This window comes from Microcoleus sp. bin48.metabat.b7b8b9.023 (assembly GCF_013299185.1).
Classification (GTDB): domain Bacteria; phylum Cyanobacteriota; class Cyanobacteriia; order Cyanobacteriales; family Microcoleaceae; genus Microcoleus.
In genome coordinates this window covers 1-57,671 of record NZ_JAAFKG010000045.1, presented here as the reverse complement: position 1 = coordinate 57,671, position 57,671 = coordinate 1, and the positions used below count along the sequence as shown (strand labels likewise).

Sequence of the window (57,671 nt, the reverse complement as noted above, 5' to 3'; positions counted from 1 at the left end):
CAATCTATATTTTCTGGCAAGCTTGGCAAAAGTTTCGTTATTAGTTATTAGTTATTAGTTATTAGTTATTTGCAAGGGTTAGAGAGTCTCCGCTATCAGACTATAAAATTAGTTCGTAGTGAGGACTTTAGTCCTCATAAATCAAGGACTAAAGTCCTCACTACAAACATTTTTTCTTATCGGTAATTGAGCGTATCTGAGATTATTTGCGATCGGTTATTGGCAGCAAAGCCAGAAAACAAGGTAAATAACAAACAACCAATAACCAATAACCAATCACCAATAACTACTGACTAAGTTTCTTGACAGCGCGAGTCAAGCGCAGCAAATAAGGCTTGACAATTTCTTGATTTTGCCGCTGCAACTCGGAAACTTGCTCCTGCAAGTGCTGAATCTCGGTTTGCAGAGTCGCTGTGTCTATTGTCGGTCGATCGAGCAAATCCTGCAATTGCTTCAAAGAACCTTGGATTCGATCCAAGTCTACTTCGTTCGATCGCTCCTGCAACTCTGCTGTAATAGTTCTAACCTCAGTTAACTTCTCGTCTAGCAACAAAAATCGGACGTTGACATTTTCCCAATCATGCTCTCTGAGGGCGCTATTTTCCAGAATGCGGAGTTTTTCCTGCAAACCCGACAGGATGCTGTAGAGTTCTTGAGAATCGGCAGGAAGTGCCTGCGCTTGGCGTTCGAGTGCGGCTACCGCAGCTTGTATGTCGGCGATGGCGCCGGATTCCAAAATACCGAGTTTTTGTTTTAAGTCGGAGACGGTAGAATCAAGTTTGGTAAGTTCTCCAGGTAGTTTCTGAACTTGCTGCGATCGAGCTTCTGCTACGGCCTGTACCTCTGCGATGGCAGAATTTGCCTTTTGTTGGATTTTTTGCTCAAAACGCTGGCGATTGGCGAGATTCAGCGAGAGTGCTGCGGTTAGCGGGGCGGCAGCGTAGAGAATTTGCCCCGACAATCCCGCAGCAATGGTGCCAATCGCTGAACCGGCAATAGAGGCGTATTCTGCCAATTCTAGCCAATCCTGCTGGTTTGGGGAAATTCTCATCGTGGGGAATGATGCGTCTTCGATCTTCTGCATAGCCTTTTAGTCGTAGTCTGATAGATTGCGATACCGACATGATAAGAGCGATCGGCAAATAAATCAGGGCTATTTTTGACACTCCCCACGGCGGTCGCCGGGGGATTCTCCAAGCCGAACTTGGAAGGGATAGGCAAATATCCCCCTAGACCCTTCAAATCAACTACCAATACTAGAGGTGTTGCAGTTGGGCTTACTTTTAGTTTTTCTTTTGCTTTGGGAGTCCATCACAAGCCAGATAGGTACGCTCCTCAACCTGCCATTATTTGCCCTTTCTAAGTATTCCGGTTCTAGCCGGATATCTGAGTTGCCGGGATTTCTCCGTACTAGGATGATTCAACGCGCAGACGGTTATTCATACTCACCCAATTACATTACCATGCTTAGTCCCCAAATACAATATTTACTGGCGGTTAAAACCGCAGACCGACTAATCCCCACGTCTCAAGCCGGGGGCTTGCGTCTAGTTTTCTGGTCAAAATTTCGGGATTATCATATTTCTATCGGCAGCTCTGCTGAATAATTTTTGCTTTCAACACGGCCAGTCTCAGGTAAAATTCAGGATATGTCGATCGCCTAAAAGTTAACCGACAACCGTTAACCGCCGTCTGTCAGGAGTATACAGAAAATGGGTCTCAAGATTATTGAAAGCTATGATAGCAGTTTTGTCCTAGAACCGGATGCTAAAGCCGCACTCTTCCATTCACTAACAGGTGAAAGCTTTCTCCAACAAGTAGCGATACAATTGCAGTGCTCGCGGATTGAGTTTGCCGAGTTACTTTTTCAGCCAGTCCCTTACAGCAGCGAGACGCCCAAGGGAATGCCTGCGGAATTTGAAAAGTATCACGAATCGATCGATTTTGCGATCGTCAACGTCCCGCCTAATTTCATGTTTCAAGCCAAAATATTTAAACCCAGCCGCCTCTGTGCCGTTTATCGCGTTTTCAAGAATTAGGTAAAGAAGAAGGAAGAAGGAAGAAGGAAGAAGGAAGAAGGAATATGCAATAATAGCAATGGTTTCAGCGATTAAAACCGCGATGCACCCTCGCGCAGTCGAATGTGTTATAACCGTCTTGGAAATTGCTAGAAATGCAGGTAAACGGTAGGAATAATTTACGATCGACTATTCACAAAAAATGACAGAAGAGATTCAGAATTTAGCTAGTTTAGAATTTATTCCCTACATTGATGCTGAGGGAAAATTGCCGGAGTTCGTGCAGGGAAAAATCGGCGTTTGCGCGATTTTTGACGATCGGAAAGTGCTGCAATTTGTCGGCTATTCTCGCGATATTTACCTCAGCCTCAAACAGTATCTGGTGCGCCAACCGCACAACTGCTACTGGCTGAAAGTCCAAACTATCGACAAGCCCAGCCGCACTATTCTAGAAAGCATCCGAGCGAGTTGGATTGCCGAAAACGGTTCCCAGCCCCAGGGAAACGGTGCCGATGCTACCAAGTGGAACGATCCCATTGACACCAAAACTGTCATGACTTCGCAAGAAGTAGCAAATTATGAAGGTATTGTCGCCGATGAACTTGCCAAAGATAAATTGTTGAAAAATGTAGCTCGCCGCGTGGAAAATGAAATTTTAGCGCTGCTCAAATCTCGCGGTGTAACTGAAGAAATCCGGTTTAATCCCAAGCTAAAAACTAGCGGCTTGCTGGATTTGAAGTAACTACAATAGTCCTGACTGCCAACCGGGAGGTACGTAGTTGCGCTTCAGCGCTCTTTCTTAAGATTATAAAGCAATACGGTTGACTTAAGAACAATCTGAGTTTCTAGAAATGCCTGTATCGCCTATAAAATCGCGATCGGAAATTCGTCCAAAAGCCTTAACTGAACCGTATTGTATTATAAAGAGCGCTGAAGCGCAACTACGTACCTTGAAGATTACTATTGTATTATAAAGAGCGCTGAAGCGCAACTACATACCTTGAAAAATAGTGCCGTTTCCCTACGATATTTCATCTTTAAATGTTAACATTTAATACGTCACATTGAACAGATATCGGAATCTGCAAAATGAACTCTGTTCCCCCACCGGGAATCGAAATACAACTGATTTTACCTCCATGTTTTTCTACTATAATATCGTGACTGATTGCCAAGCCCAATCCAGTACCCCTGCCGACAGGCTTGGTAGTAAAAAATGGGTCAAATATCCGGTGGCGCACTGCCTCGCAAATCCCGCAACCGTTATCGGCAATTAAAATCATAACGGACTGAGACTTTTGAGTTGCCAAGTTTGAATTTGGATTGTACAACGCAGGTTCTGAATCTGAACTTACTGAAGTGCTGATGGTAATTTTTCGGGGATAAGGTTGAGATTCCAGCGCATCAATAGCATTGATTAGCAGATTCATAAATACCTGATTTAATAGACTGGCATAACAGGTGATTTTTGGCAGTTTACTGTAGTGTTTTCTCACTTCAATCTCACCGATATTGTTGGCTCCTTTGAGGCGGTGTTGCAAAATAACTAAAGTATTGTCAATGCCTTCATGAATATCCACTGGCTTGCACTTTTCTTGACCCAGGCGGGAGAAGTTGCGAAAAGACAGCACAATCTCGCTAATTCGAGAAGTACCTTCTTTCATCGAACTTAGCAGTTTTGGATAATCATCTGCAATGAATTCGGGTTGAATTTTTTCCAATTCGCCGACAATTTCTGCCACGGGATGCGGGTAGTAATGTCGGTATAATTTGATGAGGCGAACCAAGTCTTGTGCATAGTCAGCAGCCATAGTAATATTGCCGGAGATAAAGTTGACTGGATTGTTGATTTCGTGAGCAATCCCTGCGGCTAGTTGCCCTAAAGAAGCCATTTTTTCCTTCTGTATTAACTGAGATTGAGTCTTCTTGAGTTCAGTTAAAGTTTCTTCGAGTTGCTGCGCGTAGGATTGTGTTTGCTGCAACAACTGGCGCTGCAAGAGTTGATTTGAGACGCGCGCCAAAACTTCTTGTTCCTGAAAAGGTTTTGTGATATAATCTACACCGCCAACTTCAAAGGCTTTGACTTTATCTAACACTTCATTTAAAGCGCTGATAAAAATGACGGGAATGTCTTTGGTGGTGGCAGAAGCTTTCAATACTTTGCAGACTGTGTAGCCGTCCATACTGGGCATCATGATGTCCAGCAAAATCAAGTCAGGAGGTGTTGATTCGATCGACCTTAGGGCTAGTTGACCGTCGGGTGCAGTGCGTGTTTTGTAGCCATGCCTCGATAGTATTTTAGCTAGAAGGTGCAAATTATTGGGAACATCGTCAACAATTAAAATATTCCCTTTTAAGACGGGAGTTGCTTCGTAATTCATATCTAGTCTGGTAAAATAACCTTTGTAGGTTTGATCGTTCGGACTTTAGTCCTCAAAGTTTGATGAGGACTAAAGTCCTCACTACGAACCCGATCTAATATCATTTTTATTTGGTTTAGGGACGGATGAGAGCTAGTATTTGATTGAACTGAAACTCGTTAGCTAAGGCGGCGAGAGCGCTAGCTAATGGGTCATTTCGATCGCGAATTTGCTCTATTTGACTGAGAATCAGCTCTAAATCGCACTCAATAGTGGCTTTTTCTAAAGCTGTCAGCCAATCCGTTGGTAAAGCTGCAACGTTTTCTGGAGTCGGAGCCTCGATTTGAGTTGGCTCCGGCACACTCTCCGGTTCATCGTAAATGTAACGCACTCCGAGATGTTTGTGGAGGGTGGCAAAGATGTCTGTCTCTCGAAAGGGTTTGTGGATAAAGTCATCCCAATCATTTGATACAGTAACACTTCGCGCTTCTTCGGCGTTAGCGGCACTCACGGCAATAATGACGGTAGTTTCACCTTTAACGGTGGCTTTAATGCGTTGCGTGGCTTCACCTCCATCCATTACGGGCATCCACATATCCATAAAAATTAAGTCCGGCTCAAAACTCGTCCACACTTCAATGGCTTCTACACCATTACAGGCTTCTTTGAGCTCAAAGTCAAAGGTTGCAAGGATTTTGAGCAGCAGTTGGCGGTTGTCCTCGCGATCGTCCACAATCAATATACGATAGCGCGGTTGGTTGGATTCTAGGGCGATCGCCCGACGCGACGGCTGTACCGGTTCAATCGCCGCCGCCTCAACTGCGCTGACGGGGATATCAAAGGCGAAGGTAGTCCCGTGTCCTACTTTACTGCGTACAGTAATGATGTCGCCCATCAGCTTGACAAAGTGTTGGCTGATGGCCAGCCCCAAACCGGTTCCCTGCTGAGATGTTTTTCCTGTTTTGGTTTGGACAAAGGCTTGAAAAAGCTGATCTAACTCATCGGGAGTCATGCCGCAGCCTGTATCTTCTATTTCAAAATGTAATTTGTAATTGATTGGTAATTGCTGATTTTCCTGTTCAATTACCGAACTTACTCTTACTGCAATGCCTCCCTCCTTCGTAAACTTAATGGCGTTAGAAAGCAGATTAATTAAAACTTGGCGCAACTTAACTTGATCGGCGTGCAAATATTCTGGAATATTCCTAGAGTAGCTAAATATTAACTCCAATTGTTGCTCGCGCGCCTGAAGTTGGAACATCTCTTCCACCTCGTTTAGCAGTCTGCTTAATTGAAAGTCTGTTGGGTTGAGTGTAATGCGTCCTGCCTCTATTTTGGCTAAATCTAATATTTGATTGATCAGACTTAGCAAGTGTTCTCCGCTGCGGTTGATGATGCCGATATTTTCCTGTTGTTCGCGGTTGAGGTTGGCAGATCGCTGCATCAATTGGGAGAATCCCAGAATTGAGTTAAGAGGGGTGCGTAATTCGTGGCTCATGTTGGCCAGAAAAGTGCTTTTGGCGAGGTTGGCTGCTTCTGCTGCTAAGGCGGCTTGTTGGAGTTCTACGGCTTGCTGTTGAGTGGCTTCGAGCAATTGAGCTTGTTGTAAGGCGACTTCGAGTTGAGTGCTAATTTGCAGCGCAATATTGATTTCTGCTGCGCGCCAAGTGCGGGGCCCAGAATTTTGATAGCTGGCGAGCAAACCCCAAAGTTGACTGCCGCAGAATATGGGGCAAATAATGTAGGCTCTGGCTTGAAATTGCTCTAACACTTCCACGTAACAAGGACTAAATCCAGCAGTGTATATGTCTTCAACCATGCGGTAACAAACACCTATATCGTAGATACCGCCTTGATTTTTTTGTAGGTAGGTATCTCGTACTCCTTCACCGCAGGCTTGTAAGTTTGTCGCCGCACAGCGAAAGTCGGTGGCGAGATTGTTTGGTAAATTAAGTTCGTCCAATTGTTGTATCACAGATATCCAGCCCTCCCCCATTGACTCGGCAACAAATTCGCCACTCCAATCTGGATTAAAACGATAGATAGCGACTCGATCGCATTTGAGTGTTTCTCGCAATTCTGAGGTTGTGGTTTGGAATATGGTATCAATATCTAAGGACTGACGGATGCGATCGATGCTGCGCCCGATTGCTTGTTCCCGCTGGGCGCTTTCTCGCAAAGCTGCTTCGGCTTGTTTGTAAGCGGTAATATCCAAGACAGTGCCGAACCAACGGATCAACTGCCCTTTTCTATCAAAAACGGGTTTCCCTCTCACTTCTATGTAAGTGAGCGAGCCATCTCTGCGGATCAGTCGCAGATCGAGTTCAAAGCTTTTTTTATTAATCGCTCTCTCCTGGAGCATGGTCAGATAGGGCGATCGATCTTCGGGATGAAAACGCTCGACTAATTCTGGGGTTGCTACGGGTTTTTGAGTCGGTTCGATCTCGAACATACGATAGAGTTCTTCACTCCAAGTGCTTGTTGCTTGGCCTATATCGTATTCCCAACTGCCAATCCTGGCAATTTTTTGGGCTTCCAGCAGTCGGGCTTCTGCCAACTGGCGATCGCTAATGTCCCTGGCCACCCAAACCACAGAGCGATCGGACAATGGCGAAATTTTAGCAGCAAACCAAACTTCTTGGTTGTTAATCTGCATCCTGTAATCAAAATTTATAGTTTGCTGGGTTTCTAATGCCTCTCGAACTTGAGTGAAATAAATGTCTTGGGAGCTCTCATTAAAAATTTGTTCTAGGATAGAGTCGAGCTGCTCTGTCTGATCGTTGTCTTGAAAAATTCCCTTAGTAGGTATAACTTGAATTGTTTTTTCTGGTAATTCTAAAATTAGTATAATATCTGCAATTGACTCAAAAATTTTCAGAATTCTTTGAGTAGAACTGTCAAGTTTTTGTTCTATCAACTTGCGCTCTGCAACTTCATCATTTAATAGTTCGTTAGCCAGAGCTAGGTCAGCAGTACGTTCCGCAACTTCGGCGGCTAAAGTGCGATTGTAGTCAGTTAATAGTTTTTCAGATTGTTTGCGCCCTGAGATGTCAGTAAAAGTATTGATGGCATAAATAATCTTGCCGCCTGTATCGAAAATTGGTGTGGCGCGCACCTCAAGCTTAATAATTTCCCCATATCGATGAATTTCTAAATCCTCAACGAGCAACGTTTCGCCCCGCAGTGCTCGGAAGGCCGGAAATTTTTCAGTTGGACAAAGCTGGTTTTCGTAGTAGAGTTGATAAACTTCTGCCATTTCTTCTAAGGTCGCATCGGGAATATTTTGTACGCCGATCAAATGCTTGGCAGTTTGGTTTAAATAGACGACTTTACCCGAGGCATCGTGGATAGATATCCCCGCTGGTATGGCTTCCAGAAATTGCTTGAGTTGGCTCTCGCTTTGCGCTAAAGCTTGTGTTAAAGATTTTTGTTCGGAAAAAGCCTGTTGCAGTTGCACTGCCATCAGATTGAAGGAACTGGTGAGGTCTCCGAGTTCATCGAAGCGTCTAATTTCTAAAGGTCGATGCCATTCTCCTTTTCCTAAATTTTTGGCGGCGGTATTCAAGCGCAAAATGCGTTGTGTTAGCCAACGGGCAGTCAACAATCCGATCGCGATCGCCAACACCAGCGTACCTGCACACAAGTACAATGTATTGTAGGTATTTGCTTGAATGCGAGCCATGAAATCCGACTCTGGCACCACCACCACAATCAACCAATCCAAGCCATAGGCATCTCCATAGGGAGCGACGCTGACAAACTGCGGAGATCCGTTGCTCGTCATGGTAAATTGCTGAGCTCTATCCAGCGAACTCAAGTTGGCAAAGCGGTTGGTGAGTTGCCGAGCAATGTCTCGGGTGCGGGTATCCTGGCTGTTGGTGGCTAGCAATCGCGTCGGTGGCTGTTTTCCTTGCTTGACAAAGGGCGTTTCTAGGGTGGATGTAGCAACCAGATTGCCCGATCGCTCCATAATAAAGGTCTGTCCCGATTTAGGGAAGTAGAGGCGATCGAGAAAACTGCTAATTGCCGACAGCCCATAATTTGAAGTAAAAACCCCCCGCCATTTGCCAGCAGCATCCTTGATGGGAGACACCGCAACAATTCCTAACTTCGGCATAACGTTGAAAACAACAATTGGCGACCAAGTTTGTTTGTTGGAGGCTTTGGCGTGGCGAAACCAAGCAGTTTCGCGGTTATCCATAGGGATGCTATAGAGCAGTTTTAGGGGATTGCCTTTGGAGTCAACCGAGTAGTATTTCATTTTACCCAGGTCGGTACTTTTCATGCTGCCAAAAAAACGCGTACCGACTGAGAATTTCTCTCCTGTCACTTTTGTGACTTGTTGCACAAATTCCTCGCTCATCAGGCGCCCGTACCCAATTTGTTCTCCTCGCTCATTGACAAAAAAGCTCGATTGCAGTGTGGGGTTGAGGATTATTTGCTGCCAAAGTTTCTGTCGCAGTTGCTGAGTGTTGTTGAGGTTCAGCATTCCTTGTTCTACTGCTAGACGGTTGGCTGCTACGGCGTTCTGGGGGGCGTTGAGGTAGTTGGTGAGCCGATCGCCAATTCGCTCTCCTACTTGTTCCATTAACTGCTGTGCTAGATCCTCGACGGATTCCCGGCTGCTTTTGAAAGAAAGATAACCCACTAGCCCGACGGCGCTGACTGTTAGCAACACAAAGGGAACAATCACAACTGTTCCCAGGCGAGGTTTGCTGAAAATTTCGGCGGTTGGGCGGTTGAGGGGATTAATGAGCATGACGCGATCGAGGAGTTGGGCTGGCGATCGAATTTTAACTGTTGCAGTCTTCTGCGAGGTTAATTTCTAGGTATGTAGTTGCGCTTAAGCGCTCTTGATTTAGGTATGTAGTTGCGCTTAAGCGCTCTTGATTTAGGTATGTAGTTGCGCTTAAGCGCTCTTGATTTAGGTATGTAGTTGCGCTTAAGCGCTCTTGATTGAGGTATGTAGTTGCGCTTAAGCGCTCTTGATTTAGGTATGTAGTTGCGCTTAAGCGCTCTTGGTTATATATAAGCTCAGAGCGCTTTCATCGCAACTACGTACCTTTCGGAGCGCTTTCATCGCAACTACGTACCTTTCGGAGCGCTTTCATCGCAACTACGTACCTTTCGGAGCGCTTTCATCGCAACTACGTACCTTTCGGAGCGCTTTCATCGCAACTACGTGCCTTTCGGAGCGCTTTCATCGCAACTACGTACCTTTCGGAGCGCTTTCATCGCAACTACGTGCCTTTCGGAGCGCTTTCATCGCAACTACGTACCTAAGAGCGCTTTCATCGCAACTACGTGCCTTCTGTTAGTTTAAGGTTTTTAACTGAGCTAAAACTGTGGCGAATCGAGCAGAATCGATCGGCTTTGCTAAGTGTTCGTCGTAACCGGCCTCGATCGCCCGATGCCGGTCTTGTTCGCTAGCATAAGCTGTCAGCGCCACAGCGGCCAAGCGCTTGATTTTGTCAGATTCGGACGATCGCACTTTGCGGATTAACGAGTAGCCATCCTCAACCGGCATCCCGATGTCGCTGACTAAAATATCCGGCGGCGACTGCTGTAAAATGTCGATCGCCTCTTGGGCTGAAGCAGCAGCCATCGCCAGAGCCCCCAACTGTTTCAGCGCCAAAACCAAAAACTCGCGGTTGTCGGGTTCGTCATCAACTACCAACACCTTTAAACCAGCCAAAATACCAGGACTCACGGCAGCTAATTGCCTTTCTTCTCTCAACTGCGGCTGCTGACTCCGACGCTGTTTCAGGGGCAGCATTACTGTAAATGTCGCCCCGAGTCCCTCTCCGGGACTTTCGGCGCGTACAGTGCCGCCGTGGAGTTCCACCAAGTGCCGGACGATCGCCAATCCCAGTCCCAAACCCCCGTAAGCCTTAGTAATTGAGCCATCTGCTTGTCGGAAGCGATCGAACACGTAGGGCAAAAACTCAGGAGAAATGCCTTTGCCGGTATCGCTGACAATAATTTGTACGTAATTAGGTGATGGGGAATTAGCAACAGCTACCGCAGACAAACGCAGTTGGACAGTTCCCCCGGATGGCGTAAACTTGACGGCGTTAGTCAGCAAATTCGAGACTACCTGCTGCAACCTCTGGGCGTCGCCCCACATCAAACTGACTGCGGGGTCAAATTCCGAGGAAACAGTCACAGACTTAGCCTGAGCGGCGAAACTGACACAATTGAGGGCAACTTCGATCGTCTTTGTCATGACGAACCAGCCGGGTTTTAGAACCAGCTTGCCTTGAATAATCCGGGAAACATCGAGCAAATCTTCGACTAGCTGCGTTTGCACCCTGGACTGACGCTCGATCGCTTCTAAACCGCAGGCTAAAGAATCTGGTGTGTACGGGCGGGTGCGGAGCATTTGGGCCCAACCCAGAATTGCGTTTAAAGGTGTCCGCAGTTCGTGGGAAAGAGTGGCTAGAAACTCGTCTTTCCGGCGGTTGATGGCTTCTGCTTCTGCCCGCGCGGCTTGTTCGCGATCGAGCAACTGAGCGAGTTCTGCCTCGACTTGCTTGCGATCGCTGATGTCGGCGACGATCGACATACAGTTAATGTTACCCTTGGCGTCGCGGACAGGAGTTGCCCACAAACCGATATCGATCGAAGTGCCGTCTTTTCTTTGGCGCTGGGTTTCCACTCCGGCGATCGCATTTCCGGCGCGAATTCCTTTCAAGTTCGCCCTGAATTCCTCCCGCTTGTCTGGGGGAACGCTGGGCAAAAATTTACCTACCACTTCTGATTCTGGCCAGCCAAAAATCCTCTCAGCGGCTGGGTTCCACATTTTCACAATCCCGTCGTCGGCGCCCAAAACGGTAATTCCCAGGGGACAAGCCTGGATCAAGGCTTCCAAAGTTTGATTGATTTGCGATCGCGCTTCTTCTGCTTGTTTGCGATCGGTGATATCGACGTTCACGCCGATCGTTCGCAGGGGCAAACCGCGATCGTCCTGAAATACCCTAGCCCTGCAAGCAATCCAGCCGATGCTGCTGTCGGGGCGGCAGATGCGGAACTCGATGTTTAATTCCTCGCCGGAAGTCGCCGCCGCCTCTATCTGCTGTTCGGTGAAAGTGCGATCGTCTGGATGCACCATTGCCAGCAAATTTTGATAGCTGCTCAAAAAACCGCCGGCCGGCAGCCCGTACAAAGCCTCTAACTCCGGCGTACAGGCGAGTTCTCCTGTTTGGACGTTCCATTCAAAAGTTCCGATTTTGCCTGCTTGCTGAGCGATTTGCAGCCGTTGTTGATTGTTTTTGAGTTCTGCTTCCACCCGCGAGATTTCGGTCAAGTCAATGTAGAATCCGACGATCGTCTCCGGTTCGGCCTTGTCAGGGCACAAAGTCGTCGCGCCCATCAGCACCGGCACCCGACTGCCATCTTTGCGGATGTACTCTTTCTTAAAAGGAGTTGCGACTCCCGACGCCCGCAGTTCCCCGGCCGCCCGGGCGTCGAGGTGGAGGTATTCGGAGGGGGTCATATTGTCCCACCGCATTTGACCGGAGAGTACGTCTAAGCGAGTATAGCCCACCATGTTGAGCAGGGAGTCGTTGGCGTAGGCGATGCGGCCGGTAAAATCGCCGATCGCGACTCCGAAAATATTTGAGTCTAACAGTCGCCGGAATAAAGCTTCACTTTGCTGGATTACCCGTTTTGCTTGGTTGCGATCGGTGATTTCGGCAACCACGGTGCTGACTCCCAACAGCGTTCCCGATTCATCGATCACGGGGTAAAAGCTGACTTGCCAATCCCGCACAACTCCCGGCTGTTGAAGGGTTTCTGCCTTAAGTTCCATGTCGAGTACGGGGGTTTGCGTAGCGAGCACTTGGCGGTAAATCGGCTCTACGAGATCGGCAAGTTCCGGTATCGCTTCTCTGACGGTGCGTCCGATGTGATCTGCGATCGTGCGGCCGTTGATCGCAGCCAGGAATTCGTTCATGCGGATGTAGCGCAAATTGGTATCGAGAAAGCACAGCCCGACTGGTGTGGTGTTGTAAACTAAGTCGAGTTCTGCTAGTTGGTTGCGAATGCGAATTTCGTTTTCTCGGATCTGGTTTTGAGCTTGTTTGCGATCGGTGATATCGACCACGAAGAACGAGCCTTTGTCTGTGCATCCTTGCAAGTTTCCGCCCCCGATTAAAATTGGAAAGCGCGTCCCATCTTTGCGGATGAATTCTTTTTCATAAGGCGCACAACTTCCTGATATTGCGATTTGGGCGATGGCCGCGCGATCGAGTTCTGCGTATTCCGGCGGCGTGATATTGCTCCAGTGGATTCTTCCTGAAATTAAGTCTTCTCTCGTATATGCAATCATGTCCAGAAAGGCGTCGTTAGCTTCAGTAATTGCGCCGCCTGCCTCCCAAAAACCGATGCCGATCATGTTAGAATCTACCACGCTGCGGAAGCGCGTTTCACTTTCCCGCAAAGCTAATTCTGTTTGTTTGGCTGCGGTAACATCTGCGATAATTATGCCAGCGCCGATGATTTCTCCCCTTTCATTTTTCACCGGGTAGTAGTTGGCGAGCCAGTAGCCGAAATATCCGGGTCTTCCCCCATGTTCGCCGCTGACTTCTACATTTAAAACAGGTTCGCCGGTTTCTAGAACTTGCTGAATTATTGGTGCAAAATTGGCTGCGGATTCTGGCAACAATTGACGGTAGTCTTGGCCGAGATGCTGTTGGGCTGACAAACCGTTGAGTTCTGCTAATACTTGGTTGATGCGGATGAAGCGCATTTCGCGATCGAGAAAGCAAATCGCTAGGGGAGATGCTTCTAACAGCGAGTCAATTAAGGCGAAGGATTGCGATGTTTGAGCTAGTGCTTGCTGCGCTTCTGCATAAAGTCTGGCGTTGTCCAGGGCGATCGCCACGCGGTATGCTAAATCTTCTAGCATTGCCATATCTTCTGCACTGTAGCGGCGCCCCAACTTTGAGGTAAAGCAACTGATCGCACCCATTACCCGCCCGCGCGCCTTCAGCGGTACGCAAGCGTAAGATCCGATATTGAGCGATTGCAACATTTCAATTTCTGCTGCATTTTCGGCTGTTTCTCCTAAAATCTCCTCATCCACTTCGGCAATTAGTTGGGATTGGCCGGTGCGAATTACTAGCGGATAGCCGTTAACAGCGCGATCGGCGATCGGGCTGCAAACTCTCAACTTATTAATCGTATCAACCGTAGAGGCTTCTGCGTGAGCCACAGCGACTTTGCGGACTTTTGAGTCAGTTTCGGTCAAATGAATGCAGCACCCGTCAGCAACAGAATTAACTGCTAATTCAGCGACATTTTGCAGCACTGTTTCTCCGTCAAACGCAGCAGCCAAAATTTTGCTAACTTCTGCTAAAAATGCCGATCGCTGCTGTTCTATTTGGGCTTTTTCTCGGGCTGCTTGCTCGGTTGCCAACTGCAATCTTTGACTTTCTGTAAGTTTGAGTTCTGTGATATCGCGGGCAACAATTAACGCCGATTCTGGTACGCCGTCTTTGTCAAACTCTGGAACTACGCGAGATTGATAACTTCTGATGCCGTCGGTTGAGTAAGCCTGAAATTCGATGATTTCTTCTCGACCAGTTTCTAACACTTTGCGGAGAGTTTCATCCCACCTCTGGCAAAGTTCCGGCGGCATTCCTGTCTCTTGACTGGTTTTCCCGAGGAAGAATGAAATTGGTTTTCCTTGACTTCTAGCAACTGCTTCGTTGACATAAATATAACGCAGTTCTTTATCGGTGCGGATAATCACATCGGGCGTATTTTCTAGCAGCGTTCTCAGTTGCTGTTCGCTGCTAGACAAAGCTGCTTGTGTTTGCTGTCTTTCAGTAACATCTCGCACCGTGCCCACGTGTCCGATGAGTTCCCCACAGTCGGAGAACATCGGCGCCGAACCAACATTAATCCAGCGCACAATCCCCTCTGCTGTTTGCAGGCGATACTCGATCGCATATTCCCCAGGTTCCCGAGTATAATCCAGCCATCGGCTCAATACGCGAGATCGGTCTTCCGGGTGAATGCAATTTTCCCAACCGTCTCCTAAAAGTTCTGCCAAACTCAAGCCGCAAATCGCCTGAGTGCGAGGGTTTGCATAGGTGTAGCGCCCCTCAAAATCTGCCATGAAAATTCCCACAGGCGAACAGGAACTCAAACAGCGAAATCGCTCTTCTTGAGCTTGCAGCGCTTCTTTAGCTACTGTTAGCTCAGCCGTGCGCTGTTTGACGCAGTTTTCTAGCGTGGTGTAGGATGAAGCCAGGGCTATTTCTGCTAATTTGCGATCGGTAATATCGATACCACTTGCGATCGCATATTCTACCAAGCCATCAATACCCAGCATCACTGTATTCGACCAAGAAATGAAGCGCTTGTCGCCATTTTTAGTGCGCCAATAGTTTTGATATTCGCTGTAAACAACTTCTGCGTTTAGATTAGCAAAAACTGTTTGGGCTGCCTCAACTTCTTCGGGAATCAAGAACAGATCCCAAACATATTTATCCAGAACTTCGGCTGCCGAGTAGCCTGTGGTTTTTTCGCAAGCTTGGTTGAAGCGGACAATTCGTCCTCGACTGTCGAGAACTACAATCAAGCAAGCTGTGGTATCAGTTACTTTTGAGATAATCTGGCGTTCTATTTCTAGTTCTTGTTCTGCGGACTTTAAACCAGCATACCAGCCGCCAACCATTGCAGTGGCAAGAAGTAAGATTGCAGGAGTTGCCTGAAGTGCAAACAGTAACAGAGTTGTCAGCAGTAAGGCCGTGCCTGCGGTAAATGTAGCAATGCTGTAAGATTTAATGGGTAAAGGCAAGACCTGAAACCGACTCATTTTTTTTTGACCTGTAGCGATGGCGCGATCGCACTATTTCTGTTTGTGCCTATAAAACAACATGGTTAAAAAAAATTATGTGTTTTTTCTATAACAAACCACATTTGTCGGCGCCGTGCCATCTTCCCACAGATAGATTTGCAAAAGTCAGTTGATAGTTGATAGTTGTCATTAGTCATCAGTCATCAGTCATTAGTCATCAGTAGTTCGAGCGTCCCCACTCCCGAACGTTATTAGTCATCAGTCAGAGGTAATCAGAAAAATGCTCTCACTATTCCCCTTTCCCACTCTCCCATCGGAAGCATCTACGCACAAGCTTTTATAGTGCGAGCGTCCCCGCTCGCGAGCTATACACACTCGCGAGCGGGGACGCTCGCACTACAATAAAAAATACTTTTTACAAAAACCAGATGCACCCCTCTCCCCCTCTCCCCCTCTCCCACTCTCCCCTTTCTCCACTCGTCGAAACCAAGCAATTGATGCGCGCAGCAGCTTATGATAAATGAAGAGACAAACTGGATAAGTTGATTTCTGGGAGGAACTTACGATGAATCACAAGCTGGCAAAAATTATCGGATTATTTTTCGCAGCCGCCATCGTCTTCGGATTCATCGGTTACGCGGTGCAAAATCCCAACTCGGTCAGCAACTCAGTAATGTCGATCGGCTTTCCCAATCTTACCCCAGCTACCGCCAGCGCGATCGACAACCAGCGCAACCAAATCTATCTCAACGGCACCTGGCAATTTGTCCCCGCCACAGGCAACCCCCAAAGTCCCCCCGCCTCCCCCAATTGGGGTTCCATCCAAGTACCCGGAGACTGGCAAGAAGAAAAAAACGAATTCATACCCGGAATCATCACTCGCGGCACCGGCAAAGACTGGGAAAACTTCAACAGCAAACAACTATCAAAAGCTTGGTATCAGAAAAAAATAGACATTCCCGGCGACTGGAAAAACCGCCGCATTTTTATCGACTTAGCCAGAGTCAGCACCGATGCAATTATCTTTGTCAACGGCATTAACTGCGGTCAAATCGAATGGCCCTACGGCAATATTGAAATTACCAAAGTAGCCAAACCAGGTCAAAATACCATATCTATTTTAGTCGCGGCAGTCTCCGACGAAAAAGACAAAGCCGTGATTATGAGTCCCACAGAAATATACACCACAAAATCCAACTTGCAATCGCGGGGAATCATCGGCGAAGTCAGGGTTCTTAGCGTTCCACAAGGCCCGCTAGTTAGCGATGTCTACGTCCAAACTTCCACCAGAAAAAAGCAAATTAAATTAGATGTAGAACTCAAAGACATTACCCAAAACGGTCAAGTTCAGCTTGTAGCACAAATGCTCGACGAAAAAGGCAAAGTCGAACAAAAATTTACAGGCACTGCAACCGTTCAAGCCAAACCAATTCAAACCGTAAAAGTCCAATGGGATTGGCCAAGTCCCCGCCTTTGGGATGCCGGCAAACCCAACCTTTACACCCTGCAACTAGAAGTAACAGGCAGCGGCGTAAAAACGCAATATCACCAACCCTTCGGATTCCGGGAATTTTGGGTAGAAGGGCGCAAATTTTTCTTAAATGGCACCGAGTTTCGCCTGCGTCCAGCCTTGCATTCCGATACTTGGGAAGGTGGCACAGTAGAAGTTTCAGACAGTTTAATAGACGGCTATGTAAAAGCTGGTTTCAATATAGCAGAAATCTGGCCTTGGAATCACGACGAACGGGGTAGATGGCACTTCCGAGAACTATTTTCCGAACGCGCAGATCTCAAAGGTTTTCCAATTATGGCTCCCGCATTAGATATTACTCCCATAGCTTGGAGCGAACAGTGGAATAACCGCCAAATTATCGATCGCTGGAAAGGGCGAATGACAGCAGAAATGCGCCGCTACCGCAATCATCCCTCAGTATTAATGTGGGCGACAAGTCCTAATTATTTCGGCAACGGTGACGACCAAAATCCCCGCCGCATCGGCAAGAAAACAGTAGAAGGAACAATCGGCCCCGTGGAAGACCAGCGTTTGCGGGCAAAAACCCCCCTGGGAAATGAAGCTTTTGCTGCCATGAAATCTGTAGACCCAACCAGACCTGTAATGGTACATCAAGGTGGCACTTTTGGCGATGTTTATTCGCTAAATTCTTATTTAAATGTGATGCCGTTGCAAGAAAGGGAAGAATGGATTTCAGAGTGGAGTAAAACCGGAGAAATGCCCTACATGGTAGTAGAATTTGGCACGCCTCTGCACGCGACCATGATGCGGAACCGCCAAGGTTTTGATAAGGTGATTGTTAGCGAACCTTGGATGACTGAATTTGCAGCAATTTACTTTGGCAAACAAGCTTACGACTTAGAAACTCCCACTTATAAACGTAAAATTCGCGAGCAATTTGTCAAGGATATGCAGTATAAAAGCTGGCACATGAGCAAGGATTTAGACTTTGCACCTGCTTTTCAAAAGTTGCAGTATTTATTCAGTACGAATACTTGGCGGACTTGGCGGACTTTTGGAATGTCTGGGGGCATGATTCCTTGGCAGCAAGGACACGGTTGGGATGTTTCGGATGCTGGCAGAACCAAGGTAGATCTGGGAGGATTTCAATCGGGTCGCCGAGGTGTTTATTTGAAGCAAGTGTCCAACAATCTGATGCATCATTTGCAACCAGAAGCTTACAAAATTTATCCGGCAGGGGAGGCAATTATGAATAATAACGGCCCTACTTTAGCTTGGATTGCTGGTGCTAATCAGGCTTTTGCTGCCAAAGATCGCAGCTTTTTTGCAGGCAGCAAATTGGCTAAGCAAATAGTATTAATTAACGATACGAGAGCGCAGCAGGATTTTGCAGTAAATTGGCGAGTTATGGTCGGGGGAGAAGAGGTAGCAACTGGGGAGAAGAAGGGGAAAATTGACACGGCAGGCACGCTATTTTTCCCAATTGACGTGAAATTGCCAAATACAATTTCTAGCAAAGCTGACGGCGAAATTCGTTTAACTGCACGAATTGGCGATCGGCCGCATTCTGATACATTTCCTTTCCGGGTGTTTGCCGCTCAAACCAAAGTCAAGGATACGCTAACAATCTTCGATCCAGTTGGCAAAACATCGGCCATGTTAAAGCAGTTAGGTTATAGTCTGGTTCCTTGGAATGGTTCGCAAGTTTTATCGCTATTAATTATCGGTCGGGAAGCCTTTTCTAGCGGGCAAAATTTCCCAGGAAATGTAGAAACTTTCGTGCGAAACGGTGGCAAAGCAATAGTATTTTCTCAGCGCCGGGAATGGCTGAAAAACATGGGTTTGAGAGTTGCCGAACACATCAGCCGCCGCGCCTATCCAGTTGACAGCAATCATCCAGCAATTATCGGTTTAGACGGTGAAGATATGCGGGATTGGATGGGGGAAAGTACGCTGCTTGAAGCTTATCCAGATACAACTCAAACTGGGTCAAGATTGAGTCCAGCAAATATGCCTTGGTACGGCTGGCATTGGGGAAATCGCGGCGCAGTCAGCAGCGCTTCAATTGAGAAGCCGCACCGCAGCGGTTGGCGACCAATTTTGGAATCTGAGTTTGATTTAGCTTATTCGCCGCTGATGGAATTGGATTATGGAAAAGGGCGGCTAATTTTAAACGAGTTGGATGTGGAAGACCATTATTCTGTAGATGGTGGGGCGGCGCAGTTAGTCCAGCAACTTGTGAGTTACGGGACGAATTCTCCAATGCTTGGAAAGCCGGATAAAGTGGTTTTAATTGGGGGAGACAAAGATGCCAAGAAGTTGGACAGTTTGGGGGTAATTTATCAGCGGGCTAATGCGCTTTCTCAGGATGTTGGTTTGGCGATTGTGGGTGCCGAAGCGAATCTGAAAGATGCAGATTTGCGTGCTTATTTGAATGGTGGCGGGAATGCGTTTTTCTTGCCGCGTCAAGTACCTGTTGCGGGTTTGGGCGTGGGTTTGCAGCAGGCGAAGGATTTCGGAGGTTCGCTGGCGGTGCCAGTTTGGGATGAGATGAAGGGGCTTAGCGGTTCGGATTTGCGATCGCGCTCTTTTTATGATACTTGGTTGATTAAGTCTGGGGGAGAAATCGGTGCTGACGGTTTGTTAAGCCGGGTTGCTGTAGGTAAGGGCGTGGCGATTTTCTCTCAAATTGACCCGGATAGTTTGAATGCTGATGCTAAGACTTATTTGCGTTTTACTCGCTGGCGGCAAACTCGGGCAAATGCTCAGATTTTGGCTAATTTAGGGGCGAGTTTTAAGGCTGATGGTGCTGTATTTAACGGTTCGAGTCAGGAGTTTTATCACCCGGATTATAAGACAGATTTTGAGAATGGCGACGATCCTTATCGGTATTATAGATGGTAGAATTTATAAGGTTTGTAGTGAGGACTTTAGTCCGCATAGGGTCAAAATTTCTTGGAACGGACTGAATTCCGCACTACAAACAAATAATAGAGGTTTGTAGTGAGGACTTTAGTCCGCATTGGGTCAAAATTTCTCAGAACGGACTGAAGTCCGCACTACAAACAGATAATAGAGGTTTGTAGCGAGGACTTTAGTCCGCATAGGGTCAAAATTTCTCAGAACGGACTGAAGTCCGCACTACAAACAGATAATAGAGGTTTGTAGTGAGGACTTTAGTCCGCATAGGGTCAAAATTTCTCAGAACGGACTGAAGTCCGCACTACAAACAGATAATAGAGGTTTGTAGTGAGGACTTTAGTCCGCATAGGGTCAAAATTTCTCAGAACGGACTGAAGTCCGCACTACAAACAGATAATAGAGGTTTGTAGTGAGGACTTTAGTCCGCATAGGGTCAAAATTTCTCAGAACGGACTGAAGTCCGCACTACAAACAGTCATTTCTATCTCGATAAAACTAATATTATAAGTCAAAGTGTCGCCGGAATCGGGGGTCTAGTTTGTCGGTTTTCCGTTGGTTGCAGGCGAGACACAGGGTTTGCAGGTTGCTGATGTCGTTGCTGCCGCCGCGGGCTAGGGGGATGATATGATCGATCGACAGTTGGGTTTCTTGTTTGGTTTGGCCGCAACTTTGGCACTGGTATTTGTTGCGAGTGAATACGTATTTTCTGACTTCTGGGGGAATGGAGATTCTAGGAGTTTTGCTCATGAATTGTTCGATTGATTTTCATGGTTTAGTAGTTGGCGGCGCAAATCATCGAGGGGTGATTCTGGTTGGCTAGTTTCTGATTGGTTGTTTTCTGGTGTTTCTTCGACTTCGGGTTCGTCTGGGCAAAACTCTACAATGACTCTAATTTTAACTTTACCTTTTTGCCAACCTTTAGCCCCTATTTTTAAGGCTTCACAGTTTATCCCGTTACCAAACCATTGTTGTTGCTGACTACAGTTAAGCCGTGCATTATATTCATTCGTATTTATTTTTAACAATTGAGTTTTAGATAAATCCTGAACTGCGGATTCTAGGTTAGAAACAACTGACGTTCTCATTATTTCCCTAAGCCTACCTACTTTAAATATCGTAGATCCAAAGGAAAAAACATCATCATTTCCGTAATTTTCTAGAAAAATATGTTGTTGCATATTTATGGTTGATTTTTGCAAAATACTCTATTAACGATTATCGGGTATTGCCTCATTTTTGGCAAGAATCCCGGCGAATAGAATTCGCGGCTATACAAACGATGTCCGCCTCCGCGGACTAAGAATTAAGAATGTCTTCAACCCGCGGAGGCGGGTTTTGTCTGTGTAGCCGCGATTTCCAATCGCCGTAATTGATGCTCTTTTAGCAAGAATCCCGGCGAATAGAATTCGCGGCTATACAAACGATGTCCGCCTCCGCGGACTAAGAATTAAGAATGTCTTCAACCCGCGGAGGCGGGTTTTGTCTGTGTAGCCGCGATTTCCAATCGCCGTAATTGATGCTCTTTTAGCAAGAATCCCGGCGAATAGAATTCGCGGCTATACAAACGATGTCCGCCTCCGCGGACTAAGAATTAAGAATGTCTTCAACCCGCGGAGGCGGGTTTTGTCTGTGTAGCCGCGATTTCCAATCGCCGTAATTGATGCTCTTTTAGCAAGAATCCCGGCGAATAGAATTCGCGACTATACAAACGATGTCCGCCTCCGCGGACTAAGAATTAAGAATGTCTTCAACCCGCGGAGGCGGGTTTTGTCTGTGTAGCCACGATTTCCAATCGCCGTAATTGATGCTCTTTTAGCAAGAATCCCGGCGAATAGAATTCGCGGCTATACAAACGATGTCCGCCTCCGCGGACTAAAAATTAAGAATGTCTTCAACCCGCGGAGGCGGGTTTTGTCTGTGTAGCCGCGATTTCCAATCGCCCGATTTCCAATCGCCCGGTTTCCAATCGCCCGGTTTCCAATCGCCCGGTTTCCAATCGCGGCGGTTTCCAATCACCCGGTTTCCAATCGCCCGGTTTCCAATCGCGGCGGTTTCCAATCGCCTTAATTTCAATCGCCCGGATTTCCAATCGCCTTAATTTCAATCTCCCCGGTTTCCAATCGCCTTAATTTCAATCATTCACAATCCACAACAACGCTATTATTATCTCCAATTACGGGCAACAAATGCTCGTGCAACTTCATTGCTTGCAAACAACTATTAATCCCCGAAACCGCCCGATCGTACTCTTGAACCTTCTCTTCATTCTCAGCTTGCAACCGCAGATTCCTAGCAATTTTCTCCTCAGCTTCCTGCGCCAAAGTTTGCTCCAAATAATCGCGGGCTTGACTGTATTTCTGCAAAATATCATCAGCTTGCTGTTCCGCCATCGGTAACAAATGCTCTTTCAGCGTTTGATTCACAGTTTGGCGGAAAGTTTGCCGAATGGTTTTCGATACTTTCGGCTCAAAATCTAGCCTCAATAATTGTCTAATTGCTGGTTGCGCGTCTACCATATTTTCGCAGTCAAAACCTTGGGATGTTTGCTGCAATGTTTCCCGGAATTGGTAAATCGAAAACGTGCCTTCGTCGTAAAAACGGGGACTTTCTCGCACGTAGCGATCGCACTCCACGCCCGCCGCATTCACCAAAGCACGAGAAACCTGCTGTGACAACTCCTCTAACTGCTGTTCAATTCCCCCGTCATTCCCCAACAACCGATAAAGTAATCGATAATATTCTGACTTGCGAATGCTGTCTTTCAAATACTGGAAATAATTCTCAACCAGTGACTTAGTAGCCTCTACTAAAATATCTTCCAACTGATTCGCTAAATAATAAAGCGCTTCCACTAAAACCGCAATTAAAGGTGCAGTAGCATTGCGCGGATGAGTCATCAAAGTGCGTCCGTAAGCCGCCTCAACCGAAAATCCATCTAGCAATTCATCCAAGCGGCGAATCATCCGAGATTGCAGTTGGCGAAAATCTGTATCGAAAATATCGCATCTGTTCATAATCATATCATTTACTTCTTTGGCGATATGTTCTCGAAATTCCTGTCCGACTTGCTGCAATTCTTGATTTAGGCGTAAAAGTTCTTGGGCTTTCATCGCTTCAATTTCGCGGGGCTGGCTGTCCAAATTCCGCTGAATTGTTTGGTATTGTTTCCGCAGTTGAATGCACAAATCCTCTAAATCGTCAGCGAGATTTCTGAAGAGTTGCGGGCGCTTTTCTTTTGTGAGATAATCGGTGATGGCTGTGCGAAAATCTTCGATGCCGCTATCTTGAATTAATTGCTGAATTAACGGTTGACCTTGTTCCGCCAGAATCCGCACGTAGTTTTGACTGGGCGTTTCGTAGCTGTTAACTGAAATCCGAAATTTGCTGGGAGATAGTTTGCCGGAATTCGCGCAGTAGCGGTTAAATTCGCTGACAAATTGCGGTGTTTCTTCACTGTTTTCGCTTTTACTACCCGCATTTGTGTCTGCATCAACTCGATCGCGACTTTGGACAAAAATGCTATCCAAACCAAAACGATCGCGCCCGGTTGTCCCTTTAATCAAACTCCCGTAAAATCCCAGCAATCCGCTGGTTTTATAGACTCTGGCGGTGTCGCGAAAGTCGGAATTAATCAGATTTTCCAAGCGTTGTCGCAGTTGCGCGTTGTACCAAGTTTCGTCAATGCGGTTGAAAATGTAAAACAGCCGATCGCGAATTCCGGGATTCGATCGCGTTTTTTCCATCAACTCCGTCTCTTCCGTCGTCATTTCGCCAGACGACGCAGCCTTCAAGACGCAAACAACCGCCGAAGTATCCGGGCTTTCAATCTTATCATAGGTCAATGCCGCATCCTGTTTGACAGGCGCATCAATTCCGGGCGTATCAATAATAATATTCCCATCTTGCAGCAGCGGATGGTAACAGTAATATTCAACTCGCTTGAGTACAGCACTGTTGCTACCGCGCCGCGCATAACTTGCAGCTTCCTTGAGATTGGAAAAATTAAACTGTTCCATCGAATAAGTTGCATTTTCCACAGCTTGAATGCGATCGCGATTCGCTTCAAACCCTTCTAATAGCAAAGTAAGAGCCTTTGCTTGTTTAGCTCGCTCCGATTTATTTTCTCCGCCTTCCTTTTCGATAATTATGCTGCATCCCTGAGCTAAAATTTTAACTACATCTGTGAGATTAATATCGATTTCAGTCGTTAAATTTAACTGCTCGCACAGAGCATAGGCTTGCTGGCGAATCTCAACTTCGCTCGAAAAAGTGAGAACAACACGCTCTTTTTGGGCCGATTCAGCGTAGGCGATATAGCATTCAGTACCGGTTGCGTGTCCTTCAGCGCTGTAGAGCAATTCTCGCTCCAGCAAAGCATTGATCAGCATTGATTTTCCCGCACTAAAAGCGCCCGCAAACACAATCTCAAACTCAGGAGAAATTGCCTTTTTCAGAGAAGATTGTACCGCCGTGATATCTTGTTGTCGCAGAGACGATTCTTGACGCAGCAGTTGGAGTAGAGAGTCAACTTGCTCTTGCAGATTTTTGCATTGAGGCGGCATTTGAGTCATTGTGGCGGAATGCTCCTGTAGTGTGGGAAAATTAGCTTGAGGTTAATTTTCGGCTAGTTCCTGAAGAATTGCAACAGTAATTTTACTTATGTTATCGAGTGCGATCGGGAGCATCTCATTTTTGTACACATGACACTCACATTTGTAGTAGGGTGCGTCAGCCACTTCTGACGGAACATCTGAAAATTAGGCTAATCGCTGACGCACCCTACAGAGTCGGCTATCGGGCGGGTAAATCTTGTGTTTCCAGCCAAGCTGTTAAATCCGAGATTTGGGTAAAATTGAGCAAAGCTTCTGCTAAATTTTCTAATTTCGCGATCGACAATTCCTGAATTTGATTTTGAACTTCGGGAGCGATCGCACCTACACGACGTTCTAACAAACGGATAATTAGTGCGAATTGTCCTTCCTTAATTCCTTCTTGTCTGCCTTCTTGTTTGCCTTCTTGTCTGCCTTTTTCTGTTGCTATACTGACCGCTTTAGTGATTGCTCCCCGACGGTCTTGGATGTAAATTTCCTGTTTTTGCAACTCGCTTAATTCGTCATAGCTCAAATTAGCTTTAGTCGCTATTGTAAATGCTTGACTAATCTCTGGCACCTCTTCCATTGTTGCAGGTACTGAGTTTAAGTCCCTAGCAGTTTTGAGAAAATAAATCCACTTATCGGCTAATGTTTGTAACTCGTTCAAACTTTTTTGGAACTTGGGTAACTCAACAAAAACCAATTCAAAATCGAAAATAGGATAATCGCTTAAGAACTCTCTTTCTTTTAGCACAAACCGCGAAATTACTTTCCTAAAATCCTCAAACATCTCAAAATCAGTGATGGTCAAGGCAATCACTGGATTCAACATTACATATTGTTCTGCTGTTTCTAATTGCGTTGAATAAGCTTTGGCTGCATTGTACAAAATCCGCTTTTCAAAAGCCTCTACGTTCAAAACCTGCATCTCGATAATTACCTCTGTGCCGTCATTTAATTTCGCTCTAATATCTACGTAAGTATCCTTCAGCCCTCGGATTAGCGGTAATGAATGAGGATCGAGGATTTGCAAATATTCGATGGTGGGCTGATTGTCATACAACAAGGCATTCAAAAAACTCTTGAGAATGTCTTTGCTATTTTGTGAACCGAAGATTTTTTTGAATGCGAAATCAGTTTTAGGATTGATGAATGTGAACATATAGATAATCGGTGAATTTGTAATGGTTGAGGTTTCAGGTGCGGGAGGCGCACTCTACTATCTATATTATACAAACAAGATTTCCCGCGTGCAGCGCGCACCCACAGGGGAGCATATCAGTTTTTCATTTATATATAGCAATACTCGCATCATTTTCATAGTTCTTGTAGGGGGTTCTTTAAGATCCGGTTGCCCCGATAGATAGGGGGTAGGCACGGGGCACTACCCCTACCAATCTTGATGAATCATTTAGGACAGCTCTACAATAAAAAATGCTTCTTGCAAAAAAGAGATGCTCCCCTCTACAAAATTAAACCGACAAATCTTGACGGGGTTTGAAAGTCTGAATTTGCCGCAATTTCTCGTACAATTCCCGTTCTTCGTCGCTAATTTCCTTGGGAATTAATACCTGAATTTCTACTAGCTGATCTCCCCGATCGCCATTTCCAGTCGGATAACCCTTATTCGCCAGCCGCAACCGCTTCCCAGACGTGACTCCAGGTGGCAGTTTCATCTTCACCAAGCCGTCTAGAGTCGGCACTTCAATGTCTCCACCAAGTACCGCTTCGCAGGGTGTCAGCGGCAATTCGCAGCAAATATCCGACATTTCCAAGCGGAAAAATGGATGGGGAGAAACCGTGATTTTTAAGTACAAATCGCCACCGCCAATACCTTGATTTCGCAGGCGAATTCGCTGGCCCGATACCATCGCCCCCGGCATATTTACCTCGATCCACCGCCCGTCGTCCAAGCGGATGCGCTCGGTACCGCCCGAATAAGCTCTTTCCAAAGGCAGAGTTAGCCTCGCATCAATGTCTCTTCTGATTTCGCGATCGTCTATTTCCCTGGTTTCGCGTCGAATTTCGCGATCGTCCAAATCCCTCCTATCTTCCCGAGAATTAGCAACATAACTCGTTTTCTTAGAAGCCGTATTCCACGGTTCTGAAGTGGGAACTCGCGGTGCATCATTCTCTGTCGCCATCCTCACTTCACGGCGCCTTCCGAGCACTTGATCGAGAAATTTATTAAAATCTGAGTAATCGCTAAAATCGATATCTTCCGCTGGTTTTCTGCGGCTACCTTTGTTGTTTCCCCAACTTGTGAAATTGGGAAGTTTTACGCCTTGTTTGCCTTGAAATCCCTTTTGCTTCCAGAATTTACTAAACTGGTCGTATTGAGCGCGCTTTTCGAGATCGGACAGAATATCGTAAGCTTCATTAATATCTTTAAACCTATCTTCAGCAGATTTATCTCCCGGATTTACGTCAGGGTGCAACTGTCTCGCCAGTCGTCGATAGGCTTTTTTTATCTCGTCAGCCGTAGCATCTCTGGGTACTCCCAGTATTTGATAGTAATTACGAAAGTTTTGCATAATTTGGGAAGGAAGAAGGAAGTTCGGCAACGGATTTTGTAGCGGATGTAACGGATGTAACGGATGTAAGTCCGATGTAAGTCCGATGGAAGTCGGAAGAGGGAAGAAGGAAGAGGGAAGAATGAAAATTTTTTATTCTGTGTGAAGTTTATTGATATTGCTGACCATTAGTCGTGTGAGTTCATCTACTTGTTTGACAACGGGTGAGATTTTTTATAGTGCGGCAAACCCCACTTTTTCAGAAATCACTAGATGAGTATCCAGTTCTCTGAGCGAACCGAGAGCTATTCGCAAATATCTAATATACTCTTGTCGGGTAACACGTCCATATCCCTCAGCAATGTTAGCTGGTATTGATACAGATGCACGGCGAATTTGACTGGTAATACCATAAAGTTCAGATGGATGAAATGATTTGGTTAATTCGTAGCAAAGTTGACAAAGATAAATACCCCGCTGCCAGATGTATTGTTCTCTATGGGCTATATAACATAGTTTTCTCCTTGCTGATTATAGTAATCTCTATCTATTTCCAAGAAGTCTAGTGAGAGAAAAAAGAAGTCCAGAAGAAGTGGAAAAAGGGCGGTCACATATTCTCTGCTAAAAATCCGCTATTTTCCTTCTTCCTTCTTCCTTCTTCCTTCTTCCTTCTTCCTTCTTCCTTCTTCCTTCTTCCTTCAATTACAACCAATCATCGTCGTCATCCCAGTCGTCGCTTTGGTTTTGATAGGGGCGAGTTGGGCGGTTATTGCTGGTTCTGCGATCGGGTGTGCGATCGTAGGATCGATCGCGATCGTAGGATCGATCGCCCATACGATCGCGATCTGGCATCCGATCGCGATCGTAAGAGCGATCGTAAGGGCGATCTGGCATTGGATCGACAGTCGATCGCCTGTAGGGCTTAGCATTTTGATAATAGCTGCTGTCATCGCTGCGCCGCTTGGTACTATCGCCTGTAAAAGTCCGCTTCACAGACTCAAAGAAATCATCATCATCGTCATCCATTGCAAAAGCTGCAACTTCGCGACTCAGATCGTAAAGAGCATCCTGCAAATCCGAGCCAACTTGGTCAACCCCCCGCTCATCCTTACGTTCCAAACTGTCTCGCAATTCCCGAATTAAAGTTTCAATTCGCTGGCGGCTTCTTTGGGCAAACTGCATTCCGCGATCGAGTGCAACTTCCCGCAACTGTCGCTCAGCTTGATAAGCCAAAGCCTCAGCGCGATTGCGTTTTTCCACCTTTTCCCGCTGCAACTTATCAGCTTGAGCAAACTGTTCCGCATCGCGAATCATTTGATTCACTTCCTGCTGGCTCAGCGTCGAAGCACCTTGCACAGTAATGCTTTGTTCCCTGCCGGTAGTTTTGTCCAAAGCAGTCACCAACAGCATCCCGTTAGCATCAATATCAAAAGCCACTTGTACCTGCGGAATCCCTCGCGGTGCCGGCGGAATTCCCGTTAATTTAAACCGTCCCAAAGACTTATTATCTCTACCTAATTCCCGTTCCCCTTGGATGATGTGAACTTCTACCACAGTTTGGTTGTTTTCAGCAGTCGAAAAAATATCCGATCGCCTAACTGGAATAGTAGTATTGCGCGGAATCAGTTTTTTCATCACCCCGCCGATGGTTTCCAAGCCCAGGGACAGGGGCGTCACATCCAACAGCAGCACGTCCCGGACATCCCCGCCCAAAATCCCCGCCTGAATAGCAGCACCCACCGCCACAACCTCATCGGGATTGACATTTTGATTCGGTTCGCGATCGATCAAACTCCGCACAATTTCCTGCACCAAAGGAATGCGAGTCGAACCGCCCACCAAAACAACTTCATCAATCCGAGAAGGACTCATATTGGCATCAGCCAAAGCTTGTTTCACCGGACGGCGCATCCGCTGCACCAAATCGCTGCACAGCCCCTCAAATTGACCGCGAGTCAAGCGCGTTTCCAAATGCAAAGGCCCATCTTCATTTGCATCAATAAACGGCAAATTAATCTCAGTGACGCCAACTCCCGACAGCTCTATTTTTGCTTTTTCTGCCGCTTCGATCAAACGCTGCAAAGCTTGGCGGTTTTTGCGTAAATCCACGCCTTCTTTTTCTAAGAATTGTTCAGCCAACCAATCAACAATTTTGGAATCAAAATCATTGCCACCCAACTGAGTATCGCCGCTAGTTGCTTTAACTTCAAATACTCCATCTCCAACATCTAAGATAGATACATCAAAAGTACCGCCGCCCAAATCAAAAACTAAGATTGTTTGACTTTCTCGCCTTTCCAAACCGTAGGCCAAAGAAGCCGCAGTCGGCTCATTTAAAATCCGCTTCACATCAAGTCCGGCAATTCTACCAGCATCCCGCGTCGCCTGTCGCTGCGAGTCGTTGAAATAAGCCGGAACAGTGATTACAGCCCCCGTAACTTCTTGTCCCAGATAGCGGCTGGCTTCATCGGCCAACTTCCGCAACACCATCGCCGAAATTTCCTCTGGGGCGAAATCTTTTTTCAGGCGAGGGCATTTGATTTTGATGTTTCCGTTTTCGTCGCGGCGAGTTGTGTAAGGGACGCGCTTTGCTTCTGGAGTCAGTTCGGTATATTTGCGCCCGATGTACCGTTTGACGGCGTAAAAGGTGTTTTGGGGGTTGAGAACATTTTGGCGTCTGGCCATTTGTCCGACAAGGCGTTCCCCTTCCTTGGTGAAAGCAACCACCGAAGGAGTTGTCCGCATCCCTTCTGCGTTGGCAATCACAACCGGTTTGCCGCCTTCCATGACGGCTACTACTGAGTTTGTCGTTCCGAGGTCAATGCCAACTACTTTTCCCATACGTCCGTTGTCTCCTGTGGCGTTGTGTGTAGCTTTTTCAATATAAGCGTTAAGTTCGATCGCATTTATTGTACCGCGTCGAGCCACGGGGCTGCGGGGGGTTATCTCACTTCGGGGTAGCGGTTGGGGTTGGTTGGGTGCGATCGACCTTTTTTCCATATGGCTTTGGCGCAGAGACTGAGGAGCAAATTGATTAGAATGGAGAGCAAAAGTTATCCTATCATCAACATCAAAATTAAAAGCCGTTAGCGCAGCCCTCGAAGAGGATCGCACAAACACCTCCAATCACCATAAAACTATGAAATTCTCCTTAGATGTAGAAAACAATCCCACAGGCTGGCCAGATCATACTCAACTACCCGAATCAGACGGTACTTTTGTGAAGAACTTTCAAGAACATCCCCAAAGCATTTTACTAACCGATTCCATTACTCCCGTTTTAGAAACAATTCACGCTGACGGTAACTATTGTATCGGTCAAGACAGTGGCATTTATTGGCGATTAGCTGACCCGTTAGAAAAGGGTGCAGAAGCGCCTGACTGGTTTTACGTTCCCAATGTCCCGCCAACACTAGACGGTAAATATCGGCGTTCTTACGTGATGTGGCAAGAGTTTGTAGCACCATTAATCGTGTTAGAGTTTGTATCGGGTAATGGGTCGGAAGAACGGGATAGAACGCCTTTATTGCGATCGGGAAAACAGGAAACTAAACCGGGGAGATTCTGGATTTATGAAAATGTGATTCGTCCCGCATTTTATGGAATCTACGAAGTCAACAAGGCTAGTGTTGAAGTGTATTATCTCAGCCAAGGTAGGTATGAATTAGTTGCTGCAAATGAGCGCGGTCATTATCCGATCGCACCGTTAGGAGTGGAGTTGGGAATTTGGCAAGGTAGTTATCAAAATATGGAATTACCTTGGTTGCGCTGGTGGGATAGTGCAGGTAATCTGTTGTTATCGGGGGCCCAAAGAGCCGATCGCGCCGAAGACCAATTAGAGCAGTTGCGCGCCCAATTGCGATCGGCCGGAATCGAGCCGCAATTATAAACAGGTTCGTAGTGAGGACTTTAGTCCTTCTATCTTAATTATCAAGGACTGAAGTCCTTACTACAAACTTTTTATTTACAACTAACCTATAGAGAATAAACTAAGTGCCGCGCATTTTTGACAACATCGAACTATCTCTCCTACCAGTATTACGAGAAACCATCAAACTCTCCTACCGGGCCGATTTTTGCGTTGGCTATTTCAACCTCCGGGGATGGCGAAGCATTGGCGATTTAATCGAAGCATATATGGGAAATCGAGGAGCCTGCTGCCGCCTTTTGGTGGGAATGCAAAGTTTGCCATCCGATGAATTGAATGCTAGTTTTAGTCTGATTTCCCATCACCGGGGGATTGACAATAGTGCCATTATTCGACTCAAAAAACGGATAGCAGAGGAATTTCGCCAGCAGTTGACAATAGGCGCTCCCAGTGATATCGACGAGCAGGGATTACGCAGGTTGAGCTATCAGATTAAAACCGGAAAAGTCATTGTTAAATTATTTTTAGCTTATCATCTACACGCTAAGCTATATCTCGTTCACCGTCACGATCCAAACAGTCCGATAGTTGGCTTTTTGGGTAGCAGTAATCTGACTTTATCGGGACTCTCAAAACAAGGAGAATTGAATATTGATATTCTCGATCAAGATGCTTGTGATAAATTACAAAAATGGTTTGAAAATCGCTGGGAAGAATACGGTTGTATTGATATTTCTCAAGAACTTTCAGAAATTCTCGATCGCAGTTGGGCGCGCTCCGAACCAATTCCACCTTATCACATCTATCTCAACATTGTCTATCATTTGTCCCGCGAGGCGATCGCAGGTATTGCCGAATTTCAGATTCCCCGCGATTTTAATAATTTATTTCAGTTTCAAGAAGAAGCCGTTAAGTTAGCCGCCCGTCACATTACCAAACGGGGAGGCGTGATTATTGGCGATGTGGTAGGTTTGGGCAAAACTTTAGTCGGTACGGCGATTGCCAAAATTCTCCAAGAAGACTGTCTCTTGGAAACCTTAATTATTTGTCCGAAAAACTTGGTCAAAATGTGGCAGGAGTATGCTGATAAATATCGCCTGCTGGCCAAAGTCTTATCGATCAGTCGGGTGCAGCAAGAATTGCCAGAATTGCGGCGCTATCGAGTTGTGTTAATTGATGAAAGTCACAACCTCAGAAACCGAGAAGGCAAGCGATATCGAGCAATTCAAGAATATATCACCATCAATGAAAGTAAATGTATTCTGCTTTCGGCAACTCCTTACAACAAAACCTATTTAGATTTATCTTCTCAGTTACGGCTGTTTATTCCCGAAGACCAAAATTTAGGATTGCGGCCGGAAGCTTTGCTCAATCAATTGGGTGGCGGCAGTCAAGGAGAGTTAGAATTTATGAAGCGACATCAATGTTCAGTGCGCTCTTTAGCTGCTTTTGAAAAGAGCGAACATCCGGATGATTGGCGAGACTTAATGAAGCGCTATATGGTGAGGCGAACTCGCTCGTTTATTAAAGAGAATTATGCGAAAAATCAGGCAGAAACCGATCGCAAATATCTAGAATTTGCCAATGGCACTCGTTCCTATTTTCCCGATCGCATTCCCAAAACAATTAAGTTTTCCTCGGAAACTTCCACAACTAACTCCCAGCTTGACTTTGAGGAAATTGTCGAAGTCATCAACGCCCTAAATCTGCCCCGTTACGGGCTGGGAAATTACATCGCCAAAAAACCCAAACAACAGCCGACTGAAGCAGAGCAGCGACAGTTAAATGCCCTATTCCGTGGCGGTCGTCGGTTGATGGGTTTTTCGCGGACAAATCTGTTTAAACGGCTAGAAAGCAGCGGCAGTGCCTTTATTCAGTCCATCGAACGGCACATCCTGCGGAATTTTATTTACTTGTATGCGATCGGGCAAAACTCCGATATCCCGATCGGCACCCAGGATGCAGAATTGTTGGATACCCGCAACAGCGATGAAGATGCTGATTCAGTGGTAATGAGCAGTTTTGATACGGAAGAAATCGAAGATGAATCGGGGGAACTTTCAGATATCGAAGCCCAATTGCAGTTAGACGAAAAAAGTTTTAAACAGCGCGCAGAAGTAGTTTATGGAGAATATCAAACACGCTACCAGCGCAGGTTTAAATGGCTGAAATCAGATTTTTTTGACACCAAGAAATTAAAACGAGATTTACTAGCAGATGCCCGCTCTTTAATTGAAGTATTGCAAACTTGCAGTGTATGGCATTCTCAACCAGATGAAAAGTTAGCAGCTTTGGTGACATTGATTGCAGAAACTCATCCCCATGAGAAGATACTAATTTTTACTCAATTTGCCGATACAGTCCGCTATATAACTGATAACTTAACCAAGCTAAAAATTGCAGGCATTGCATCGGTGACAGGCAAATCAAAAGACCCCACAGAACTCACATTTCGGTTTAGTCCAGCTAGCAACGGTAGGCGTAACAAAATCTCACCAGAACAAGAATTGCGGGTTTTAATTACCACTGATATTCTGAGTGAAGGTCATAACTTACAAGACAGTGCAATTATCGTTAATTATGACTTACCTTGGGCAATCATTCGGTTGATTCAGCGGGCGGGAAGAGTGGACAGAATTGGGCAAACAGCCGATCGCATTTTGTGCTATTCATTTTTGCCAGAGGAAGGAGTGGAACGGATTATCAACCTGCGGGAAAGACTGCGCCGACGCTTACAGGAAAATGCCGAAGTTGTCGGCACCGACGAGACATTTTTTGAGGATGATTCACCGCAAGTCATTCTGGATATTTACAATGAAAAATCCGGGATTTTAGATGGCGAAGAAGATGCCGAAGTTGACTTAACATCAGAAGCTTTTCAGATTTGGAAAAATGCGACTGACAATAATCCGACTTTGAAAAAAACCATTGAGTCAATGCCCAATGTAGTTTACTCAACTCGCGCTCATACACCCGAACCATTGCAGCCAGAAGGAGTTTTATTGTACATGAAAACTGCCGAGGGTAATGATTCGTTGATTTGGGTCGATCGCAATGGAAACAGCGTCACACAATCGCAACTCGCCATATTAAGAATTGCCGCCTGCGACGAAGCGACTCCGGCGATTCCGAGAGACAAACAGCATCACGAATTAGTCAAAAAAGGTGCTGAGTTGATAGCAGAAGAAGAGTTAACTGCGGGCGGACAATTAGGGAGATCCTCCGGTGCTCGGTTCCGAACCTACGAACGTTTGAAAAATTACGCACAGTCCATGCGTGGTACAATATTCGCATCGGATGAATTATCAAAAGCCATTGATGAAATTTACCGCTATCCCCTGCGTCAGTCGGCAATTGACACGTTGAACCGGCAGTTAAAAAGCGGTATAGGCGATCGGGCATTAGCAGAATTAGTTGTAGGATTGAGAATGGATGACCGTTTTTGTATAGTTAGTGAAGATGGAGACAAACGGGAACCGATGATTATTTGTTCTTTAGGCTTGTTTCAGGAGATATAATTAAAGTAGGGTGCGTCGCCGGGAACAATTCTCGCTGCTGACAAATATTATCGAGCGACGCACCATACCACCTGTTCCAGAACAAATAAGATGTACAATGAATAATAGCTTTATTTTAAAATTATGACGCTATCAATTGAGCCTAAATCCAAGCTTTCTCTGGCAGCATTCTTGAATTTATCAGAAACCGAACCTGCGAGTGAATACATCAACGGTCAAATTTATCAAAAACCGATGCCTCAAGGAAAACATAGTCTGATTCAAACTGAATTTGCCTCAACGATTAATCAACAGGGTAAACCCAGAAAACTAGCTTTAGCTTTGACTGAGTTACGCTGCACATTTGGAGGACGTTCCTTAGTACCAGACATTGCTGTTTTTGAATGGCCTCGCATCCCTGTTGATGAAAATGGAGAAATTGCAAATCGATTTGAAAGTCATCCCGATTGGGTGATTGAAATCTTGTCACCAGAACAGTCTCCTAATCGTGTAATTAATAAGATTATTTTTTCGATTCAGCACCAAACTAAATTAGGTTTATTTATAGATCCTAACGATCGTTCTGTGATGGTATTTCAACCAAATCAGTTACCAGAAGTGAAATATGACACTGATATTATACCAGTTCTGAATGTGTTAGGCGATTGGCAATTACGAGTTGAAGATATTTTTAGTTTTTTACAAGTTAATTAATTCCGTCTTTCTGATTTATCGACTACGCCAAGAAACCGGGTCTTTTCCGAGATTAAGGATTATAAACCAGTATTCTCGCAAAAACCCGGTTTCTAACCACCCGCCCCCAATTCCCATAACATCCGTTACATCCGCTACAAAATCCGTTGCCGAACTTTCTTAACCATGCCACAAACACTCGAACAATCCCGTCAACTTCTCCAAGACTTTGAATTCAACAAACTATTCGTCCAACAACTCGGTTGGGATAATCCATCATCCCGCAAAACCATACCCGCAGAAATAGAAGGCGAGACTTATTCCCGAAAACAAATCGCCCAACTTTTAGGAGTAGTTGTATATGAAATTACTACCGCTATCGGTAACATTCCCAATGCAGCCAAAAGACTGACAATTTATCGCGAAATTGTCCAGATATCCCGCGAAAATATATTAATTTTTATTGATGCAAATCGGACTAAATCTCTTTGGTATTGGGTGAAGTGCGAAGGTACAAAACTTTATCCTCGCGATCATGTATATGTGAAACGGGAACCTTGCGATTTGCTGTTGAGTAAGGTGACAGCTTTAAAAGTTGAATTAGCAGAATTAGAAACGCTGTCGGTGATTGATGTCGCCCAAAGATTGCAGGCTGGATTGGATGTCGAACGAATTACTAAGAAGTTTTTTGAAGAGTTTAAACAGCAACACGTTGAATTTTTGAATGCGATTCGCGGCATTGACAAGGAGACAGATAGGCGCTGGTATACTTCAGTTTTACTCAACCGTTTGATGTTTGTTTATTTTTTGCAGCGCAAAGGGTTTATCGACAATGACAGATTGATGTATTTGCAGGAAAAGTTAGCCGAAAGCAAGCAGCGGGGAACGGATTTATTTTACTCGGAATTCTTGAAAACACTGTTTTTTGAGGGATTTGCTAAGCCACAACATGAACGAACTGTTCAGGTTGAAAGGCTGATTGGCAATATTAAATATTTGAATGGCGGACTGTTTCTGGAACATTCTATCGAACAGAATTATCCGAATATTTCTATACCTGATGTTGCTTTTGAGAAAATCTTAGATTTATTTGCGCGCTATTCTTGGAATCTCGACGATACGGTGGGCGGGAAGGAAAACGAAATTAATCCGGCAGTTTTGGGATACATCTTTGAGAAATACATTAACCAAAAAGCCTTTGGTGCTTATTATACCAGGCCGGAGATTACTGAATATTTGTGCGATCGCACTATCAACAAACTAATCCTCGATAAAGTCAACCAATCCCTCAACTCCTCCAACTCTTCCTCCCCCTCCCCCTCTTTCTCCCCCCTTAGCAAGGGGGGCCGGGGGGGTTCTTCTCATAAATTTGAAACCATCACCGAACTCCTCACCAATCTCGACGCAAATCTCTGCCGCCGCCTGCTAGAAGAAATCCTCCCAAACCTCACATTATTAGACCCAGCCTGCGGTTCCGGCGCGTTTTTAGTCGCAGCCATGAAAACGCTAATTTACATCTATTCAATCATCATCGGTACAAGCAAGTTTTTAACCGACCACCACCTCAACGACTTACTAAAAAACATCGAAACAGAGCATTCATCACTCAACTACTACATCAAAAAACGGATTATTAGCGACAATCTCTACGGCGTGGACATCATGCCCGAAGCAGTGGAAATTGCCAAACTGCGACTGTTTTTAGCCTTAGTTTCGGCCGCCCACGATGTCAGCGAATTGGAACCGCTGCCGAATATTGATTTTAACATCATGGCGGGGAATTCCTTAATTGGATTGATTCGGGTGGATGAAGAACGATTTGATTCTGTAGGAAATTCGCGCCAAGGTAATTTGCTGCAAATTTTAGCTTCTGCTAATTACAAAAAAATTTTAGCAGACAAGAATAAGTCGATTGATTTGTATAAAAAACACGCTTTTCAGTCCGGGAAACAGGAAGGAACTTCTCAAGAATCGCGATTATTGAATTTGCGGCAGCATATTGAAAAGTTAAACCAGGAATCGCAATTCAAGTTAAATCAGTTATTGTTTGATGAGTTTACCAGGCTGAAAATTAAGTATGAAGAAGTGCAGTTGGCGGGGAAACCGCAGAAACGAGTTTTAAGTATTGATGATATTGCAAAATTGCAACCGTTTCACTGGGGATATCACTTCGATAGAATTTTAGAACGGGGAGGTTTTGATGCGATTATTGCTAATCCACCTTGGGAAGTTTTTAAGCCAGATGCTAAGGAGTTTTTTGCTAATCATAGCAATTTAGTGACGAAAAAAAAGATGGATATTAAGAGCTTTGAAAAAGAGCAAAAGAAACTCTTGCAAGATTCTGAAGTTGCTAATGCTTGGTTGGAATATCAGAGCAATTTTCCCCACATTAGTGCTTACTATCGTTCAGCAGAACAGTATAAAAATCAGATTTCAATTGTCAATGGTAAAAAAGCAGGTACGGATATTAATCTCTACAAACTTTTTGTAGAGCAATGTTTTAATCTCTTACGCAGAGGTGGCGAGTGCGGGATTGTGATTCCCAGCGGCATTTACACTGACTTGGGTACGAAGCAACTGCGGGAAATGTTATTTAGTCAAACACAAGTCACGGGGTTATTTTGTTTAGAAAATCGTAAAACAATTTTTGAAGGGGTTCATAAGAGTTTCAAAATAGTTGTTCTTACTTTTGAGAAGGATGGGATAACAACTGAGTTTTCCTCTGCTTTTATGCGTCTTGATGTGGAGGAACTACAAAGGTTTCCTAATGCTGATAGCTTGCGAATTAGCGTTGAATTAGTGCGGAAGTTATCTCCTGACTCTCTGTCGGTGATGGAGTTTAAAAATGATGGAGATATTCGGATTGCTGAAAAAATGCTGCAATTTCCGTTACTTGGCGAACAGATTAAGGGGAAATGGAATTGTATACTACATCGCGAATTTGACAGGGGTAACAGAACTGATTTTTTTCAACTTCAAGCCACAAGCAATAGTCTACCACTTTTTGTAGGAAAAATGTTTCATCAATTCACTAAAACTGATGAATCTGCGCCATACTGGATCGAAGAAAAAATGGGGAGAAAAGAATTACTTGGAAATAATAAAGATTGCAATCAGATACTTGATTATCAATGCTATCGTTGGGTACATCGACGAATTGCTCGTAATACTGACTCGCGTACATTAATTACGACCATTGCTCCCAGCAGAGTGTTCTTTGATAATAATAGTACCAGTATCGATTTAGGTAAATCTAAAATTGGTCAAGCAGAAATGTTGGCTTTTTGTGCAATGTGTAACTCTTTTATTGTGGATTGGTTTCTCCGTCAAAAAGTGACTACAACTCTCAATATGTTCTACATATACCAACTTCCTGTCCCGCGATTAACATCAGGTGACAAATACTTCTCCGATATCGTACAGCGCGCCGCCAAACTGATCTGCACCACCCCAGAATTTGACGAATTAGCCCAAGAAGTCGGCTTAAACTCCCACCGAGAAGGCGTTAGCGATGAAACAGAACGCGCTAAATTGCGAGCCGAATTAGATGGCATCATCGCCCACCTTTACGGATTAACCGAAGCCGAATTTGCGTATATTTTGACTACTTTTCCGATCGTCCCCGAAACCGTGAAAGATGCAGCATTAGCAGCCTATCGCACCTTTGCGGTATAACTGGGGAACCTCCTGAAATCATCCATTTCAAGACTTATGCACTCCAACCAAAGAAACCGGGTTTTTTACTGAATCTGTGGGTGAAAACCAAAGACTTTCGGAAAAAAACCCGGTTTCTGATTCCCCGACTAAGCCAGATTACCCACATTCAACTCGCCGAGGCGCTTCAAAATACTCAGCACGGTGTACAACTCGTTCCCTGGATTTAAAAGGCAAAACTTCCGAGAAAAAGCGTACTGCGGTGTTTCCCCCTTAACTAATTTGACAAATAGAAAATCTGCCCCATTCATTAACAATCCGTAAGTAGGTCGATCGCTCTTCAGATTAGCTAACATATAAGCTAGCAACTGCGGAATCCCTACTTCCAAAGAGAACGCGGCTTTCTTGGACTCGATAACTACTACCCAAAACTCCTGAAACAAGGCTAAAACATCCAACTGTCCCCTGACAATCATTCCTTCATCTTCGTCAATAATTTCTACAGACTTTTCTGAAGTAACGTGAAAAGGAGCAAGATAAAAATCAGCCAAGTCTAATAATGGAGACAATACTACCATTTTGACTGTATTTTCTAGAAGCGGGGGATATTCTAGCAAATTTGTGTAACTGGCTTGCACTCTGTCTAATCGCTGTTTCTCAGCTTCTGAGATTTCTGGCAAATTATCCTGCCACTCGCGAAAGAATTGGTCATCTCTGACTAATTTAATTCCAAATTTTGTTCTCAAGTCGTACATCGTGACATTTCGAGCTTGAATTGTTTGTACCATAAACTTAATTGATTTATCAAAATTCATTCTTAGTTTATAATAACAAAACTTACTAAATTTTCGTCGATCGCGAATTACGCACACATACCAAAGAAACCGGGTTGTTTGGGGTTTTTGGATTGTGTTACCAAGTTTTCTGGCAAAAACCCGGTTTCTGAGTCCCCGCACCGGACACGGCAGTGCCCAAGGAGTGTCAACTTAAGCCTGAAAGCCTTGAGGAATCTAGTTCACAGCCGAGTCTAGATCCCCCTAAATCCCCCTTAAGAAGGGGGACTTTGAGAAGACTCCTGTCCCCCCCGACCTAAGGGGGGCTAGGGGGGATCTGGGCCTAGTCGTCAAACAACAGTCTCTGACAGGATTTGACGTTAAGTTGACACCAATGGGCAGTGCCGTATCCCTACAGATTGTTCCCAAAAAATGTAACGAGTTGTAAAGTATAATGAAAACGAAGCGAACACAGAGGCCAAGTAGTATCAAATGCGAGTTGCGATCGCCGGAGCAGGCTTAGCAGGACTTTCCTGCGCTAAATATCTTACCGATGCGGGTCACACCCCCATCCTCCTAGAAAGTCGGGACGTACTCGGCGGTAAAGTAGCCGCCTGGAAAGATGCAGACGGCGACTGGTACGAAACCGGCCTCCACATCTTCTTCGGTGCATACCCGAATATGCTCCAACTCTTCAAAGAACTTGACATTGAAGACAGGCTGCAATGGAAAGAACATTCCATGATTTTCAATCAGCCAGAAACTCCCGGAACCTATTCGCGGTTTGATTTTCCCGATATTCCGGCTCCGTTGAATGGCCTTGTGGCTATCCTCAGAAACAACGATATGCTCACCTGGGGTGAAAAAATCAGTTTCGGCATCGGCTTGATTCCGGCGATACTTCAAGGCCAGAAATACGTCGAAGAAATGGACAAATACTCTTTTTCAGACTGGCTGAAAAAGCAAAATGTCCCCCCCAGAGTCGAAAAAGAAGTATTCATCGCCATGTCCAAGGCGCTCAACTTCATCGATCCCCACGAAATATCTGCAACCATTCTGCTGACAGCCCTCAACCGCTTCTTGCAAGAGACAAAAGGCTCGAAAATGGCCTTTTTAGACGGTTCCCCTACGGAGAGGTTGTGTCAGCCGATGGTAGACTACATAACTGAACGCGGTGGCGAAGTCCGGCTGAATGCACCCATCAGAGAGTTTTTGCTCAATGATGACAACACGGTGCGCGGTTTCCAGATTGGCGGCGTCAAGGGGGCACAGTCAGAAATTCTGACGGCCGATACTTACGTTTCGGCGATGCCGGTTGACCCGCTGAAGTTGATGATGCCCAAACCTTGGGGCGAAATGGCTTATTTCAAAAAGCTCGAAGGTTTGGAGGGAGTACCGGTGATTAATGTACACTTGTGGTTCGATCGCAAGCTCACAGATATCGACCATTTGCTATTCTCGCGATCGCCCTTGCTGAGCGTCTACGCCGACATGAGCAACACCTGCCGCGAATATGCCAACCCAGACAAATCCATGCTGGAATTGGTACTCGCACCGGCAAAGGACTGGATAGGCAAATCCGACGAAGATATCGTCGCAGCCACAATGGTCGAGTTAGAAAAACTCTTTCCCGACCAAATCCCAGAACCCGCCAAGGTGCTCAAATATCACGTAGTCAAAACCCCACGTTCCGTCTACAAAGCCACCCCCGGACGCCAGGAATGCCGTCCCTCGCAAACAACTCCGATTAGCAATTTCTATCTAACGGGGGATTATACAATGCAGCGTTATCTTGCGAGTATGGAAGGTGCCGTGCTTTCTGGTAAGCTGACAGCGCAGGCTATTTCAACTGCCAATAAAAAATGAAAAATTAAGAATTTTTCATAAAGACTGGGGCTGACGCACGGGCGACCAGAAACCGGGTTTTTAGCCAAAATATTTGCTTAAAACCCTCAATCTCGGTTCAAAAACCCAGTTTCTTTGTTCAGATGCGTAAGTCCTCAAGACGTAAAAGAATCTCCTGTTGTCTCAACGGGGGAATGTCAGTTCTAATCTTTAAATTTCTTATTCTCGGATGCTGCAACTGTCAAAACTCCAGTGCATGAGAACTCTGGCCTCTTTGGATGAATCCTACGAACTGTGCCGCCAAGTCACAGCGAGTTATGCCAAAAATTTTTATTTAGGCACTCAACTCATGCCCGAAGCCAAGCGTCGGGCAATCTGGGCGATTTACGTCTGGTGCCGCCGCACCGACGAACTCGTAGACGGGCCTGGTTCTGAGGCTACGACCCCTGAAACGCTAAATTTGTGGGAAAAACGCCTAGAATCTGTGTTTGCGGGCCATCCCCACGATGATTATGACGTGGCTTTGGTGGATACGCTGTCTCGTTTCCCGATCGACATTCAGCCGTTTCGAGAGATGATTGCGGGCCAGCAAATGGACTTGTACCGCAGTCGCTACGAAACTTTTGAAGAGCTCAATCTTTACTGTTACCGAGTAGCCGGCACTGTCGGGCTGATGTCGATGTCTGTGATGGGCGTAGACGAATCCAACTCCGCTGCTAATTGGAATTGGCACTGGGGGAATAGAATTCCCAAAGAAGAAGCCGTCGCCCTCGGTATAGCCAAGCAGTTGACGAATATTCTGCGCGATGTGGGAGAAGACGCCCGCCGCGGCCGCATTTACATTCCCTTAGAAGACTTAGCGCTGTTTAACTACACTGAGGAAGACTTATTCAACGGTGTAATTGACAACCGCTGGCGGGAATTGATGCGCTTTCAAATTCAGCGAGCTCGCAAATTATACGCCAGCGCCGAACCGGGAATTAAAGTGCTGAGTCCCGATATCCGCTGGACAGTTTGGGCTGCGACAATGCTGTACAGTAAGATCTTAAATGCGATCGAGCGCAATCAGTACGATGTGTTTCAGAAGCGGGCCTACGTTACCAATTCTCAGAAACTGCTGTGTCTCCCCGCCGCTTGGTTGAAGTCAAAAGTGCTTTAGCAGCGGGCAATTTGGCTGGCGATTCGGCAAGGGGTAAGGGCTATTTGTCAAGTTACAAATTTTATGATGTCCAGCAAATTGCAAATGAGATTTGTAGGGACGCGGCACTGCCGTGTCCTTAACTGTTTTGTGTTAATCTAAATCAAATTGGTGGTGCAGTGGGTGAATTTTTCAATTGGGCGATCGTACTTTCGAGCAATTCCTTTTCCTGTTGTAGTTTGGCCTCTAAATTTTGAATTTGTTCGCGGCGGGCTTCAACTTCGATAAAGCGGCGAGACAACTCTTGACTTTGCAAGGTGAGAGATTGCCGCCACCCTTCCGCCTTCTGGGCTTCTTCCTGCAAAAAATCGGGAGTAAAGCCTGTTGTTAAATACTTCTGAACTAATTCTAGCACCCAGTTTGTAGCCGTTTGAATATGCAAAATCTTGCTATTTTCGCCAATATCTGCTAATACTAGCATCCCTTCATTTACAACATTTCGATCGCAATCTGGCGGTAGCGTCAAAACAGTTTCTTGAAAAACCATAGCCCATGTCTCATCAGAATTTTGACAAGCCAGCAATTGCAGACTTATCTCATCTGAAATTTCCTTTTTTTGTATTTGGGCTAAATATAGCATAAGCTTAATTGGTAATTGGTAATTGTAATTGGTAATTCATAATTTGCCGTGTTAGAACAATTTGTTATCTTATTAAACCAAATTTGTAGGGGCGGGTTCACCAACAATTTACGGTAAAAATGAATAATTTCATAAACCCGCCCCCGCGCCACCCACAATACAAATCTACCATCATTTATTGCGAAATGTTCATGTAAATAATCGCGGGGCTGGGGCAGGTTTAGAAGATTGTTTGTGACTTTCTTAGATGGTTGGTGAACCCGCCCCTACGGGATTTTGGAATTGTTTTGATGAGGCTATTGAAACCAAATTTGTAGGGGCGGGTTCACCAACAATTTACGGTAAAAATGAATAATTTCACAAACCCGCCCCCGCCCGACAAACAATACAACTGTACCATAATTTATTGGTAAAATGTTCATGTAAATAATCGCAGGTATGGGGCAGGTTTATGAGATGGTTTGTGGATTTCATAGATGGTTTGTGAAGCCGCCCCTACAGGATTTTGGGATTGTTTTGATGAAGCTGCACAACCCATCAAAACAGAAAATATCTCTGCGCCATTGGCAAAACAGTTGCCGGTTCGCAAGTCAACAATTGTCCATCCGCCCTCACTTCATAGGTTTCTGGATCGACTTCCACGTGCGGCAAATAATCGTTGAGTTTCATATCTCTTTTACTAATCTGCCGTGTCCCGGAAACTGCTACAGTTGGCTTTTGTAAACCGAGCTGTGCTGCAATGTCTCGATCGCGCGCCACCTGCGAAACAAACGTCAAACAAGTCGCCCCAATCGCCCCCCCAAAGCTGCCAAACATCGGCCGCATATGCACCGGCTGCGGCGTCGGAATGCTCGCATTAGCGTCTCCCATCTGCCCGTAGGCGATCGCACCACCCTTAATTACCAACTCCGGTTTCACCCCAAAAAACGCCGGCCGCCACAAACACAAATCCGCCAACTTACCCTCTTCCACCGAACCCACATACTGACTAATTCCGTGAGTAATCGCCGGATTAATTGTATATTTTGCAATATACCGCTTCGCCCGAAAATTATCATTTCCTCCCTCTATTCCCCCCCCTTGGTAAGGGGGGGTTAGGGGGGGTAAATTCCCCCCTTGGTAAGGGGGGGCTAGGGGGGGTAAATTCCCCCTTTGCACCTTCATCTTATGCGCCGTTTGCCAAGTCCGAATAATCACTTCTCCAACTCTTCCCATGGCCTGAGAATCAGAAGAAATCATACTAAAAGCACCCAAATCGTGCAAAATATCCTCAGCAGCAATAGTTTCCCTTCTAATTCTCGACTCAGCAAAAGCCACATCCTCAGGAATCCCCCGATCCAAATGGTGGCAAACCATCAACATATCTAAATGTTCTTCCAAAGTGTTGACAGTATAAGGGCGAGTCGGATTAGTAGACGAAGGCAAAACATTAGCTTGGCCGCACACTTTAATAATATCCGGTGCGTGTCCGCCGCCAGCACCTTCTGTGTGGTAAGTGTGAATAGCCCGATTTTTAAACGCAGCAATTGTAGCTTCCACAAATCCCGCTTCATTCAGAGTATCTGTGTGAATTGCCACCTGCACGTCGTACTCCTCAGCTACATTCAAACAATTGTCGATCGTTGCTGGCGTAGTTCCCCAATCTTCATGAAGCTTCAAACCCATTGCACCGGCCAAAACTTGCTCGACTAAACCTTGAGGTTGACTGCTATTTCCCTTACCTAAAAATCCCAGATTCACCGGGAAAGCATCGGCGGCTTGCAGCATTCTGTACATATGCCAAGGCCCCGGAGTGCAAGTTGTAGCGTTTGTACCCGTTGCTGGGCCAGTGCCGCCGCCGATCATGGTAGTGACTCCAGAGGCGATCGCCACTTCGATTTGTTGCGGGCAAATAAAATGAATGTGAGTATCAACTCCCCCCGCCGTCAGAATCATTCCCTCACCAGCAATTACTTCCGTTCCGGGCCCGATAATAATATCTATCCTATCTTGAATGTAAGGATTTCCGGCTTTCCCAATTTTAAAAATTTTGCCATCTTTAATCCCAATATCTGCCTTGACAATACCCCACCAATCCAATATCAAGGCATTAGTAATTACCGTATCAACAGCACCATCAGCATTAGAAATAGGCGACTGTCCCATGCCATCGCGAATGACTTTACCGCCGCCAAACTTAACTTCATCCCCGTAGGTTGTGAAATCTTGCTCAACTTCTATGAATAACTCAGTATCAGCTAACCGCACGCGATCGCCCGTTGTCGGCCCGAAGGTTTCCGCGTAAGCGCGACGATCCATTCTGTAACTCATGCTTTCTCCTAATATAAATAATTTTTTAGTTGGCAGTTGAGGCTCGCTTAAATTATACTATGCCCAGAGTTACTCAATCTAAGTTAGCAAATATTTACAATATTTGTGCGATCGCCCCATTTGTCGATTTGTAAATTCATTCCAGCATTTTCTTGACTTCCCTTCTCAAAACCTCCACATCCACCGTCATATCCACGCTAATTAAACTCCAATCTTCCGAATCGTCGCTGTTATCAACCATACGGGAGTATTCTAATCCCAATATCTGGGAAATGTAATAGAAAAACGGCGGCGTGTACCCGCCATAAAAGCATTCCAATACTTTCGTTCCAGGCTGACACCACAACAAATTTGTAAAACCAGCGCCGTGAGGGCCAACAACCACCGCTGCTTCTGCAAACAGGCGAATTTGTTCATCCACAGTGCGCGAGATATCTTCCAAAATTTCAAAATCAAACTCTTTCAACACCTCTCGTACTTGTGCCTCATTTTTAACCTGGCGCCGCCCGCTTCTAGAAAGATACAATTTTCTGTAAGGCTTGACATTTTCCTTAATACAGAATTTATTCCGCAAAAGCTCTATATCGTAAGGACTGGGGAAATACCAATCTTGATTGTTTCCTAATACTAAACTTTCTGCATGATATGCTGTATCTCCAGCCCGAGAGTCGATTAGCGAGCTTTTAGGAATACCGAGTTTTGTCAGAAAATCTAATTCAAAATCTGTATAACGCAAAGGATAACAAATTTTGGCTTCTTGCCAAATCTCCTTACCTAAAGCCTCCTCAATCCTACAAAGTTTTGCCAGTACAAAAATTACATAATCGTAATAACTGCACCACAAATGCGACCAAGGAGCAACTACCAGCGGATACGTAATTTGGTGGGGTTTATAAGGCCATTCCAGAATACCCGCGCCGCTAATCCGAAAATCTAGGTCTAACAGCAATTTGTGATTTAGCAGCGTGTTTCCAGACGTACAAATAGTTAGAGCCTCTACTTGTTTATTCACGGAAATTTTCCACACATAATCCGGGTCAAAAGACACGGTTTTTTCTGTGGTAAAAAACCGAGAAGGTACTCCATTTACTGAAGTTAATGCAGGTATGTTGACAGGTTCGTGCTGCTGTTTGTAAACGATGCTGTTATCTAATAATTTGATGCTGGTACGCCGATCTAACGGGGTTCTCCAGATACGCCTCGACGTTGCAAGCAAACTCTGCTTCAACATCTGTTTGATCTGGTCAACTAATTTTGGATTCATCATGCGCTTTTGCTGTGTATGTTTGCGGTTTTGAATACCAATATCGATCGCAAACTGCCGATTTTAACTCGCTCAAAAGTCTGAGGTTTCACTAACAAAAGAAAGGCATTTATACACTTATGCAGAGAATTTTTTTGACATTGCTTTGTCACTCTCCAGGGGTAGTGCTGTTCAACAGTTGACAGTTGGCAGTTGACAGTTGACCGAAGGAGAGCGACCTCTACCTAGAAGGAAGAGAATTGGAGTAATGAATAGTCTGATTTTAATTTCTCCCGATCGGGGAGAGGCTTTCAACCAATTCTTTCTGGTAAGTGATACCATTTTGATTTTAGCTTTTCCATAGGATGACCGAGCGCGATCCTGGTTGGGATTGCGAGGTTAAAGTTGCATTATTTTAACTGGGATGAGTTTTAAGTTAACAAATTCCCAATTCAACATTCAACACTTGCAAACGATTTTCTGCTTTCATACTTAACCTTCCAGATGACCGTTCACTTTTCCATTAAAGCCGTAGACTTGACGGCTACCCACAAACGGTACTAATTGAATTTCTCTTTCATCTCCCGGCTCAAATCTCACTGCTGTACCTGCGGGGATATCCAACCGCATTCCTTTTGCTTGTTCTCGTTCAAATTCTAAGGCTTCGTTCGCTTCGTAAAAGTGATAGTGAGAACCAACTTGAATGGGCCTGTCACCCGTATTTGCAACCAGCAACCGCACTGTTGGGCGATCGGCATTTAGCTCAATTTCACCGTCTGAAACAATCATTTCTCCCGGAATCATATCTGTCTCCTGCGAGTCTGTGGGTTTAAATATTATTTAACGAATTGGATCGTGCACTGTCACCAACTTAGTTCCGTCGGGAAAAGTCGCCTCAACTTGCACCTCATGCACCATTTCCGGTATGCCTTCCATCACATCTTCCCGCGTCAGGAGAGTTGTCCCGTAACTCATTAAATCTGCGACGGTGAGGCCATCTCTTGCTCCTTCTAAGATCGCTGCGGAAATGTAGGCTAGTGCTTCTGGATAGTTTAATTTTAAACCTCTGTGTTTGCGACGCTCTGCTAGCAGGGCGGCGGTGAAAATCAGCAGTTTGTCTTTTTCTTGGGGGGTGAGTTGCATTTTTATTCTTTTAAGTGCGATCGCATTATTTATTCAAGTTCAACTATCAGCGGTGGCAAATCATCGGTAATTACATCCCATGACTCAAGATAGTGTTAACATCTGGTTTGTGTCAAGGTGATTTATCCTTTTGTTTTTGGACTTTAGCAAAGAACCGAAAACGACTTTTTGCCGATCGCATATTTCTGACTTAAATCGGCTATATTTGTCATGACGAATGTCAATCGCAAGAATTTGTCTGTCGGGTACTGGGGGCGGGTATTGCATTTGATGTGTTGCAGCGGAAACAGAAACTAGGTGAAACTAAAATAGAATGCTATTTTATCCAAACTCTGGGCAAACAGCAAGGGCGTCCTGAAAAAGACAAGCGCAGCAATTGCCAAATGGCGACAAACCAGTCTCTGGCGGCAGCGGTGGACGAACCGCGATATCGGCACAGCAAACCGTTGGGAATGCGAGTAACGCCGGCAGCAGAATTAACGGCTACAGATCCGGAATAAATTGTATCTTCGCACCGCAAAGCTCGCACTTTTTCCAGCATCTGGGCTGTGACTGGTTCGCCGATCCAAGCGAGGGTAGCAACTACGGGTTTTCCTGCTAAGCCGTGAGCGCTTTCGAGCATTTCGCCCCCACCTTTGAGCCATTGTCTGTCAATCCACAGAGGGCTGTTTTTTTGCCAGATTTCGGTGTGCGATCGCCATTCTCCAGACAAGAACTTTTCGCCCCTAGCACTGCGTCCGAACCGCGTAATTTCCCACAGCAAAATACTGGCTTGCGGTGCTAATTCTACCCGTAAATCTTGTCGGTAAATTGCGCCGTCAAAAACGATGGTTTCCTGGGGAAGCCATTCCAAATGAGCGCCAGTATCTAGTTGAATGTCAATATCTTGTTGCGCTAACTGTCCGCTGCTGCGATAAATTTTACCAGCCGCAGCGGTGGTGATTAAGGCTTTGGCGTTTTCTTGGAGGTGGAAATTGAGCGAAAGGCGATCGCCCCCGACAACTCCCCCAGCCGTGTGCAAAATTACGCTGTGACAAACCTCTTTCCCTTCAGGATAAAACGGACGCTGCACCTTGAGGGGCGCTTGCATTTGATTGTGAATAATTTGAGTGGCGCCGGAGCGGTTTGCGTAGGCTAAATTGAGGCAGCCGTGCCAACCATTTTGAAATTTATTTGTAGGTTTGTCAGTCGAATTTAGAAGCACAGATTTTTCTAATTGAAATTAAAATTGAAACTTATTTGGTCAAGATTTGTGAGACTTGTTTTCTTTATTTAAAATTATTTTTTGCCAATATCACATAGTCGTCAAGTTTATAATTTAAGTCATAATGTAACTTAAAATGCTGGCGAAAAAGCGGACTGATAAATTGCTGGAGAGGTAAACTTTCTCTAGCAAATTTTGCAAAGTTAGGAAGGGATTTCCTGCTATCAGTTGCACTTAAATATTTATACCAAACTAAGTTCAACCCCAGATCGTCAACAAATTGTTTTACTACGCTTAACTCCTGTCCGTCATCATCAATTTGACGAATATTGTAAGGTTTAATCAACTTTTTTTCTTGAATAATTAGCAAAACATAACCAGAATCTGTCAGGCAGTTCGTAAATATATCCTTATAAATTCGATGGGATTTTTCTCTTCTATCCTCATCGTTAAAAAAACAGTGAGAAATTACAATAAAATCAAAAAAGTTTTGAGGAATTTTTCTAGATTGACTTTCACCATCAAAGATACTAGAAGTGTCAAACCGAAAGTAAGCATTGATCGCGTGGGGTTCCATATATTGCCGCCAAAATTGGAGTCCGCGATATTGAAAAGCTTTTTGCTGTTCCAAAGAGTAATAGGATATGTGCATTGGCGGTATTAAACAAAAGTCGTTAATAGTTTGCAGGAACAAACCTAATCCGTAGGCAACTGTCCCCGGCCCTGCGGCAATATCAAGGATATTGACTTTAGTTGGTAATAATCCTGCTTTGTAAATGAGAAACCAAGCTAGATATGCACAATAGACGTTATCTAGGAAATACCTCATTAAATAGATGTGAGGACTTAGCTCAAAACTGTATTGAGGATCTTGTCCTTCTTTGAGTTTTTGTATATCGTCAATAGCTTGTTGAAGTAAAGAATCAAAATTTGTTTTTTTCCGACTCAAATTATTCAGCTCATTTTTGATGAAACCAGCCAAATGTTGTTCAAACTTATCAAATACTTTTTCATAAATCCCTGTGCATTGAATCATGCTGGCATCGCATTCTTTAAGCTTGAAACTTTGTGAAATAACTTCAATAAATTGTGTATCCGGAGTCAATAAGCTTAAGTCATCAATATCTCCGGGAAAGGCATCAATTTTTCCGAACCCCAGTTCCATTTCTAACTCTGCTAAACGCCGATCGCCTTCTTGGAGGCGGTTATTTTTTTGTTGCAGTAATTTTTCAAGCTGTAGCCATTCTTTATATAGTTTCTCCTGCCACGATAATTTTGCCCCTGAATTTTGTATTTCTTTTAACAGTTTTTGGGCAAGTCGATTATTTTGACTCTTAACGGCTTGGTTAAACTTTTGAGAACGCCACCAGTTAGCTACCAAATTATTCATAGCCAAATCCCTCTTTGCCTTCCATGATTTCAACATCCGGGAGCATCGCCTTGAGTTTATTTTTAAACTTGCGATAACTCTGCTGTTCGCTATTGTACCACCAAGCGTACTTTTGTTTAAGAGCTAATGCTTCTGAGCGCGTTGACGCAATTAGCGATCGCTCGTTGCTGGCATGAAAATCTTGAATCACTACCCGATCGACAACTTCTAGCTTGCTAATAAAATTACCTTCATCTTCTGGTAGGGTAGGTAGTAGTGGGGTCACAGTTATAGAAAATCTGACTTCGCAATTTTCTTGATAAGGAAAGCTGTATTTCAGTTTGGCAATAGCTTTAAGTCTTGCAGTAATACTCGGCGATTTTGGTTCAAAATCTTTCCGCACTTTTTCGCTACCAGTTGGAATGCTCATGTTGATTCGCAATCGCTGGAATTGCTGTAAAATATCGATATCTCTAGTTATCATAGGACTGCGAGTTTGGATAACCAGCGTCGGCTGATAGGGAACCATGACTTCTAACAAATGCCGAGTTAGTTGTTCTTTCGATTCAATTGGCTGATACGGATCTGTGACACTACTCATGTAAATTGTCGGTGGGCGATCGGGGTTTTTCTTGTGCCAACGTTCTAACTCTTTCTTAAGAATTGCCACTGCATTTTGCTTGATAATTACCCAATTTCCCCAATCATCTCGCATCTGTGAATTCGGGCTGAAAGCAGCAGCATAACAATAGCTGCATCCGTACTGACAGCCCCGATAAGGATTTAGCGTGAAATCGTAAGCACTGATAAATCCAGTAGCTTTGTTAAGCACTGATTGTGCATTTTGTGCATACACTTTGGCATTCCCGAAGTTTTCCCTGAGTGCGAAAGTGTGTTTTTTGCCGACGGAATATCCCTCATACTGAGACTTTACCATGATTACACGTGCTCCACGATTAAAAGAGAAAATGTTTAGGGATGAGAAATGCGATGGTGTTTCGATTTTACTATTTTATAGTACCGAAGTAAAAAAAGTTGCCAAAACAGTGGGGAATTACTCAATTTTATAATAAGTTTTTTGAAGAAACAACTAGCTAACTTTATAAACTGTATTTTAAGGTCGATCGCCAATGTGATGCAAGCTTATGGATTTACTGACAGCGACGATATTTTCGCAAAATTGCTGAAATCCCACCTAGAACTGGCAAAAAAAACCGGAAGAACCCGTAGTTAGAGCTTGTATCCTTAACTAAGTAAGTGAAAATACTGTAGCTTTTTTTATGATTTTTGTAAAGTTGCGTATAATCACATAAATTGTTGATACAGATCACAAACACTTTTGTCTAAGAACAGAGATAATTAAGGCGTTATGGGGTAAATCGCGTCGGCTGGCAGCTCAAATAGCAATTGATCTGGCAAATTCAATAGAAAGATTAGTTTGACATTTTGTACTCAACTAACTGTCAGCCTAGAAAACGAAAAAGTTAAAAATCCGAAAAATTATCGTATCTCCCTATCGTTTTTTTAGGGAGTAGAATACGAAGTATTATAATTTTTCAACAAATCTACTGATTAACTGAGAAATACAGGTTTATGCTGTTTCTCGATATTGCAAAAAATTGTGCAGGATGTCAACTACTCCTGATTTGTTTGGGAGGAACTTTCGATGTTATTATTGACCGACACTCAGCCCCAAGATAGCAAAGTAGAGCCAGCAAACTCTGCTCAGAAAAAATTGTTACACCATAGATTTATTAATTTAAACTGGCTAAGGGAACGATTCAACCATTTGCGGATCGGCCAAAAAATCAGCTATGGCTATGCTTTGGCTATCGGCATAGCGATTTTGGGAACGGGTGCGGGCCTGAAAGTGGGAGACTACTTTCGCAAGCAAGCTTTAATTCAGGTAAATGTTGCTCAACAACAACAGCAACTGTTGCAAAATTTGCAAAATAGCATATTTGAAGCCCGATCGCACGCAGCGAGATTCCCGGCAGTTTTGGGAAACACGGTGTGGCTGCAATACGAACACGATCGGTTTGTCCAGCAAATCAATCAGGCGAAAATCCTGATTGCGGAAATACAATTTTTTGCGCTCAAAAATCCCGACTGGCTAGCAAGACAAGAGAAAGATTTGCAGTCAATATTGCCAAGGTATGCGATGGTGATCGATTATTACGATCGGCTAACTAAACTGCAATTAAAAGAAGCCGAAGTGTGGCATTTGGAAGCTAACCGCATCGAGTCGGCACAGCTACAATTGTTGAGAAATCGCAGCGGCGAAGAGGCGATCGTACTAGATACACTTTCCGACCATTTAACCCAATTAATTGCTACCGTAGAAATTCAAAAACTGCAAGGGGTAGAAGCATTAGAAGAAGCTGAAAGTTTGCGAAACCGAATTATTCTCGGGAGTATGGTAATTTCCGGACTCCTCGCCGTGTTACTGGCGGACAAAACGAGCCGCGCCATTGCCCAACCCCTCGAAAGCGTGACTAACGTAGCCCAGCAAGTAGCCCGCGAATCTAATTTTAACCTGCAAGTACCAGTCACAACTGAAGACGAAATCGGAGTTTTAGCGGCTTCTTTCAATGAATTGATTCAGCGAGTTAGCGATTATACACAAGAACTAAAAGAAACTCAATCCCAATTAATTCAGACTGAAAAAATGTCGTCTCTCGGTCAAATGGTGGCAGGGATCGCCCACGAAATCAACAATCCCGTCAACTTCATCGGTGGTAACATTGACCATGCTAATAGATACATCCAAGATTTGGCAGACTTGGTAACTCTCTATCAAGCATACTATCCCAACCCACCGGATGAAATTAAAGACTGCATCGAAGACATTGAATTGGACTTTCTCAGCAAAGATTTGCCAAAAACGCTTGCTTCGATGAAAATGGGAGCCGATCGCATTCGCGAAATTGTCGTATCCATGCGTAACTTTTCCCGTTTAGACGACGGTTACATGAAACCTGCGGACATTCACGAAGGAATAGACAGCACCCTGATAATTCTCAATCACCGACTCAAACAAGGTATCGAAGTTATTAAAGAATACGCTAATTTGCCTTTGGTTGAGTGCTATGGAGCGCAACTGAATCAAGTATTTATGAACGTACTCGGCAATGCAATTGATGCGCTGGAGGAGCTAAAAAAGGCAGACAGAGCGTTTTCACCAACGATTTGGATCTGCACGGAAGTTACGGCAGATAATGCTATCACTGTCAAGATTCGGGATAATGGGCCGGGAATTACCGCAGCCACTGCCCAACAGATATTTGACCCGTTTTTTACTACAAAGTCGATCGGCAAAGGCACTGGATTGGGATTGGCTATTTCCTATCAAATCGTTGCCAAGCATCAAGGCAAAATTGAGATGAATTCTCAAATTGGAGATGGTACGGAATTTGTGATTACTTTGCCAGTTGCAGCCTAATATTGCACGTGGCGCCGTCGTGTTTGTTTGCTCCCGAAGGCTCGATCGCGGGGACAGCACTCGTTCGCTCCGGAGGGTTCGATCGCGCTTTCTCAACTTAAATTTAATGGGGGTGGAGGGACTTGAACCCACACGACCGTTTCGGGTCAACGGATTTTAAGTCCGTAGCGTCTACCATTCCGCCACACCCCCTTTCGTGAAGCTGCTGCTGTGGTTTTGACCCACTGACAACAACAGCCTTTTATTCTACACGCAAAACCCTAAATAGCGCAACCCCTAATTGAAAAATTCTCAAAAGTCGCGCTGTATCTCCCCAAGCGGTACAATAGTTAACCAGCTAGCTGAGCGTGTCAACCGACTTACCCTGTTATTATTCCCTTAAAGCAAATCTATGTATATTACCTTGCTGCTTTACGCCGTCTTGGGAGGAGCTTACCTCCTGGTAGTACCCGCGGGCACCTACGCTTACCTGAACAGTCGCTGGTACGTGGCCTCCTCTTTTGAGCGTGGCTTCATGTACTTCTTGATGTTCTTCTTTTTCCCTGGTATGTTTCTCCTCGCTCCTTTTTTGAATTTTCGCCCCAAACGGCGGCAGATAGAAGCCTAAATGCGACGTATTGACGTAATTGGAATCAGTCTAGGCTTTTTTGTAGCAGGTGGGTTGGCCTACTTGGTGCTACAATTCGCCGGACTCGACAGCATGAATGCTGGGATTTGGAGTCAGTTATTTTTGATAGCTGGCTTGATTGGCTGGCTGGTGACTTATTTGTTTCGAGCGCTTACTCAAAAGATGACTTACAGTCAGCAACTGCAAGAGTACAAAGAGGCTGTTTTGCAGAAGCGCCTCGATGAACTCACTCCTGAAGAGTTAGCCAAACTTCAAGCCGAAATTGAGCAGGAAAAAGATAGTTAGTCTGTGGTTAGTTGTCAGTTGTCAGTTGTCATACCAATTTTTTATAAGGCTGCTCCCAAATTCGGATCCCCCCTAACCCCCCTTGATAAGGGGGGGACAAGATTCCTATCAAAGTCCCCGCAACGATTCGGGGGATGCGAGGGGGATCGAGATATGTGCAACTTCATATTAAATTGGTATCAGTGGTTAGTGATTAGTTGTTAGTTGTTAGTTGTTAGTTGTCATATCATGTCCGGTCGAGCGACCTCGATTTTTGTAGGGGCCCGTGAGCCAACAATACCAGCCAATAATTGACAATCTCAAAAACCTGCCCCGACCGGGATATTATGGTTAATCAATCGGACATGATATTAGTTGTTATTAGCTAATACCAACTGCCAACAACCAACTACCAAGAATCAACTGCGAAGAATCAACTGCGAAGAATCAACTGCGAAGAATCAACTGCCAACAACCAACTACCAAGAATCAACTGCGAAGAATCAACTGCGAAGAATCAACTGCCAACAACCAACTGCCAACAACCAACTGCCAACTGCCTAATGACTATTTCTCATTGTTTTGAAACGTTGCGAAAAAGCAACCAGTGTGGATTAATTCCTTTTATTACTGCTGGCGATCCAGATTTGGAGACAACGGCTAAAGCGCTACAAGTTTTGGATGATAACGGTGCAGATGCGATCGAGCTTGGCGTACCTTATTCCGATCCCCTAGCTGACGGGCCGGTGATTCAAGCTGCTGCTACGAGGGCGCTACAGCGGGGGACGCGGTTAGATTCGGTGCTGGAAATGGTAGCGAGAGTTAGTCCGAATTTGCGATCGCCCATCATTCTCTTCGCATACTACAACCCGATTTTGTACCGAGGTATCGAAACCTTCTTGCAGGAAATCAAAAGTGCTGGAGTTCAGGGATTGCTTGTACCAGACTTGCCCTTAGAAGAAGCTGACAGCCTCATCCAACCTGCCAACAAATTAGGGATTGAACTCACCTTATTAGTTGCTCCCACAAGTCCCAAAAGTCGGATAGAAGCGATCGCTCGCGCGTCTCAAGGATTTATTTACTTAGTCAGCGTGATGGGGGTGACAGGAGTGCGGGAAGGCTTAGATACGCGAGCAAAAGAGTTGCTGCAAGAAATCCGCAGCATCACCGACAAACCCATCGGCGTCGGCTTTGGTATCTCGAAACCCGAACACGCCCGTCAAGTCAAAGAATGGGGTGCAGATGCTGCGATTGTTGGTAGTGCTTTTGTCAAACGCTTGGCCCAAGGAACTCCAGAAGAGGGTTTAGAGGCGATCGGCGAATTCTGCAAGAGTCTAAAAACAGCTATTCAAAATGATTAGTAACTGTGCAGATACTTTCCGCCATTAGACAGATGTGGGCGATCGGCACGTGCGGCGACAATTGCCATTAAAGACCTTGTTGTACTTGAGATCGTACACCCATTTCCTTCTGGTTCCTGACCGGAAGGTTTTTTTAGCTCCCAAAGCGCAAAACAGTTCAACTACAGTATTCCTGTCGCGATCGCCGCTATATGTATAGATGACTTGCGGCGGTAATAGAACTCTTGAACAGTTGACAGTTGTAGGGGTACTGTCCCCGTTATAGCCCTCTTAGTTGACAGTTTGAGAGCAACCTATACCCTTAAGTCAGAGGATTGGAGCAATCAATAGTATGATTTTAATTTCTCCCTTAAAGGGAGAGGCTTTCAACCAATTCTTTTGGGTAAAAAAAGCTTTTTACTATCATTTAGCTGGGAGCATCTCAGTTTTGCATTTGTAGTGCGAGCTCTTAAGATCGCACTGAAAGAAAAATGCTTTTTGAAAAAATGAGATGCTCCCATTTAGCTGCTCTGGCGACTATAACTAAAGCTTTTGTTATTGCTTCTAGTATGACTTAAGGAATGTAACTTCAGATAGATGAAAAACTTCTGTTTGTCTTCGTATATTTAAACAAGTGTTTGAGTGCTTAATGTTTGTAATGGTAGCCACCTATAGAACCACCAGGCATTTAAACATATTCCCAAAAATAAGTCACCATAGAAAGGAGCATTTTTATGAACAGACTAACTGCATTTCTGAAAAAAATTCGAGCTGTACAAATTTTAACAGTGTTTCTCGCCGGCATTTTAGTATTTGTGAGCACTGCCTGCAAGGGATCTGATGTCATAGCCGGAAAAACTGCCGACCAAATTAGAAAAGAAGTGCCTTCAGAGGCTGTAACTTCCGTATACAAAGGCGGTCAGAATCAATACAGCGATGACGATCCCAGAAACCCAAGGGTTGTAGGAGTAGAAGCAAAAGCTAAACTTCTTAAAGAGGAAGCCCAGGGCCGCATCGAAACCAAATCTAGTAGCAATGTGCGTGAAAATATCCGGCGGGTAGCAGATGACGCGCCGAACAAACTCGACCAAATTGGCGAGAAGATGAATGACAATGTTCGTACCGCTCAGCAGAAAGCTGATGAGTTTGGTGACAAAACAAAACAAGGCTTTGCTAATCTTAAGGAAAATACTCGCGAAGGCTTGAAGGGAGCAAAAGGGATTGTTAAAGAAGCCACCGAGGGAGCAAAAGAAAGAGCTGCTGAGGGTACTGAGTCGCTGAGATATAATGTCAGCGAAGGCAAAGAAAATGTCAAAGATGCAGCGCGAAATGTAAAATACAACGCTGAAGATGCCTCGGACAAGGTTCGCGCAAAAGTAAATCGAGATATTGACAGAACTCAACGAGCTGCTGAAAGAGCGGTAGACGCGATCGAGTAATTTGAAATAAAGCTGTTTCCGTATATCAAAGCAGCAGTCAGACAGGGGCTAAAACTCCTGTCTGACTTCACATATGCGTAAAGAATGACCATAATAATACCATTTAGAAAAAATGTTGCTACAATAAAATTGTTGGGTTTGTTTCGTTGACCCAATGTGTAATATCGTTTCCGGTTGCATCAGAATGATTTAACCGCGAAGGCGCAAAGGACGCAAAGGAAGAGAAGAGAGAGATTAATACAGGACGATGAAGGGCGGATTTGATATAAGGTGCGTCGCTATTAGATTTTCACTCTTTTTTAGAGATTGTCGATGGATCCACACCTTACATATACTGTTGACTGTTAACTGTTAACTAATAACTAATAACGTAATTGCTCAACTAGGGGAAAAAATGGAGCCATCAATAGAGAGAGCTTGTTGAATAGATTGATAAGCAGTTAAACCCTGACGCTTGCCAGTATTAACAACCGAACGAACTGCTGCAAACAAATC

The 57,671-nt window shown here is 45.0% G+C and carries 37 protein-coding genes and 1 tRNA gene (1 of these 38 running past the window's edge); 16 read left to right on the top strand and 22 right to left on the bottom strand.

The features are described 5' to 3' along the window. Positions 1-44, top strand: the 3' end of a protein-coding gene (locus QZW82_RS22690; protein WP_293153230.1) for a sulfite exporter TauE/SafE family protein. 781 nt of this gene lie to the left of the window's left edge; the window shows 44 of its 825 coding nt (coding positions 782-825); its start codon lies beyond the left edge, outside the window; its stop codon occupies positions 42-44. Between the two features lie 242 nt (positions 45-286). Here the strand turns inward: QZW82_RS22690 and QZW82_RS22685 are convergent, their stop codons facing one another. Then, positions 287-1,084, bottom strand: a complete 798-nt coding sequence (locus QZW82_RS22685) for a hypothetical protein (RefSeq protein WP_293153209.1) — start codon at positions 1,082-1,084, stop codon at positions 287-289. 628 nt (positions 1,085-1,712) lie between these two features. On the opposite strand from QZW82_RS22685, the gene QZW82_RS22680 reads away from it, so the two are divergent. Next, the gene (locus QZW82_RS22680; protein ID WP_293153206.1) at positions 1,713-2,039 is read left to right on the top strand and encodes a hypothetical protein; all 327 of its coding nucleotides are present in this window, start codon (positions 1,713-1,715) and stop codon (positions 2,037-2,039) included. A 181-nt stretch (positions 2,040-2,220) separates the two neighbouring features. Continuing rightward, positions 2,221-2,760, top strand: coding sequence for a GIY-YIG nuclease family protein (locus QZW82_RS22675; RefSeq protein WP_293153203.1), 540 nt, complete (start codon positions 2,221-2,223; stop codon positions 2,758-2,760). A gap of 295 nt (positions 2,761-3,055) precedes the next feature. Here the strand turns inward: QZW82_RS22675 and QZW82_RS22670 are convergent, their stop codons facing one another. The 3 genes from QZW82_RS22670 to QZW82_RS22660 all read right to left on the bottom strand — a co-directional run bounded on the left by QZW82_RS22670 (position 3,056) and on the right by QZW82_RS22660 (position 15,203). Then, on the bottom strand, positions 3,056-4,399 hold the full coding sequence (locus QZW82_RS22670; protein ID WP_293153200.1) for a response regulator: 1,344 nt from the start codon (positions 4,397-4,399) through the stop codon (positions 3,056-3,058). A 115-nt stretch (positions 4,400-4,514) separates the two neighbouring features. Then, the gene (locus QZW82_RS22665; protein WP_293153197.1) at positions 4,515-9,137 is read right to left on the bottom strand and encodes an ATP-binding protein; all 4,623 of its coding nucleotides are present in this window, start codon (positions 9,135-9,137) and stop codon (positions 4,515-4,517) included. Positions 9,138-9,692: 555 nt separating this feature from the next. Then, complete coding sequence (locus QZW82_RS22660) at positions 9,693-15,203, bottom strand: PAS domain S-box protein (RefSeq protein ID WP_293153194.1); 5,511 nt, start codon at positions 15,201-15,203, stop codon at positions 9,693-9,695. 547 nt (positions 15,204-15,750) lie between these two features. On the opposite strand from QZW82_RS22660, the gene QZW82_RS22655 reads away from it, so the two are divergent. Beyond that, positions 15,751-19,563 carry a sugar-binding domain-containing protein gene (locus QZW82_RS22655; RefSeq protein WP_293153191.1) on the top strand — a complete coding sequence of 1,271 codons (3,813 nt, stop codon included), beginning with the start codon at positions 15,751-15,753 and terminating at the stop codon, positions 19,561-19,563. A gap of 519 nt (positions 19,564-20,082) precedes the next feature. Here the strand turns inward: QZW82_RS22655 and QZW82_RS22650 are convergent. From QZW82_RS22650 to dnaK, 8 genes are all read right to left on the bottom strand, one after another. After that, a complete protein-coding gene (locus QZW82_RS22650) occupies positions 20,083-20,328 on the bottom strand; it encodes an HNH endonuclease (protein WP_293153188.1) in 246 nt (81 codons plus the stop codon). Next, entirely contained in the window at positions 20,325-20,780 is a 456-nt protein-coding gene (locus QZW82_RS22645) for a KGK domain-containing protein (RefSeq protein WP_293153185.1), read from the bottom strand. Before QZW82_RS22645 ends, QZW82_RS22650 begins: the two co-directional genes overlap by 4 nt. A 692-nt stretch (positions 20,781-21,472) precedes the next feature. Beyond that, entirely contained in the window at positions 21,473-21,685 is a 213-nt protein-coding gene (locus QZW82_RS22640) for a hypothetical protein (RefSeq protein WP_293153182.1), read from the bottom strand. A gap of 31 nt (positions 21,686-21,716) precedes the next feature. After that, positions 21,717-24,152 (bottom strand): dynamin family protein, encoded by a 2,436-nt coding sequence (locus QZW82_RS22635; protein ID WP_293153179.1) that lies wholly within the window; start codon positions 24,150-24,152, stop codon positions 21,717-21,719. 220 nt (positions 24,153-24,372) lie between these two features. Beyond that, positions 24,373-25,335 (bottom strand): Rpn family recombination-promoting nuclease/putative transposase, encoded by a 963-nt coding sequence (locus QZW82_RS22630; RefSeq protein WP_293153177.1) that lies wholly within the window; start codon positions 25,333-25,335, stop codon positions 24,373-24,375. A 310-nt stretch (positions 25,336-25,645) separates the two neighbouring features. Continuing rightward, on the bottom strand, positions 25,646-26,707 hold the full coding sequence (locus QZW82_RS22625) for a J domain-containing protein (protein WP_293153175.1): 1,062 nt from the start codon (positions 26,705-26,707) through the stop codon (positions 25,646-25,648). A 213-nt stretch (positions 26,708-26,920) separates the two neighbouring features. Further along, a complete protein-coding gene (locus QZW82_RS22620; protein WP_293153228.1) occupies positions 26,921-27,172 on the bottom strand; it encodes a four helix bundle protein in 252 nt (83 codons plus the stop codon). Between the two features lie 216 nt (positions 27,173-27,388). Then, a complete protein-coding gene (gene dnaK, locus QZW82_RS22615) occupies positions 27,389-29,527 on the bottom strand; it encodes a molecular chaperone DnaK (RefSeq protein ID WP_293153226.1) in 2,139 nt (712 codons plus the stop codon). A gap of 298 nt (positions 29,528-29,825) precedes the next feature. On the opposite strand from dnaK, the gene QZW82_RS22610 reads away from it, so the two are divergent. From QZW82_RS22610 to QZW82_RS22595, 4 genes are all read left to right on the top strand, one after another. Beyond that, entirely contained in the window at positions 29,826-30,575 is a 750-nt protein-coding gene (locus tag QZW82_RS22610; RefSeq protein WP_293153173.1) for a Uma2 family endonuclease, read from the top strand. Positions 30,576-30,679: 104 nt separating this feature from the next. Continuing rightward, the gene (locus QZW82_RS22605) at positions 30,680-34,072 is read left to right on the top strand and encodes a helicase-related protein (RefSeq protein ID WP_293153171.1); all 3,393 of its coding nucleotides are present in this window, start codon (positions 30,680-30,682) and stop codon (positions 34,070-34,072) included. Positions 34,073-34,195: 123 nt separating this feature from the next. Then, positions 34,196-34,765 (top strand): Uma2 family endonuclease, encoded by a 570-nt coding sequence (locus QZW82_RS22600; protein ID WP_293153169.1) that lies wholly within the window; start codon positions 34,196-34,198, stop codon positions 34,763-34,765. A gap of 165 nt (positions 34,766-34,930) precedes the next feature. After that, on the top strand, positions 34,931-38,419 hold the full coding sequence (locus QZW82_RS22595; RefSeq protein ID WP_293153166.1) for a DNA methyltransferase: 3,489 nt from the start codon (positions 34,931-34,933) through the stop codon (positions 38,417-38,419). A 128-nt stretch (positions 38,420-38,547) separates the two neighbouring features. Here the strand turns inward: QZW82_RS22595 and QZW82_RS22590 are convergent, their stop codons facing one another. After that, positions 38,548-39,186, bottom strand: a complete 639-nt coding sequence (locus tag QZW82_RS22590; protein ID WP_293153163.1) for a restriction endonuclease subunit R — start codon at positions 39,184-39,186, stop codon at positions 38,548-38,550. Between the two features lie 477 nt (positions 39,187-39,663). Here QZW82_RS22590 and pds point away from each other — a divergent pair, with 477 nt between their 5' ends. Together pds and crtB are read left to right on the top strand one after the other, a co-directional pair. Then, a complete protein-coding gene (gene pds, locus QZW82_RS22585; RefSeq protein ID WP_293153160.1) occupies positions 39,664-41,037 on the top strand; it encodes a 15-cis-phytoene desaturase in 1,374 nt (457 codons plus the stop codon). Positions 41,038-41,245: 208 nt separating this feature from the next. Continuing rightward, complete coding sequence (gene crtB, locus QZW82_RS22580; RefSeq protein WP_293153157.1) at positions 41,246-42,175, top strand: 15-cis-phytoene synthase CrtB; 930 nt, start codon at positions 41,246-41,248, stop codon at positions 42,173-42,175. A 142-nt stretch (positions 42,176-42,317) separates the two neighbouring features. On the opposite strand, the gene QZW82_RS22575 is transcribed toward crtB, so the two are convergent. From QZW82_RS22575 to QZW82_RS22540, 8 genes are all read right to left on the bottom strand, one after another. Further along, positions 42,318-42,794 (bottom strand): hypothetical protein, encoded by a 477-nt coding sequence (locus QZW82_RS22575; RefSeq protein ID WP_293153154.1) that lies wholly within the window; start codon positions 42,792-42,794, stop codon positions 42,318-42,320. 537 nt (positions 42,795-43,331) lie between these two features. Next, positions 43,332-45,104: an urease subunit alpha gene (gene ureC / locus QZW82_RS22570; protein ID WP_293153151.1), complete on the bottom strand. Its 1,773-nt coding sequence runs from the start codon at positions 45,102-45,104 to the stop codon at positions 43,332-43,334. 136 nt (positions 45,105-45,240) lie between these two features. Next, the gene (locus tag QZW82_RS22565; RefSeq protein ID WP_293153148.1) at positions 45,241-46,371 is read right to left on the bottom strand and encodes a glycosyltransferase family 61 protein; all 1,131 of its coding nucleotides are present in this window, start codon (positions 46,369-46,371) and stop codon (positions 45,241-45,243) included. Positions 46,372-46,839: 468 nt separating this feature from the next. Then, on the bottom strand, positions 46,840-47,151 hold the full coding sequence (locus QZW82_RS22560) for an urease subunit beta (protein ID WP_293153145.1): 312 nt from the start codon (positions 47,149-47,151) through the stop codon (positions 46,840-46,842). A 36-nt stretch (positions 47,152-47,187) separates the two neighbouring features. Further along, positions 47,188-47,490 (bottom strand): urease subunit gamma, encoded by a 303-nt coding sequence (gene ureA, locus QZW82_RS22555; RefSeq protein WP_293153142.1) that lies wholly within the window; start codon positions 47,488-47,490, stop codon positions 47,188-47,190. Positions 47,491-47,806: 316 nt separating this feature from the next. After that, on the bottom strand, positions 47,807-48,694 hold the full coding sequence (locus QZW82_RS22550) for an urease accessory protein UreD (protein ID WP_293153139.1): 888 nt from the start codon (positions 48,692-48,694) through the stop codon (positions 47,807-47,809). Between the two features lie 64 nt (positions 48,695-48,758). Next, on the bottom strand, positions 48,759-50,084 hold the full coding sequence (locus tag QZW82_RS22545; protein WP_293153136.1) for a photosystem II assembly protein: 1,326 nt from the start codon (positions 50,082-50,084) through the stop codon (positions 48,759-48,761). Beyond that, entirely contained in the window at positions 50,077-51,000 is a 924-nt protein-coding gene (locus QZW82_RS22540) for a radical SAM protein (RefSeq protein WP_293153133.1), read from the bottom strand. Before QZW82_RS22540 ends, QZW82_RS22545 begins: the two co-directional genes overlap by 8 nt. A 729-nt stretch (positions 51,001-51,729) precedes the next feature. On the opposite strand from QZW82_RS22540, the gene QZW82_RS22535 reads away from it, so the two are divergent. After that, positions 51,730-53,505: an ATP-binding protein gene (locus QZW82_RS22535; protein ID WP_293153130.1), complete on the top strand. Its 1,776-nt coding sequence runs from the start codon at positions 51,730-51,732 to the stop codon at positions 53,503-53,505. Between the two features lie 107 nt (positions 53,506-53,612). On the opposite strand, the gene QZW82_RS22530 is transcribed toward QZW82_RS22535, so the two are convergent. After that, positions 53,613-53,697: transfer RNA gene (locus QZW82_RS22530), tRNA-Leu, on the bottom strand. Positions 53,698-53,896: 199 nt separating this feature from the next. Between QZW82_RS22530 and ndhL the strand changes: the two genes are divergently transcribed. The 5 genes from ndhL to QZW82_RS22505 all read left to right on the top strand — a co-directional run bounded on the left by ndhL (position 53,897) and on the right by QZW82_RS22505 (position 57,176). After that, positions 53,897-54,112 carry an NAD(P)H-quinone oxidoreductase subunit L gene (ndhL, locus tag QZW82_RS22525; protein ID WP_293153127.1) on the top strand — a complete coding sequence of 72 codons (216 nt, stop codon included), beginning with the start codon at positions 53,897-53,899 and terminating at the stop codon, positions 54,110-54,112. Beyond that, a complete protein-coding gene (locus QZW82_RS22520) occupies positions 54,113-54,418 on the top strand; it encodes a DUF3007 family protein (RefSeq protein ID WP_293153124.1) in 306 nt (101 codons plus the stop codon). It abuts the gene before it with no gap. 354 nt (positions 54,419-54,772) lie between these two features. Continuing rightward, positions 54,773-54,961, top strand: a complete 189-nt coding sequence (locus QZW82_RS22515; RefSeq protein ID WP_293153121.1) for a hypothetical protein — start codon at positions 54,773-54,775, stop codon at positions 54,959-54,961. Further along, positions 54,961-55,758, top strand: coding sequence for a tryptophan synthase subunit alpha (gene trpA / locus QZW82_RS22510; RefSeq protein WP_293153118.1), 798 nt, complete (start codon positions 54,961-54,963; stop codon positions 55,756-55,758). Before QZW82_RS22515 ends, trpA begins: the two co-directional genes overlap by 1 nt. A 713-nt stretch (positions 55,759-56,471) precedes the next feature. Beyond that, positions 56,472-57,176, top strand: a complete 705-nt coding sequence (locus QZW82_RS22505; protein WP_293153111.1) for a DUF6658 family protein — start codon at positions 56,472-56,474, stop codon at positions 57,174-57,176. Positions 57,177-57,671: the final 495 nt, after the last annotated feature.

Coding starts and splice junctions, on each gene's coding strand:
- QZW82_RS22560 (WP_293153145.1), bottom strand. CDS start 47,151: ATGATTCCGGGAGAAATGATTGTTTCAGACGGTGAAATTGAGCTAAAT.
- QZW82_RS22520 (WP_293153124.1), top strand. CDS start 54,113: ATGCGACGTATTGACGTAATTGGAATCAGTCTAGGCTTTTTTGTAGCA.
- dnaK (WP_293153226.1), bottom strand. CDS start 29,527: ATGGGAAAAGTAGTTGGCATTGACCTCGGAACGACAAACTCAGTAGTA.
- QZW82_RS22630 (WP_293153177.1), bottom strand. CDS start 25,335: ATGTTCACATTCATCAATCCTAAAACTGATTTCGCATTCAAAAAAATC.
- QZW82_RS22650 (WP_293153188.1), bottom strand. CDS start 20,328: ATGAGCAAAACTCCTAGAATCTCCATTCCCCCAGAAGTCAGAAAATAC.
- ndhL (WP_293153127.1), top strand. CDS start 53,897: ATGTATATTACCTTGCTGCTTTACGCCGTCTTGGGAGGAGCTTACCTC.
- QZW82_RS22670 (WP_293153200.1), bottom strand. CDS start 4,399: ATGAATTACGAAGCAACTCCCGTCTTAAAAGGGAATATTTTAATTGTT.
- QZW82_RS22545 (WP_293153136.1), bottom strand. CDS start 50,084: ATGAATAATTTGGTAGCTAACTGGTGGCGTTCTCAAAAGTTTAACCAA.
- ureA (WP_293153142.1), bottom strand. CDS start 47,490: ATGCAACTCACCCCCCAAGAAAAAGACAAACTGCTGATTTTCACCGCC.
- QZW82_RS22685 (WP_293153209.1), bottom strand. CDS start 1,084: ATGCAGAAGATCGAAGACGCATCATTCCCCACGATGAGAATTTCCCCA.
- QZW82_RS22675 (WP_293153203.1), top strand. CDS start 2,221: ATGACAGAAGAGATTCAGAATTTAGCTAGTTTAGAATTTATTCCCTAC.
- QZW82_RS22565 (WP_293153148.1), bottom strand. CDS start 46,371: ATGATGAATCCAAAATTAGTTGACCAGATCAAACAGATGTTGAAGCAG.
- QZW82_RS22655 (WP_293153191.1), top strand. CDS start 15,751: ATGAATCACAAGCTGGCAAAAATTATCGGATTATTTTTCGCAGCCGCC.
- QZW82_RS22625 (WP_293153175.1), bottom strand. CDS start 26,707: ATGCAAAACTTTCGTAATTACTATCAAATACTGGGAGTACCCAGAGAT.
- pds (WP_293153160.1), top strand. CDS start 39,664: ATGCGAGTTGCGATCGCCGGAGCAGGCTTAGCAGGACTTTCCTGCGCT.
- QZW82_RS22610 (WP_293153173.1), top strand. CDS start 29,826: ATGAAATTCTCCTTAGATGTAGAAAACAATCCCACAGGCTGGCCAGAT.
- QZW82_RS22540 (WP_293153133.1), bottom strand. CDS start 51,000: ATGGTAAAGTCTCAGTATGAGGGATATTCCGTCGGCAAAAAACACACT.
- QZW82_RS22595 (WP_293153166.1), top strand. CDS start 34,931: ATGCCACAAACACTCGAACAATCCCGTCAACTTCTCCAAGACTTTGAA.
- QZW82_RS22575 (WP_293153154.1), bottom strand. CDS start 42,794: ATGCTATATTTAGCCCAAATACAAAAAAAGGAAATTTCAGATGAGATA.
- QZW82_RS22660 (WP_293153194.1), bottom strand. CDS start 15,203: ATGAGTCGGTTTCAGGTCTTGCCTTTACCCATTAAATCTTACAGCATT.
- QZW82_RS22680 (WP_293153206.1), top strand. CDS start 1,713: ATGGGTCTCAAGATTATTGAAAGCTATGATAGCAGTTTTGTCCTAGAA.
- QZW82_RS22665 (WP_293153197.1), bottom strand. CDS start 9,137: ATGCTCATTAATCCCCTCAACCGCCCAACCGCCGAAATTTTCAGCAAA.
- QZW82_RS22535 (WP_293153130.1), top strand. CDS start 51,730: ATGTTATTATTGACCGACACTCAGCCCCAAGATAGCAAAGTAGAGCCA.
- QZW82_RS22590 (WP_293153163.1), bottom strand. CDS start 39,186: ATGGTACAAACAATTCAAGCTCGAAATGTCACGATGTACGACTTGAGA.
- ureC (WP_293153151.1), bottom strand. CDS start 45,104: ATGAGTTACAGAATGGATCGTCGCGCTTACGCGGAAACCTTCGGGCCG.
- trpA (WP_293153118.1), top strand. CDS start 54,961: ATGACTATTTCTCATTGTTTTGAAACGTTGCGAAAAAGCAACCAGTGT.
- QZW82_RS22600 (WP_293153169.1), top strand. CDS start 34,196: ATGACGCTATCAATTGAGCCTAAATCCAAGCTTTCTCTGGCAGCATTC.
- crtB (WP_293153157.1), top strand. CDS start 41,246: ATGCTGCAACTGTCAAAACTCCAGTGCATGAGAACTCTGGCCTCTTTG.
- QZW82_RS22505 (WP_293153111.1), top strand. CDS start 56,472: ATGAACAGACTAACTGCATTTCTGAAAAAAATTCGAGCTGTACAAATT.
- QZW82_RS22635 (WP_293153179.1), bottom strand. CDS start 24,152: ATGACTCAAATGCCGCCTCAATGCAAAAATCTGCAAGAGCAAGTTGAC.